The sequence below is a fragment of the uncultured Arcobacter sp. genome, from assembly GCF_937982575.1.
Taxonomy (GTDB): Bacteria; Campylobacterota; Campylobacteria; order Campylobacterales; family Arcobacteraceae; genus Arcobacter.
Genome location: NZ_CALJLR010000023.1, coordinates 1 through 44,644, shown reverse-complemented (window position 1 = coordinate 44,644; position 44,644 = coordinate 1). Strand labels below are relative to the sequence as shown.

Below are 44,644 nucleotides of genomic sequence, written 5' to 3'. Positions count from 1 at the left end.
TTATCTTCTTTTGTATCTTCTACTTCTTTTTTTACATCTTTTGTTTTTGATTTTGTCTCTTGAACTAATCTATCCATCAAAGAAGTTGGTTTTGCTTCATTTTTTACATTATTTTCTTTTGCACTTTTATCTTCTTTTGTATCTTCTACTTCTTTTTTTACATCTTTTGTTTTTGATTTTGTCTCTTGAACTAATCTATCCATCAAAGAAGTTGGTTTTGCTTCATTTTTTACATTATTTTCTTTTGCACTTTTATCTTCTTTTGTATCTTCTACTTCTTTTTTTACATCTTTTGTTTTTATATCTTCTTTATTTAAATCTTTTGCTTTTATATCTTTTGTTTTTGCTTCTTCAAAATTTTCTTTCTTTGAATCACCAATATCATCTTTTGCTTTAGATAACATCTTGTCAAAAAGGGATTCTCCCTCTTTTTTAGGACTATTTTGTGATATTTTAGAATTGTTTGAAACTTCTTTTGTTTTAGAGGGAACTAAGATTTCTAATTCATTACTCATACTCTATCCTTATTCAGATGTTCTATCTAGCAATTATGTCTAAGGTTTTTGTATCCATTGTCTTATGAGTTGTAAAGGCTGATACATTCGCCTCATAAGATCTCATCGCTTCAATTAAATCAACCATTTCAATTACAGGGTTAATATTAGGATATGCAACATAACCATCTTCATTTGCATCGGGATGATCTGGTTCAAATTTCATTACAGGTTCTTCTTTAGACTCTACAATTTGTTTAATACCAACTCCACTTAAGTTTTTATTTGGAAAGCTTGTCTCTTTTTCTTGGCTAGGACTTGCCGTTAATCTTTCTTTTTCGCTTAAAAGCATCTCTTCAAAAACAACATTTTGTTTTTTATAAGGTCCACCATCAGTGGAATGAGTAGTTTGAGCATTAGCAATATTTGCACTTACAACATTTATTCTTGTTCTTTGTGCACTCATTCCTGAAGTTGCAATATTGTATCCATCAAAAAAACCCATCTTATCTCCTTATATTAAACTTGCATTGCCATAATTTGTTTATATGCACCCATTGCTTTATTTTTAACTTCTAATGCAAGTTTCAAACTTAATTCTGCTTCTTCTATTTTCTGTACAGCTTCTTGTAAGTTTTCAACTTTTCCTGTTGCAATATTTTCCATTGCTTTATATCCATCAACTTGCGTCTCATTTACTTCATTTATTGCATTGTTTAACATTGAAGCAAAAGATTCTCCTGCATTGTCATTTTTGTTATCAACCTTTTGAACATTATTTTGGTTTAAAACATTAGAAATGCCATTAACTCCTGAAATATCCATAAAACACCCCTCTAGCTAGCTGTATTGCTATTTTTATTATTTGAGTCACTTGTCGTTAACTCACTTATAAGTTCATCTATTTTTTGAGTATGATATTTAAAATCTAACTCAGCTTTTTTATTATCAAGACTAAATAACAGTATTAGTAATGATAACATCACATTAGACATTGTTTTTAAAAAAATTGTTGTAAAAATAATGCCTAACACCATTTCCATAGGTGTAAATAGATGAACATTAAATAGAAAAAATAAAGATGTACCAAAGAAACCTATAGCTACGTAAAATCTAAAAATTCCACTAGCTATAACTGTTTTTGAAAATCTTTCTATTATCACTTTTTATCCAAATCTATTTATTTAAAATTTTCAGCAGTGAACTAACTATAAACTCCAACTCTTCTGTAACGGCTTGACTTTCAAACTCATTTACAAATAATTTTCTCAATCTTCCAGTTGTCGAAATATTCTTAGAACTGCTTACGTTACCCATATATTCTATCATAAAATTAGAATTTAGCCTATTTTTAAGTGCAAGATTTTGTAAGGAATTTGTTATAGACTCGCCAATTTTGTAGTTTTTTGTATGATTAAAACACAACATAAGCGAACTTTTATCTTTGGAGAGCATTTTTACCAAAGCATAAACATCTGTTAATGCACTAGGATCTGTAGTTGTTAAAGCCAAAATATTTGAAGAAATAGATAAAAACTCTTTTACATAATCATTTAAGCCTGCTCCTGTATCAACTAATACAATATCAAACTCTTCGATATCAATTATGTCCTGAACTATTCTTGCTATTACTAAACTGTTAGAATGATTAGAGTATTGATAACCACTCTTCCCTGCTATTAAGGTAATATTTGGATATTGTGTTTGAATAAAAACATCTTCAAGATTTGATTTGCCATCAATATAATCAAATAGTGTAAGATTTGGTTTTATGTCAAAAAGAACTTGCATATTTGCTAAGCCTATATCTGCATCTATTACTCCTACTTTTAATCCTTTTTTTGCCAATAAGTAGGCAATATTTGCAGTAAAAGTAGACTTACCAACTCCTCCTTTACCTGAGGTTATGGTTAAAAGTTTAGTTTTTGAAGGAGTAGCTCTATACTTTCTTTTTGTTAAGTTAATTAACTTATTTGCTTGTGTTGAAATTGTATTAATCAAATCATTCCCTACCTTGGGCAGCTGTGTTGCATAAAACAATTAATCAAAAAGGATGAATCAGAAACAACCAAGTCATCAGGAACATTTTGTCCAATAGAGATGTATGTTATTGATTTTTTTGTTTTATGTGCAAAGGAAATCAAGTTACCAAAACTTTTTGTTTCATCAAGTTTTGTAAAAGTTAAATAATCAATATTTAGTCTTGAATAATTTGTATAAATATCCATCAAATCACTTTGTTTTACATTTGCTGGAAGTACTAGAATTTTCTCAATTGGTAGCTCGTCAACCTTTTTTTGGAACTCATTTATAATTTCTATTTTATCAACATCGTATTGACTAGAGCCTGCTGTATCTATGAAGATGTAATTACAATCTTTTAGTCTTAATAGTGATTCAACTAAATCTTCAGGTTTTTTCACTACCTCTAAAGGCAACCTCATAATACTTGTATATGCTTGTAACTGCTCAATTGCACCAACTCTAAAAGAATCCAAAGTTACAATACCAACTTTATAATTCTCTCCTAATTTGTATGCATAACGAGCTGCTAATTTTGCAATTGTAGTTGTTTTTCCAACACCAGTTGGTCCTACCATCATCATAATTTTTCGCTGATGTTTTCTAAGTGGTACTTCATTTTTAATTGGAATTATTCTTCTTAGTATTAATTTAAAAAAATCATTTATTTTTTGTGGATTTGATTTCATTCCAACAGGCAGTTGTTTTATAGTCTTTTTCATAATTGTATATGTCATCTCTTGGTCAAATTCATTTGATTCAAAAAGATTATATATATCTACAAACTCTGGAGGAATAGTTAAATCATATAGCTGTGATTTTGGATCCCAAATTGACTTTTGAACTTGTTCGATTGCATCTTGCATTTTAAGAATTTCTTCTTTAAAATCATAAACTTTTGCGCTAAAGTCACTATCTTTTAAACTATTATTATTTGTAGTTATTTTTTTTGTGAAATCTTGCCTATTTTTTGTTTGTACAAAATCTTGTTCTTCTTCTAATGCAACTACAACTTCATACATATCTTTCTTACTTTTAGGATCAGAAATCTTCTTTGTTGATATTACAATTGCATCTTCTCCACACTCTTCTTGTGCCTTCCTTAAAGCTTTTGTTGGTGTTTCTCCTAAAAAAGATAACATATTCATCTAGCTCTTCCATCTTTGTAAATTTTTTCAATCTTTCCATTATCTCTTTTTATCTTTATATAATCATCGTTTTCATATAAAATTTTTCCATTTGTTTCAATTTCAATTGACCCAAAACTAAATATTACTTTATTATTATTCTCTTTTTTTAAATCATCATGGCATATGATTTTTTCTTTTTGTAAATACTTTTTTGTAAAATATTTCTCTTTTTTTAATTCTGCAATTGTAATAGGTTTACAATCTTTTGGTATATTATCTAGTTGTAAAATAGCGACATTTGAAGGACTTAAGGCAATATTATACGGAATATCAATTTTAGCAATAATTACTTCAGTTGAAAAAAGTTTTAAAACAGAAATTATTGTTAAATAAAAAAAACTAAATCTTAATTTCAACTATATTCCCTCCACTCTCAGTTGTTAATTCATCAACAATATCCTTATACATTTGTTGAATAGGAAGTACTATAGAGGCTAGTTTTGCATTTAATACATGTAGTTCTGTTAACTCTTTTTCCAAATTATCAACATCATTTCGATATATATTTATATCTACTCCCTCTTGCATCTTTTTAACTAACTCTTCATTTAAATTTTGTCTTAACTCAATTATTTGATTCATATAATCTTGTTTATCATCGTTTCTATCTAACAACTTTTCATGCCTAGCTGCTTTTATATCTTCAATGTCACTATTAATTAAATCTTTCATTTTTAAAACTAAAGAACCCATTTCATCTGTAATGTTTTTAATCATGTTATTACCTAATCTAAACTATTTATTTTTTACTTAAAAACTCATATAACAAATTACTAATACCCATTCCACCTGCAGCACTATTTGATACAGCATCTGTGTACATACTTTTTATAATATCAGAACCTGTTCCCTCACCTGCTATATTTGTAGACTTTAAGGAAGTATCCATTATCTGTTTTAAGAAGAAGGCCTCAAAATTATCACATACATCTCTTAACTTATTATCTTCTAAGTTCTTTGTATTAACATTTTCGAATTTTTTTTGGTTTAATGTTGATATATCAACATTGTTTGTTAAATCTATCATTGTTCCAACCTATCAAAGAAGTTTTCTTTTTCTAATATATTTTTTTGTTCAGTTGAAGATACGAATCGTAACTCAACTCTTCTATTTTCTGCTGCATTCTCGCTTTTTGGTCTGTATGAGCTATAGGCAGAAACTTTTAATTGGGCAGGGTCTATTCTATTTTTTATTAACTCTTTTACAACAGAAATAGACCTTAAAGCTGAAATATCCCAACCATCTCTTGGTATTGTATCATTTGTAAAATTACTTCTATCTGTATGCCCAATTATCTCTATATCAAAAGTTTGAGGCATTGTTCTTATAACCCTTGCTATTTTAGATATAAATCTCTTAGCTGATTTATTCTCTAAAGTATACTCTCCCTCTCCAAACATTAAAGAAGATGGAATATCTAAAGTAAATTCATTATTCCCTTCCGTAATTTGAACTTGTTCTGTCATTGTTGAAGTTTGTTCATTTATTTCTTCTGCAATTTGTGTCATTTCCTCAACTGCTGATTGAGTATCTTGAGCATTTGAATCAGCATCATTACTAGCTTCTTTTGAAGTATTTGTTGATTCATCTCTTTTTACAGTATCTTGTGTTTGATCTAAAAAGCCCATTGCTTTTCTCATAATCTCAAAATACTCTTCAACCTTTTTTTTATCCATAACTGCCATAGATAATAAAAGAATAAAAAAGGTAAGTAATAGTGACATCAAATCACCAAATTGAACTAACCAACCTGGTAAACATTTAGGACAGTCAGGACACTTTTTATCAGCCATTATTGTACTTTATCATTGAGGTGCTTCAACTAACATTGCATTTAGTTTCATTTTAATATTACCAATTGATTCTTCTGCTGAAATCATTGCAGTACCTGTTATAATAACTTCACATGCAGTCACTTCAGTTTTATGTTTTTGGTCAAGTTTTGATTCTACTACTCCAGCCAATAATGTACCAGTTAAAGCCCCATACATTGTTGTAAGTAATGCAACTGCCATTGCTGGACCAACTGCTGCTGGGTCTGAAAGATTTGCAAGCATTGCAACAAGCCCAACAAGTGTTCCAATCATCCCCATTGAACCCGCTGTTCCACCCATATTTGAAAAAACACCAATAAGTGAAGTGTGTCGTTTATCCATATGCTCTAGTTTTAATTCTAATAAAGGAATCAAAACATCTGGCTTTGTTCCATCTACTAAAAGTTGAAAGGCTTCTTTAAAAAAAGCATTTGGTTCTGTCAATACTTTTTGTTCAATTTGCATTACACCATGTTTTTTTACTTCAGTTGCATAAAAAATAATTTTTTCAATTAGCTCAGGTAATGGTTCTGTTTGAGATTCATTTAAAGCAATTTTAAATCCATCACCAATTCTTTTCAATTCACTAGGTTGAAATTGTCCTGCAGTTACAGCAATAGTTCCTCCAAATACAATAACAATAGATGGAATATCAATATAAGGTCCAAAACCAACTCCACCTAACATAATAGCAAGAGCAACTAATGCCCAACCACCAATCAAGCCGCCAAGAGTACTTTTATCCATTTTTTATCCTAATCCTATTTGACTTAGTCTTGATGAATCGTTCCCGATGTTTTTAATTTTTAACCCAAATTTACCTTCAACAATTACAGCTTCACCTTCACCAATTTTAATTCCATTTACCAAAATATCTAAAGGTTCATTTACCATTTGTTCTAACTCTATTATTTCTCCAATATCCCATTTTAAGATATCTTTTAATAAAAAGAGTTTTGTTCCAAGTCTTACACTAAGTTTTAGTTTTATATCAAAGAGAAGTTTTAGGTTTTTTGAAGATTCTTCAGATAATAATGAATCAATCCCACTTACAGAGGGTAGAGATGACATATTTGCTCCTGCATTTTGAGTATCATTTGTATTATTAGAAGTGATACTTTCTATAACTTCATTTCCAGTTATACCTGATAAAAACGGAAGTATAATATCATCAAAACCAATAATTACTTCTGATATTTTATTATCAAGACTTAATTTAAAAGAATAGATATTATCACTATTTTCTTTTTCACTGCACTCAACAATTTTAGAACCTAAAACTTGATGTTTTAAGCCAGAGATATCAGGAAAGCCCTGTGCATTTACAGAAGTAGATATACTACCACAAATATTTGAGACAATTTCATTTACTGCGTCTGTTATTTCATCATCAATATGCTCTTTTAAATCACCTGTTCCACCAAGCATTAGATATTCAAATCTTGCAGCACTTGATGTTGGAATAAAAAAATTAAAATTTGATGCCATGTCTTTGAATTCAAACTTCACATCAATTTGTACACATTGTGAAGAATCAACTTTTGAAAAATCTGCTTTTTCAACACTTTCACATTTTGTTGATTGTGAAAGTAATTGCTCTAAAGTATTTGATAATTCGTCTTTTATAATATTTGATATATCTGATGCCAAAACTAAACCTTAATTAATTTTTATTATTTAAATCTTCTACTATCTCATTTAAATGAGCTTTTACTTTCATCATATCTTCTGTTGGATATTTAAATTCGGCATCCCCTCTTGTAACTTTTACAAAAAAGTCTTTACTATCTTTGTTGTAACCAAACTTTACATTATCTAGTACAACCTCATTTACTAGATCTGTTTGCTCATTTGTTTTTACATTTTTATACTTTTCATCAGGTACGATTCTATCTTTTTCATCTACTTCTTGTACCTTTTGAATCTTTATTTCGTGATTCACTTTTGATGCGTCGATTTCAGGCATTCTACCAATTTCCATAGTTTCTCCTTTATCAATATTATTTTAAATTATTATATCTAAAAAAATTTAAATTAAGAAATTTTGATTTATATTAATAAAAATTAAAGTGTTTCTAAAAACTCATCAAAGCCTTCTAATTTAAAATCTATCATATCATCTGTATAAGGTTTAAGAAAAAATTGTTTTGCACTACTTATTTTTAGCTCTTGTATTAATTGTACTCCTGTTAAAAATTCAGAAGCACTATCATTTAATAAACTTTTTATTAGAGAAATTTGAATAGAAGCTTCATTATAGTTCCCTGCATCCAAGTAACATGCAACTATCAAATACATAGTATATTTATCATCAAGTTTATACTCATTTTGTAAACTTTCTAAAAGTTTTAATGCTTTATTAGGATATCCATCATGAAGTAATTTTAACGCTTTGGTTCTTAAATATGTAGGAGTAATATTACTTTCCATACTAAAATCAGCTCTATTAAATAGACCTAATGATTTTAATAAATCCACATAATATTGAGTAATTAGAATTGGCCCATCCAAGAAGTTATTATTAATTTGTAAAGGAACTGTATCTTGTAATCTTGAAAAATATTCAAAATCATTTTCATTTTTTCTTTTAATGACTTTTTTAAGAAGAAAAGTTAATGGTTCCTTAAAATCTTCTTTTATTAAAGGCTCATCTAATGTGGCAATGCCCTCATTAAATTTTGGCAAAAAGTCTAATGCTCTATAAAAAATTGTTTTAGAATAATGTTTTGGCTCTGTAGAAGTTCCAATATTTTCATTAATAATTAAATTATAAATCTTTTGTCCAAAATATTGATACATACCCTTTTTAAGTTTTGCATTGGCATCTAAATACTCTTTATCTTTTATTGTACTATTTGATCTTATTGCAGTAATTAAGGCCATAACTGAATACAATTTATTACCAGGATTTAATTTACTTGCTTGTTGAAAATACTTTAAAGCATTATAAAAATCATTTATTTGAGCATAAGATAAACCCAAATTATAATATATATATGACTTAGTATCTTTGTTTAACATCTTCTTTAATATTACAACTTTTTGAATGGGATCTTTTTTTATTAACTCCAAAAATGAAGCATTATATGAAATCATATCTTCTAGATTTTCTAAACTTTGTTTATCTTTAAAAATAAAGCCTTTTGTAGAGTCATAAATAATCTCTTCATTATCAGAAAATATGTATGGGGCATAATAATAAATATAATCAATTTTTCTATTTAAATCAAAATTTGTAACAAATTTAAAATACTCTTTAGGAGTATATTTATCTTTGTTGAAAAACATTTTAAGTTCTAACTCTTTGTTTGTTTCAAAAGATGATTTTCTCTCTTGAATTAAAGTCAAATTTTCATCTAATTTTTCTAAATTGTTTGATTTTAAATTATTAAAAACCTTAAACCATAAAATCTTATCTTTTACCTTTAAATTTACTGTACTTTCATATGCTTTTGCTAATAATAAATCTGCCTTATTATAATCTTTTAGTTTAATTAACAAAAGTGCTTTTTTTAAATTTGATGAGTAATCCATAGCTTCTAAAAGTGTTAAGGCCATTTCATAGTCTTTTAGTATTATAAAAGTATCAGATACAAGCCTTTTACCATGCTCTGACAAATCTTTTCTTGTTTTTGCTATTTCAATAATCTTTTTTAAAAACTTTTTATTATTAGATATTAGGTATAAATAATAACAAGCAGACATGTAAGAGTATGTATTTTCTTTAATAGCAGCAGAGTGATTATATATTCTTTCTAGATATATTCTTGCATTATAAATTGAATTTAACTTATAATAAGCAATTCCAATATTCAAATATGAAGGTATTTGTAAAAACTTTGAAGTCTCTTTTAAAATTTCAATGGCTTTTAAATACTCATTTTTTTCTAAAAGAAGAACTGCGTTATTAAATTGTACTTGTTGAGATATGCTTTTTTGATTTTTTGTTAAGTCATCATATTTAAAAATAACTTCAGGTTGTGATTCAACTTTTGAAACGTCTTCTGCAGTTAATATAGTATGAAAAATAGTAATTAATAAAAAAAGAAAAAACTTTTTCTTTAAATTAAATAGTTTAATGAGATTCTCCTATTAAATCATAGTATTAACTTGAGCATAAAGCTCTTCAGACCTCTTTTTGAGTTTATCAACTTGATGTCTTAACTCATTATTTTGTAACTTCACATCTCTTAAGTCATTCCTAGCAACGGAGAGGTTATTTTCAGTATGTTTTAAAGCATCATCTTGCGCAACAACTTGTTTATTATATCTATCCATTAACTGAGTGTATTTATTCTTTTCATCTTCTAATATATTTTTTTCTTCATTTACTTTTACATATAAAGATTTATACACATTTGTTGTAGAAAAATAATATAAAAACATTATCATCAAAAACAAAATTAACAAAAAATTTTCCAAATTTAACCTCTTTAAAAAATAGATAGAAAAATCTATCTATTTAATTTATTATCGTTTTAAACCAATTAATGTAGTTAATAATTGGTCAGATGTAGTAATTGATTTAGCATTGGCTTCAAAAGCTCTTTGGAATACCATCAAGTTAACTAAACTTTCACTTAAATCAGCAGTACTTAACTCTAAAGTTGCAGACTCTATGGTTGCAGTTCTATCATTATTAATATTATATGTTGGCTCACCACTTTGAGTAGTTTTTGCTAAAAGGTTATTACCCATTGGGTCAAGTCCTCTTTCATTATTAAACAGTGCAATAGCAACTTGTCCAATAGCAAACTCAGCACCATCTTGTTTCATAGTAATTAAACCTGAAGCATCTACGGAGAACTCACCGAAGGCGGAATCGGATATGCCCAAGGTATCGAGCCTTAGTTGAAGTGAGTCTTGAGATGATGTTTGGTCAAGGGTCGTTTTTATTTCCAAGAACTCTGCACCGGCACCTTTTCGTCCAGAAGCATCTGCATTTTTATCAATACCACCTGCTACTTTGTTTATAGTTAATGTCGAAGGGAAGTTACCTGATGGGGCACCTGATGTTTGTTGAATTATTAACTCCCCATTTACAACTACTGCATTATATGGCATTGAAACTGTTGTACCACTAGCGTTTGTTGCTGTATTTTTAGAAAATATATCATTTATTTTTCCAGCAAGTGTATCTAAATCTCTAGGAGAAGATATTGTTCCTCCAGTAGTTGTAATAGCACTTAGTACAGTACCATCAGATAAAGTAATTGATGGAATTGTCATTGTAAAACTTGTCTGTCCATTTGCTAAAACTGCTGCTGTATCATCAAAAGTATAAGAACCAGCACTTCCTGTTGCAGTATAAGTTTGTGCATTAGCATACAACTCTGAACTAAATTCAACATCATACTCTTTTGCTTCAATTACTAGATTACCATTTATATTTTTTGCAGTAAAGTATTTATTAAAATTTTCAACTGAGATATTTGTGCTTCCTGTTGCATTTGTAGTTAAGTTTGTAATAATATCATCAATGTCATCTGTTGCAGAAACACTAATTGCAGAACCAAAATTAATTGTTTTTTCTAAATCTTTGTCATATACACTAAAGTCAAAACTATAAGTATCTGCATTATTTAAATTAAGTTCTTGCAGAGTAAAAACATCTCTTTGATTACCACTAATTGCCATAGCTAATGCATCTCTAGCACTTTGTAGTCCTCCAAGTCCAATACCTTCTTGTGCAGTTGTAGCACTAGTAGTTTCATTAAAAGAACCATAAACGATTGTATCCCCTGAAACTTCTGCAACTTCTGTTATTTTAAACTCTTGTCCTGGAATCATTGATTGAATTTGAATCATTCCATGTAAAACATCTGCATCTTTTGTAGATTTTGTAAAGGTATCAAAAGATTCAAAAGAGTTTACAGCACTTCCTGTTTCAGTAGTACCACCTCTTGAAATATCTTCATCAGTTACAGTATATGCAACAAATCCTGTTATTTTAGAAATTTGATCAGCTAAAGCTTTATATGTTGCAATCTGACTTGCTTCTACATCTGTTAAAACAGTTGTTCCATCATCAGCCGTTCTAGATGGTTCAGATATATAGTTTTGAGAATATTTTTTACCATCAATATAAACATAAATTTGATCACCCTCTTTAGTTAAATCTGTTCCTATAAAATTAACTTGTGAAATTTGAGCTTGTGCACTTTGAGAAGTTCCATCTGGATTATCCTGATATGCTGATAATGCATCAGAATAATTTGAAACTAAAGCTTTAACATCATTAACCTTAGATGCCTCATTTTTTAATCCATAACCTGAATAGACATCACTAACATCTGCTTTTGCTGTCTGTTCATAATTTGTTGCTTTAGCTGTGTATGTTTCAACCGATTGAGACAAAGTAACAATTTTAGATGTAAGAAGTTCAGTGTATGCACTTGTAAATACGTTAATATTTGGATTTGTTGATAATCTGTCATCAGAGGTGATTGTACTCATAGCCCATCCCTGAACTTCATTACCAGCTGCATCTTGCAATGTACCATTATCACCCATTCTAAAGTTACCAGCTCTTGTATAATAAGTCTCACTTGTACCTGTTGAACTCTTATTTGTTACAGCAAAGAACCCATGACCAGACAGTGCCATATCATAATCTACACCAGTACCCTTTAGGTTACCTTGTACATAAAGTTTTTCGGCATCAAGTATTTTTGCACCCTTACCTATTCTATCTTGATACATTTGATCAGCAAAAGAGATTCTTGATGCTTTATAACCTATTGTATTAACATTTGCGATATTATGAGACTCGTTGTCCAAAGCCTTTTGTTGTGCTGCTAAACCAGAAATACCAGTCCATAGTGCTCCAATCATGATTTATCCTTTTAGATAAAATTATAAACATTTTATGTTTATTAATTAGTACTCTATTAAGTACTAATTAATAATCATCTCATTAATGCTATTGCTGTTTTTAAAAAATCATCTGACGTTGTAATTGATTTTGAATTTGCTTCAAAAGCTCTTTGTGCTATTAAAAGTTTTTGTAACCCAGTAGAAACACTTATATTACTAACTTCTACACTACTTGCAACCATTTCATTTAATAAATCAGCATTTTTAGGCTCGCCAGAAGCTGAAGTTTCTGAGTATAAATTAGAACCTTCTGCTTTTAATGATTGCTCATCAGGGAAATATGCTGTAGATACTCTTCCTGCTATATATGTATTAGTTCCTTGTGTTAAGTATAAGATACCATCATTTCCAACACTAAGTGAAGTATCATTATATGAAGCAAGTCCAAGGTTTGTTATTTTTAAATTAATATCGCTTAAAGATAATGATGCTTGATTAGGTGCAGGAATTCCATTTTGAATATCTAGAAACTGCGCATTTGCCAATTGAACTGCACCATTTAATGCATCCCTTGCTGATTCAACCATTGCTAATCCTGATCCCTCAACTGCATCAGTTATTTCTATAAGTGGAACACTTGAGTTTATTGTAGGTGAAGAGATTTTTGTATTATCTCCTGGTATCAAATTATCAATTGTAAGCATTCCAGTTGTAGAATCAAAAGATGATGAATATCCTTGTAAGTCAGAAATCTTATCTGATAATTTATTCATAGTAGTCAAGGCATCTGTATCAAAATATTGTCTAACTAATTGATTTCCTATATACAATTCTACTACATCGTTAGTATTTGTAAGCTCAGTTTCATAGTTTGAATATGTTAAATTTACCTGTTGATTAGTTGAAGCAACAGATACTTCATTTGGATTTGATTCTAATAATTTAAGTTTATTATTATAATCTGTTTTCAAAGCTTCAATATCTGATACAACTGAAGTTGCACTTTTATAGTTTTGTCCAGAAACACCAACATCAGTTGCTGTTTTTGTATAATCAGTTGCTTTTGCATTAATTGATATTGTTCTATCTTCTTGAGTAATTATTGAAGAGGCTAAATGTTTTGTATATGTATCTCCAAATGCTACAATATCATTAGATGAAGTAGTAGAAATTATTTCTGTTTGAACACCTTGAACAACTAAGCCTTCGCCATTTACTAGTGTTCCATCACTAGATTCTGTAAAGTTTCCGGCTCTTGTGTAGTAACTTTGTCCAGTAGCAGTATCATTTACTATAAAAAACCCTTTTCCTTCTATTGCAAAATCATAAGGATTACTAGTATCTTTTATTCCACCTTGACGAAAAGTTTTTTCAATTGACTCTTGAGAAACACCTTTTCCGTAGCTACCATTTTTATATAACATATCTTGAAAAGAGATTTCATCTTCTTTGTGACCAATAGTATTAACGTTAGAAATATTATTTGCAGCTACATTTACAGAGCTTGATGATGCATAAATTCCAGATAATCCGTTGTATAAACCACTAATCACTTTTTTTCCTTAATAAATTTTTGTTATATTGTCATAATCAATTTTTGACATATCTTCTGCAAGAATTAAAGAACCAGATTCTGAATCATATCCAATAACTTGATAACCAGTAGCTATAACTTTTCCTTCATCTGATTCAACAGATGTAATTTGGAAACTTTTAGGATTTCCATCTTGTCCCATATTTCCATCTTCTACAATTCTGCCAATAACATCAGTTGCACTTGCTAGTGCCATTTGAGAGAATGAGTTTTGTAAAGATTCCATTGCCTCAATAGTAGATAAGTTTGTTTGTATACTCGACATTTGCATTTGAGAGTCTAACATACTAGCAGAATCCATTGGTTTGGTAGGGTCTTGCAGTTTTAACTCTTCTAACATTAACTTTAAAAAATCTTCATTTGTAAGCCCATCATTACTAATACCAGCAGTATATTGCTGTCCAGTAGCTGTCGTTTTAGTACTTGTTGATACACCATCTACACCTGCCATGATTTTCTCCTATAACATATTTTCTTCAAAGAAATATCGTACAACATTGTCTGAATCCATTGAATCTTGTACTCTAACTGCTAATCTTTCATCTATTACGATGATATCACCAGTACCAATAATTCTTGTATTAACATATATATCACCTCCAGCACCTGCTGCTTTATCAAGTGATAATATATCTCCTTCACCCAAATCTAGAAATTCTTTTATTGTTATATTTGCAGTACCCAGCATAACATCTACTGTTATTTGCGTATCAACTAATAAATCATATACTCTGTCGTTAATTTCCATAATCTTAGGTCACTTTACTTAGGTTTGATAATGAATTATAACACAAAGATTCGAATTTATATTTGTGTAAATTGAATAAAAAGGTCGATATTTAAATAGTTTTTGGCTTTTTAAGCTAATGTTTATTTTTGGAGAATTACATGATTGAATCGAGTGATTCAAGCATTGAATTTACTTTTGCTTCTATATTTCCATCGAAATTTCCAAGGTCACTTGCAATTACAACACCACCTGCAGTTACATTTGCGTCTTGCACTAAAGAGATGTGAGTACCTTCTAAATTTAAGTCATTTTTTAATAGTTCAAAATCTCTTGGGTTTAAATGTATTTTAACTTTTGAAGCAGTTTTTATTTTGTCTAATATATTATGTATAGTCTCTTTTGCAATTTTTGAGGAGTTCTCACCTATCTCAACAGAAATGATTTTTTTTGCAATTGATATTGAAGTTCTAAGAATTTTTGTTTCCATTTGGAAAGTCGCTTGTTCAAAAAAAGCTGCATAGTGCTTTAAATCTTTTATTGCTTGAACAACTTGATGATCAATATCTTTTCCACCTGCTAATCCAATATGCTCTAATCCATTAACTTTTTGTTGAACAGCAGCAATAGTTCCTGCAAGCGCTTTAATTTCTGCTAAAATTTGATCACCATTTATACTGACTTGTTTTTGATCTAATTTTGCAACTTTTTGCATTTGATCATTTTGTGTAATTTCCCCAGTATTAAGAAATGTTCCTAATTGGAAATCTTCAACACCATCATTTGCTTTTATTACTTTTGCATTAGAATATACGTTATTTTTTTCCATAAATTATTCCACATCCCTTTCAATTACGCCCTCTTCAATAAGCTTTTGGGCCGCATCAAGCATTTTTCTTTGAGCTGACTCAATATCTTTAATTTTAACTTTTGTAAGCATTTCGAACTCTTCTTGGAATCTATCACTTGCTCTTTGAGACATTGCACTTCTAACTATATCTAAATCATCTTCAGTTGCATTTTTCATAGCAACAGCAACATCTGCCATTTCTACATTTTGAAGTACTTTCATTACATCATCTTTATCTAAAGCAAGTAAATCTTCAAATACAAACATGTTTTCTTTTATTTTTGTAGCAAGTGCTGTATCTACCCCATTGATATTTTTAAGTATATCTTGTGATTTTGGTCCCATTCTATTTAACATATCAGCAACAACTTTAACACCACCAACATCAACAATAGAAGATAATAGTGATTCTAGCTTTTTTTCTAGTACAATTGATATAGTTCTTACTACATCAGGAGATACATCTTTTATTGTAGCCATTTGCATTGTAACTTTTACTTTTACATCTTCTTCAAGTTGATTAAGCACGTCTGCTGCCCCATTTGATTCCATGTGTGCCAATATTACAGCAATAGTTTGAGGAGACTCCTCTTTAATAAAATCTGCAAGCTGTTTTGGGTTTATGGCATCAAGATAATTAAATGACTGAGATGCTAGTTGCATCTTAGATAGTTTTGCTAATATTTCATCTGCTTCATTTTTACCTAATGATTTATAAAGAAGATCTTTTGCATAGTCATATCCACCAGCACTAATAAACCCTTTAGTTCTAGTATATAGATGAAACTCATCAAGTATGGCTAAAGAGGTGTCTTTATCAACTGAACCTAATTGTGTAATAGCAGTAGATATCTCTTCAACAAGATGTCTTGGTAAATGTTGAAATATTTTAACAGTAGCTTCTTCACCAACAAGTACAAAAAAGATTGCCACTTTTTTTATCATTGGCATTCCTTTGGTAAGTTCGTGTTCTAAAGGATTCTCTGCCATTTACTATTTACCTTTCTTTTTATTAAATTTTTTGCCACTATCTTCTGCTAATAATAACTCAATCATTTTTGCCATTTCTGCTGGTTCGTTATTGATAATTTTATCAATCTCTTCAATTAATATCTCATACTTAGTTGCTGATTCTTCATCTAATCCCTCAAGGTTATTTAAAATCTGACTTTTTATTTTAGACTTTAATCTTCCCTTTGCACTATTAAGATTATACTCATCTTCTAAATTTGTATCATCAGTTAATCCTGGAATATTTGAATCAGAACCACTTGTACCTCCTGCTTTTGAACCTGATGAAGAACTTCCACCTAAAGCATCCCCTAAAATAACAACATCATTTTTTACAATAAACTTTCTATAAAAAACAAATAACAGAATCAAGGCAATTAAATATTGAAAATATTCACTAAATTCACTTAGAATAGCTTTTACCATACCAATCGTATCATCTACTGGTTCAGCCGTTCCATCGCCAGCAGCTCCAGCTTCAGTTGCTGTGACAAATTTAAAGTCTTTAACAGTAACTTTATCACCTCTTCTATCATCGTAACCAATTGTATCTTGCACAACTTCAGAGATATTATTTAAAAACTCATCTTTATTTTGAACATCCGTTAAAACACTTGAATCAAATGTAACAGCAGCAGTAATTTTATTTATAGTAGAGTAATTTTTATCTTCATGGTCAATTACTTTTTTTGAAATTTCATAATTAACGATATTTTTAGATGCTTCATTACTTGATGAGCTACTTCCATTTCCTTCATTTGTATCAGGTCCTTCAATATTACTTTGAACACCTGGCACAGCAGCTGGCTCACCTGAAGTTCCTTGGGAAGAAGAAGTATTTTCAGTAGTTTGTTGACTTCTAATAGTACCTTCAGGCTCATATATCTCTTCTTGTGTATGCTTTTTTGAAAAATTTAGACTTAATGAAACTCTAGCAACAACCCTACCTTGACCTACTATTGGTTCAAGTAAATCTACAATTTTACCTTCAAAATCTTTTTCTAGTTTCTTTTTATATTTATTCTGAGCAATTGAACTTATATTGTCAATATCCTCTTTTGATTGTTCTAATATTGAACCATCTTGATCTATAAGTTTAATGTTCTCATTTGTTAAATTAGGAATAGCAGAAGAGATAAAGTTTTTGATTCCATCTATTTGTCTTTGTGTTAAAAAAACACCAGGTTTCAAACTCAATACTGCAGATGCGGTAGGTGGCGTTTTTCTTTCTGTAAAAATAGTCTCTTTGGGAATACCAATTTTAACTGATGCTCTTAAAATACCAGAAAGAGACTCCAATGCTCTTGATAGTTCTCCCTCTAAAGCTCTTAAATATTTAACTTTATTTTCAAAGTTTGTAGTACCTAAAGATGATTTTTCAAATATTTCCCAACCAACATGTTGGCTTGTAGCAGCATCACTTGTAACTAATTTTATTTTTGCAATATTAATAAAATCTTTTGAAGTTTTTAAGGTCAAGGAATTACCACTTCCTACTACAGAAAATTGAATTCCTGCAGCTTCAAGTTCACTTGATGCTAGCATTACTTGGTTTTTTGTAAGATTTGTAGCTATTGTATAGTTTAATTTGCTATCTTCAGACTTTATATTTGAATAAATTAATAATCCCAGTAAAAGAACTAATAATAGTGAAAATCCCCCTATTATAACTGCTCTTTGTGCAGAATTTAAATTATTAACAAACTTTAAGAGTTGATCCATATATTATTTATCCTAATTAGTTTTTAGCTGAAGCGTCTATTACTGATGTGAAAAAAGTAACATCTTTTTTAATTGATGCTTGGATAGCACTAAATATAACATTATTCTTAGCCATCTCTCCCATTTGTGTATCCAAATTTACATTATTACCATCATTTTGTTCTTGTAAATTTTTTACTTCATAAAGTTCTGTTTTTGATTTCTTTGAATCTTCTGAACTGTCTTTAATATGATTTTCTTTCGTTACAGCTAACTCTAAATCTTTTTGTCTATTTTTTTCTTGCAATTGTGACTCAAAACTCAACTCTTTTGTTTTATATTCTGGTGTATTTATATTTGCTATATTACTTGAAATAACTTTTTGTCTCTCTGCTCTATAACTTAAATGATTAAATAAAGTTTGTGTTACACTACTTGCGTCCATAATTACCTACTTTCACCTAGTTTTTGTATTACTTTTTGATTTAAATCGTCAATACCCGTTATACCTTTTTGTGCTAACTCCATGCCTCTTTGTGCTTCAATTAGTTGAACCATTGATAAAACACCATTTACATTTGAATATTCTAAAGAACCTTGCATAACAAATGTTTCATTATTTTCCATAGCTTGTACTTGAGCATCCAATTGAGCTTGGTCTTTTAGTTTATAATTATTATTTCCGTACTTTTGTAAGTTTTCATAATCTATTTTAAAAACACCAATAGCTTGTGCAAAACCTTCTTCAACACCAATTGGCTCACCATCTGCACTTAAAACATTGTTTCCATTACTATCTACTAAAAAACCATCAAGATTTTTAAAAGAGCCATCTCTAGTATACTGAACATCACCATTTTGTGTTAAAACAGCAAAAAAAGTTTGTGCATCTTTTAGAGAAAAGTCTAATTCATTACCTGTATTAACAATTGCACCTTGTGTTGCATCAACGTAACTTTGATCAATTTTAGGAACTTTATTTGTTAATTCATTTATATATTCAGATTTTTTGCCTTCTTGTTTTGCTTTTTCTAAATAATGATTAAAAGTCCCTTCTGCTAAACCCTCTTCTTTAAAACCAATTGTATTTGCATTTGCCAAATTATTGGAAACTACATCAACTCTATTTATTTGATTTACCATTGCTGCTGCTAGGGGATATAGTCCTTGATTCATAATTTAATCCTTATTTACCAAATTCTGCAATTAATGACTCTAAATCATCACTATCTACTAAATCATCAGAATGATCACCAGGTAAGTGATTTGCACCTGGTAAATTAACACTCTTTGATTCATCATCAAATATAGAATTTAATTGACGAGAAAGATTTATAACCAATCCCATAACTCTTTCTATTTTTTGTCTATTTATATCATGAAATTGCATTAATTCCATTGTTTCAAAAAGTTCTTTATCTCTATTATGTAATCTTGTTTGTATCTCTTTTGGCTTATCAATTAAACCATTAATTGTCTCCAAGTTATCAGAGAACTCTTTTACTTTTGGAAATTTTTTACTTAACATTTCTAAGAGTTTCAGTTGGGACTGCATAAACTCATCTAATGTTTTTGTTGTCTTTCTAAGTTCTTCATTATCATCTAAAATATAACTTAAGGCATCAAAAATTTTTGTTGCTTTCTCTTCTGAATCATTTGCAACTTCTCCTAATTGGTTAGGAATATTAATTTTATCAACATTTACAACATCATTACTTTTTTTATTAGAAGAAGAGCTTGTCTCATCTTTTACCTTATCCATTGCATCAATAGAATCAGCATCTAAGTTGAAATCTAAACCACTTAAGTAATCATCATCTTCAGACTCTTTACTTGTCTCTAAACCTGCAATCATATCATCAATTTCACTTGTGTCTACATCTTCATCTTTAGTAGCATCTTCTTCTGACATAATTCCATTTATAATTGAATCTATTTCATCACTTGATACTGAAGAGTTTTCATCTTCTTCTTTTGAACCTGTATCTTTCTCTTCATCAACTGAATTTAATAACTCGTCAATATCTGTATCTGAAACATCATCTGGAGTTTTTTCCTCTTCAGATTCGCTTTTTTGAGAATCTTCTTCTGTATTATTATCCATTGAATTTAATAATTCGTCAATATCAGTATTAGAAAAATCTTCTTTAGTCTCTTTTTCTTGGCTTTCACTATTTTGTGAATTTTCTTCTGCGTTTTCACTCATAGTATTTAAGAGTTCATCAATATCTTCAGTAGAAGCATCTCCTGAAGGCTTTTCCTCTTCTGTTGTAGAAGTATCAGTACTCTCTTCGCTCTTTACATTTGAATTTGATAAATCAGTTTGTGCTATTAAATCAGCTATATCATTTTCTGACATATTTTCTGAATCTTTTTCATCAGAAGATGAATCATCATTTTCAGAATTTTCGTTTTCAGAGATATCCAAACCATTCATTAAAGCTTCTATCTCTTCTTGACTCATACTCATAGTTATACCTTTTTACTTAACTATTTTTTAAATACACCATCTAGTTTTTCTTTTAATATTTCGGCATTAAAAGGTTTAACAATATAATTATTAACTCCAGCTTTCAAAGCAGTTATAACTTCGCCTTTACCACCTTCAGTAGTAATCATAATTATAGGTGTACTTTGATGATTACCCTCTTTTCTAACTTTTTTAACTAAATCAAGTCCATTCATATTTGGCATATTCCAATCTGTCAGAATAACGTCATACTGTTTTTTTGCCAACATTCCCCAAGCTTTAACTCCGTCTTCTGCTTCATCAAAATCTTCTTTATCAATTCCTAATTGCATTACGACATTACCAATAATTCTTCTCATAGTAGAACTATCATCAACTATAAGTATTTTCATTTATACACCTTTGTAAATTTCAATTTTTTTACATTATAATTAATTTGTTTTAAATCTATACTTAATATAAGTGAGATTTAGCTTCAAATTTATTTGAATTTAAAAATTCTTTAAATATAATGTATCATATTTTGGCAAAAAGGATTCACCATGGTAAGAGGATTGTATACTGCCGCATCTGGAATGTACGCACAGCAGCATCAAATTGATGTTACATCAAATAATATAGCCAATGTAAACACAGCAGGATTTAAAAAAGATAGAGCTGAGTTTCAAGACTTAATGTATCAAAGACTAAATTTCACAGGTGGAGCTACTAGTGAAACTACAAGAAACCCTACTGGAATGGATGTTGGTTTAGGGGTAAGAGTCTCAGGAGTTCAAAAATCTTTTGAAGAGGGTGACATTCAAACAACTGGAAATACCTTTGATATTGCAATTGAAGGAAAAGGCTTTTTTCAAGTTACTATGCCAGATGGAGAAATCGCATATACTAGAAATGGTGGGTTTAAAGTAAATGAAGAGGGTACCATAGTAAATGGAAATGGCTATCCTATGGAACCTGAAATTGTAGTCCCTGATAATTTAATTGATATTAATATTGCACCAAGTGGACTAGTTACTGCAACTGATCCAGCAACTGGACAAGAACAAGAACTTGGGCAAATAACATTAGCTGATTTTATTAATCCAGCAGGTCTAAAACCTATTGGAGAATCACTCTTTCAAGTATCTACTGCTTCTGGAGATCCCATTGAGGCAAATCCAACAGAAGATCAGTTTGGAGGGCTTAGACAAGGGTTTATTGAGATGTCTAACGTTGCATTGGTTACAGAAATGGTAGATTTAATAACTGCACAAAGAGCATATGAAGCAAACTCTAAATCAATCCAAACTGCAGATAAGTTATTAACTATTGTAAATCAACTTAAACGTACATAATCTTTAGGTTAAAATGGATTTAGAAGAATTAAAAAGACTCAGAGAGCGAAACTTTTTAGATCATAAGAAGAAAAAAAGAGAATATTATCTAAAAAAAAAGTTAGAAAAAGAGTCTAATGAATCATTAAAAAAATCTAAACAACAGATTTATGACTATGAAAATGATTTAAATATAGAAAACTTTGATTTAAAAATCAAAGAGATAATTAAAAAACAAAAGTCTCATGTTGATAGTAGAAAAGATAAAATTATACAAAAAATAAAAGATTACAGAGAACAAAAGAAGAGTTACTACAATGATAACAGGGAAAAAAGGTTAGAATATGACAAAGAGTACAGAGAAAAGAAAAAAGAAGAGTTAAAAGAGTATAGAAAAAGATATTATGAAGAGAACAAAGAAAAAATTTTAGCAAGACAAAAAGAATACAGAAAATCATCTAAAGAGTAAAAATGGCAGAAAATCAAGAAAAAACAGAAGCAGAACTTTTAGAAGAAGCTATGCAAAATTTGGGTTTAGAAGAAGTTGTTGATGAGGGAAAAGCTGAAGAAACATTAGTTGAAGGTGCTCCCCTTTCAGATGAAGATATTGAGTCTTTAATAAAAGAAGATGAACCAGAAGAAAAAACTCAAGAAAGTCCGCAAGATAATCAACCCACTGACACTGTCGAAAAAAATGACTCAAAAGATGAAATATCTGATGTAGATGATATTAATTTAAACAATTCAACTGCAGATGAAATAGATGAGATACCTGATAACTCTGTACTTAAAGATGAAGAGTTTGATGTTCAAAAAAAGCAAAGTAAAATTGTAAGAAGTTTAATTGTTATTGTATCAATACTATTAACTTTTGTATCTATTGGTGTACTACTTTATTTTGTAGGTTTTTTTGATTCAGAACCAGTTAAAACAGAAATTAAGCCAGAAGTCGAAAAAACTCAAAAAGCTCAAAAAGATGAGTATGAATTTAAAGAAGCAGATATTGATGCAAATAGATTAAATAAAAAGTTAAACTTATTAACAAAATATGAAATTGTTGAGAATAGTGCAACTGAAGAGAAGAAAGCTATAGAAAAAGAGAATTTATACCTTGAAGCTAAAAAACAACTTGAGATGGAAAGACAAGCTCAAATTGAAAGAATAAAAGAAGCAGAAAGAAAAAGACTAGAAATGACACTTCCTCCTGTTCAAAAAGAAGAAGATATTAGTCAAACTATTGATAAAGAAATAGAAAAAGTAATTGATAAAGAAGAGACTCCAGCTGTGGCTGTAGTTGAAGTAGATAATAGTGCTTCTGTTGAAGAAAAAACAAAAGATGAAGAAGTAGCAGCTAAAAATGATGAACAGCTTGTTACTCCAGATGCAGTAATAGTAAAAGTTGATGATTCGCAAGTTACAGTTGTTGAACCAGTTGTTCCTGTAGCAGTAGTTGAGCCTATTATAGAAGAAAAAGCTAAGAGTCAATTTGTAAAAATCATTAAAATAGCCACAAAAAGTCAAGATATATACAAATCATTCCTTGATAAAATATATTCTGTAAGTGATAATGTGACATTATGTAGAGATTATCAAAATAATGTTGAAATATTTATTGGCCCTTTTGATGATGATTCAAGTAGGGATAAAATCACAAAAGAGTATGAATCAAGATATAATATAGATGCCCAAGAGTATGATTATACAATCGAAGAGTATGATGAAAGATGTAACTACTAACTATTTTCTAAAATAGGTTTTGCATCTTTTGTTAGAATTTTTTTATTAACAATGTCAACACTTATGATATACTTTTTTTCATAAGGAAGTAAAAATGTTTTAGGTAGAGTTTTTTCTACTAAAGCTTTGTCTGTATCAATTTCAAAATAGTCACCAAGTGGATACCTATGGATATCACTTATTGTTCCCAATAACTCATCATTTTCATAAATACTACAATTCATTAAATCAAACCAAAAATATTGATCTTTATCTAATTTACAGTTTTCTTTAGTATCTTCTTGCGAAGTAAATAGTTGTTGATTTGTAATTTTTTTAGCATCATCGATATTATTAATTTCATGGAAAAGAATAAGTCCTCGTGATTCATTATAGTCTTTTACGGTAAGAGATATACCTTTATTAGTTGTAAATGTAGCATTTTTTTTAAACTGCTCTGGAAAATCTGAGTCAATGAAAATTTTTATTTCACCTTTTAAACCTACAGATTTTCCAAGTTTAGCTACATAAATTTGATTATTCATCTTCAAGTTAGTTAGCAACTACTTGTATTTTATATGATATTCCATCTTTTGCCTTACAGCCATTAGCCATAGTTTTTAAAGCATTTATCATATTTCCATTTTTTCCTATAAGTTTACCCACATCAGATGTGTCAGCACCTATAGTAACTTCAACAAAAGTATCATCAATTTGTTTTTCTGATACAGTTATTGAGTCTGGACTACTAGCAATAAGTTTCACATAGCTTTCAATGAAATTCTTAATCATGTTAAAACTTATTTTGCTTCAGCTAATTTTTTAACTTTTTCAGAAGGTTTAGCACCAACACTTAACCAATAGTTATATCTCTCTTCGTCAAGTTTTAATACTTTTGGTTCTGCTACTGGGTTATAATAACCAATTGATTCAATCCATCCTGAATCTCTTCTTTTTCTTGAATCTGTTACAACGATTCTATAAAATGGTTTCTTATTTCTACCCATTCTTGTTAATCTAATTACTGTCATGTTTTTCCTTTTTTTATTTAATAGTATTGAATTCTAAACTCACATTAGAAGTTTACAACTCAACACTATTTGTTAGTTTTTTTATCGAGGTAGACCTTGCATCCCACCAGGACCTTTCATTTGTGACATCATATTTGATAAGCCTTTCATTCCGCCTTTATTTGACAGTTGCTTAGCCATTTTTGATGCACTTTTAAATTGCTTCAAGATTTTATTAACTTGAACTTCTGATAATCCAGAACCCTTAGATAATCTTTTCTTTCTACTTGGATTTAAAAGAGATGGCATTTCTCGCTCTTTTGGAGTCATAGAACCTATTAATGCTTTGATTCTTTTTATCTCATCTGAGTTTTCAAAATCCATATCTTTAAGTTGTCCAGCCATTTGTGACATACCTGGAATCATTCCTAAAATAGATTTCATAGAACCTAATTTACTCATCATCTTAAGTTGTTCTAAAAAGTCATTAAAGTTAAATTCACCTTTTTTGATTTTCTTAGTTACTTCTTTAGCTTTCTTCTCATCAATAATTGCTGATGTTTTTTCTGCAAGTCCTTCAATATCTCCAGCGCCCATAAGTCTAGAAACAATTCTATCTGGAATAAATACTTCCAAATCTGGCATTTTCTCACCAGTACCAATAAATCTTAAAGGAACGCCAACTTGATCAGCTAAAGAGATTGCAACCCCACCTTTTGTATCACCATCATATTTAGATAAAATAACTCCATCGATTCCTATTTGTTCTTTAAAAGAACTTGCTGTTCTAGTTGCATCATGACCTGTTAATGAATCTGCCACATAAAAAATTTCATCTGGATTCAGTGCTTTTTTTACTTCGTGTAATTGATTCATCAATTCTGCATCAATTGCCAATCGACCTGCTGTATCCACTAGTAAAACATCATAATGTTCATCTTTAGCTTTTTTCTGAGCAGCTTTTGCTATTTTAATAGGATTTTTTTCACTATCATCAAAGTATAAGTCAACTTCTATTTGAGCAGATATTTGTTTCAACTGTTCAACTGCTGCAAGTCTTTGTAAATCACAAGCAGCTATTAAAACTTTTTTCTTTCTTAGTTTTAAATATGTTGCAAGTTTACCAGTTGTTGTAGTTTTACCTGACCCTTGTAGTCCAGTCATTAAAATAGTTGTAGGAGGAGTACTAGAGAAAACAAACCCTTGGTTACCCTCTGCTGTTAGTATAGTTGTTAAGTTTTCTTGTAAAGCCTTTAGAAAAGAGTTTTGACCTATTCCTAACTCTTTTGTTCTTAACTCAACATTGAAGATTAAATCTTTCGTAGTTTTATGGTGTACATCTGCTTTTAATAGTGCTTTTCTAAGTTCAGTTGTCGCTTTTTTTAATGACGCGGCATCATCTTTAAATCTTACTTTATTTACTGCACTTTTAATCGAACCAGTTATTACATCAAACAAAACTCTACTCCATTTTTTAAATTTGTGTGATTTTACTAAAGTAAAACTTCATTTATGTTTAATTGAGTGTATTTTAAGTTAGATTTTATATTAGTTTTTTAATTTTGATTGGTTTAATGACGTTTTTAAGGGTGTTTAGTAATTTTATTAAATTACTAAACCTTAATATTTATTTAAAGTCCAAAAATATTAAACTCTCTTGGAACTTTTGCTTCAAAAGTATAATCAAAGATTTTAGTAATTTTAGAGTGTAATAAAACTCTATTTACATGAGTTGAAGCTTTACCATAAACTACATCACCAATTATTGGATAATTTGCATTGTTCAGATGAACTCTAATCTGATGTGTTCTTCCTGTATCAATTACGATTTTAACTTTTGATTTATTTCCTTCAACAAGCATTGGATAAATAGTTGTTTTTGCACTTTTACCTTTTTTCATATCAACTTTACTTCTTGCAACACCTTTATTATTTTTGATAGTTAAAATTGGTTTATCAATAACTATTGTCTCGATAACTTTTCCTTCTACAACAGCAACATACTCTTTATATACGTTGTTATTTTTAAACTCTCTAATAGCTCTTGTTTGAAACTCTTCGTTTTTAGCAAAAAGCATAACCCCACTAGTCTCTTTATCAAGTCTATTTAGTAAAAGGTATTTTGGAAACTTTCTTGATATCTCATCTGCTGTTAAAAAAGCTGGTTTATCTACAGCTAAAATATCATCATCTTGAAATATCATTTTTATAGGAGCAACATCTTTTACAATAAATTTTGTATTTTCAGAGATATCTCCCCTTGCTATTAAAACTTTTTTATCCCCTACTTTTACTAAACCTTTATCTATTAAGTCTTTAGCTTTACTATTTGATATATTCTCTTGCTTTGCTAATACTTTATATGCTTTATCTTGTCCCATTTATTTCCCTTATTATTGGTTCTATTGTACCTTCGCCTTTTAAAGAGGCAGGTTTTATATCTTTTATTTCTCTCATTATATCTTTTAATTGAGAGTTTTTTACAATTTTATAATTCTCTATACACTCAAAAAGAGCTTTTTGGTTAAAGTAGTTTTCACCACTTATTACTCTACAATTAAAAAAGGCAGGCTCAACTGGATTATGTCCACCTATTTTTTCAAATGCCCCACCTAAAATAACTGCATCTGAAATTTCATATATATTATTAAGCTCACCCATAACATCTACCAAAATTATATCACTAGAAAAATCATTTTTCAAGGAAAACTTATGATAACTTATCTCTTTATTTTTTATAAAATCTAAAATAAGCTGATTTACTTTTTCAAATCTCTCTGGATGTCTTGGCACAATAATTAACTTTCCGAACTCTTTTTCATAAGAGTTTAAAATCAACTCTTCTTCATTTTCGTGAGTACTACCAGCTGTTATTACAAACTCATCTAGCTTTGTGAACTTATTTGTTCTTTTAGGTAGTGTTGCAAGTTTAATATTACCTATTACTTCAACATTTTTTGCACCCAACTCTTCAAGTCTATTTTTATCTATTTGGCTTTGGGCAAAAACTTTATCTATATTTTTAAATATTCTTTTATAAAACCAAGAAAACTTTTTATATGAACTGTATGACCTATCACTTATTCTTGCATTTATTAAAATAGTTTTTGTCTTTTTTATTTTTGCAAATAAAAAAAGCATATACCAAAGTTCTGCTTCCATGACTAATAAAATTTTTTGTTTATTAATCCAAAAAGGAAGTAGAAGTTCATAGGGTAAATATCTTACATTTTTACTTAATTTTTTTGCCTCATCATATCCTGTATTTGTTATAACTGATATATTTACCTCTTCTTCTATTGCATCAACAATGGGCTTAATTGCCTTTGTTTCACCAAAAGAACATACATGAAACCAGACCTTTGCTTCTTTAAAAGAACTATTGTCTTTTAAAAAAAATCTTGCGGGTAAAGCTTCTTTGTATTTTGTGTTTTTTGATTTAAATAAAATAAAGGGGATTGCTAAAATATATAATAGTAAAGATACTAAAAAATAAAATATTGAGAAGAGGCTCAAAGTTAAGCCTCTACAGTTTCTTCTTCTTTATAAATAATTCTTCCACAATGGGGACAATTAATAATCTCTTCTGATTTAATTACTTCTGCATATGTTTGATCACTAATTTTCATAAAACAACCATAACATGCTTGTTTTTTAACAGGAACAACAGCTGTATCTTTTGCCCATCTTTTAATTTTTTCATAGAATGTTAAAACTTTATTATCAAAATTTCCTAATAATTCAGCTCTATCTTGATATACAACATTTCTTTCTTTGTTGATTTCTTCAATAGCATTATCAACAGAAACTTGTAACTCTTTAATTCCATTCTCTTCTTCTGTTAACTTCTCTTGTAACTCTTTTAACTCTTCTTCTTTTGCAGTTGAAAGTTTATCAAGTCTTTCAATTTCTTCGTTTGCAAATGAAATTTGTTCTTTTGCAATCTCTTCTTCTAATTGTAAAGCTTTAACTTCTTTTTCTGTTTGAACTACTGCGCCTTTTTTAGAAATATCTTCTAATTTTGACTTTAATTCAGCTAAGTGAATATTATTTTTAGTTCTTTTTGATTTTATCTCATCAATTTGAGCATAAGTATCATTTATACCTTTTTTAATCTCTTCTGCAATCTCAACAAATGTTGCTAATTTGTCTTTTTCATTGTCAATTTGTGGTTCAAATGAACTAATTTTGCCGTCAAATTTTGATAATTTGATTAAATCCTCTAAATACTTGTTCAACCGTTTCTCCTTGTATTATAAAAACTGAATGGATTTTTTGAATTCGCCATTATAGCTGTTAATTTATTTTTTTTCAAATATTTTTCAATAAGAGAAAATAAAAGTGTAGTAAAATGGTGCTCACTTTCATAATGTCTTATATCAATTAATGAAATTCCTCTTGATTTTGCTTCCATTGCATCATGATATTTTATATCACCTGTTAAAAAACAATCCGCTTCAACTTCCGAAATCATCGACATTCCTGCTCCTGTTACCAAAGCAACTCTTTTAACCTCATCACTACATTTTACAAATTTCAATTCATCAATATCTAATTTTTTTGATATTTCTTCACAAAACTCATTAAATGATGAATTTACATTGGCATATGAGATATATTCTTCACTATTTTCTAAATCTAATCCCAAAATATCTTTTCCAACATATCTATTCAAATGTGTTTTATCTATATTTGTATGCATTGAAATTAGTGAAATATTTTTTTGAATCAGTACTCTTAAAATCTTGGTTGCGTATGAATCAAAATTTACTCTTTTAAGTGCTGAAAAAATCAAAGGATGGTGAGTGATAACTAAAGAGTTTTCTTCCATATTAGAAACTAATTCTTCATCCAAATCTATACTAATATAAACTTTTTCTACTTCATCATCATAACTACCTACAATCAATCCAGAATTATCCCACTTTTCTTGTAAAACAAAAGGTGAAAGTTCATCTAAATAATTATAAATATCTTTGATTTTCATTATTTACCAATTCTTTTTAATCTATCTTCTTCTTGTTCTTTATATAAAACAGCACATCCCATTGAAAGCTCTCTTACTTTTAAAATATAATTTTGTCTCTCAGTAACAGAAATTGCTTTTCTTGCATCAAGTGTATTAAAAGCGTGACTTGCCAACATACACTGGTCATATGCAGGAAGTGGAAGTCCAGCTTCTAAACAAGATTTACTTTCATTAAAAGCATCATCAAAATGTTTAAATAACATATCTACATTTGCAACTTCAAAATTATATTTAGAAAACTCATATTCACTCTCTTTATGAACATCTGCGTAAGTTGTTTTACCATATTCATTTTCATTCCAAACTATATCAAATACAGAATCAACCTCTTGTAAATACATAGCTAACCGTTCAGTTCCATATGTAATCTCTACAGCAACAGGGTCACAAGCTAATCCACCAACTTGTTGAAAATATGTAAACTGAGTAACTTCCATACCATCAAGCCAAACTTCCCATCCAAGTCCCCATGCTCCTAGTGTCGGAGATTCCCAGTTATCTTCTACAAATCTAATATCATGTTTAGAAATATCTAAACCTAAATACTCTAATGATTGTAAATATAAGTCTTGTATGTTGTCTGGGCTTGGTTTGATTAAAACTTGAAATTGATAGTAAGCCCCTAGTCTATTTGGATTTTCTCCATATCTTCCATCAGTTGGTCTTCTACTTGGTGCAACATATGCTGTACTCCAAGGTGTTGAGTCTAAACTTCTTAATAGTGTTGCAGGATGAAATGTCCCAGCACCAGCTGGCATATCATAAGGTTGAACAATATTACAACCCTGCTCTGCCCAAAATTGTTGTAATTTTAAAAGAAGTTGTGAAAATGTAATCATCTATTTTATCCCTAATACTTTTTGTATCTTATTTTTGTTTTGAATTATATTTTAAGATTATCACACTATTTGAATAAAAAAAACAAATAGCGTGATGTTTTAAACTATATTAATACTTCTATAGTTTTAGAATCAACTTCAACAGCTTTACTTTTTACTATTCTATCTTCTTTTAATTTTACAGCTAACTCTTTATCTGTAATAGCTAAAATTTGAATAGCTAAGTATGCAGCATTGATAGCACCTGCTTTTCCAAGAGCAACTGTAGCAACAGGCATTCCTGAAGGCATTTGAACAGTTGAAAGCATTGCATCCATACCATCCATAGCTCCACCTTTCATTGGAACTCCAATAACAGGTTTAGTTGTAGCTGCTGCTAATGCACCAGCTAAATGTGCAGCCATACCAGCAGCAGCAATAAAGGCAATTGCACCTTTTTCTTCAGCTTCTTTTACATAGTTTTTAGTTCTCTCAGGAGATCTATGTGCAGAAGAGATAATCATCTCATACTTTACATTGAATTGCTCCAATGTGTCAGCACAGTTTTTCATTATTTCATAATCAGATTTACTACCCATAATAATAGAAACAAAATTCATATTTTTCCTTTTATATTTTTATAAATAGTTGCGATTATATCAAAAAAATTCTAATTATTATATAAAGCTAATTCCTTTGACTTTTTAAAATCCTTTTTACCACTACCAAGCTTTGGGATTTCATCTACTATTTTTATTTTTGCAGGAATCATCAATTTATTATCAAATTTTTTAATAATATCATCTTTTAATTTTAAAACCTCATGTTCATCAACATGGGAAATTAACAATACTATTTTTTCACCTTTTTTTTCATCTTCAACTGAAGTAACAATAAAATCAACCTCAGAATCTTCTTTTAAAACTAGAAGTTTAGATATTTTATCTTCTATGGAAGCTAGACTTATCATCTCTCCTGCAAGTTTTGCAAATCTTGAATATCTATCAACTATAGTTATAAAACCATCTTTATCAATTTTTCCTTTATCTCCTGTTATATAATATAATTTCCCATCAATTCTTTTTAAAACTTTTGAAGTTTTTATCTCATCTTTTAAATACCCTTTCATAACTTGAATACCACAAATTACTATCATACCCTCTTCATTTGTTTTAAGCTCTTTAAGAGTATCTGGGTCAACTATTTTTATAATGGTTCCAGGTATAGGCATACCAACACTGGCTTTTTTTGAACCAATTTGAATAGTTCCATCACTTGCAAGTGTATCAGGAATATTACAAGCAACTACAGGAGAGGTTTCTGTCGTACCATAGCCTTCTAAAATATCTTTTTCAAATTTATTTTTAAAATCAACCCTAACCTCATCTCTTAATTTTTCAGCTCCAGCAACTACAAGTCTTAAACTATGAAACATAGTTTTATTTACTTTAGGATTTTTTGTATATAGTCTAAAAAAAGTTGAAGTTCCACACATAATTGTTGCTTTATATTCATCAACCAGTTTACCCAAACCTAACCCATCAGTTGGATCTGGATGAGCTACACATTTTATTCCTTCAATTAAAGGCAAAAATGTTGTAACCACTATTCCAAAAGCATGAAATAAAGGTAGAGATCCAACAATAATATCATCATGTGTTGCATTTATTATTGTAGCTATTTGTTGAGAATTTCCTAAAATATTATCACCACTTAGCTCAATACCTTTTGGGATATCTTCACTTCCTGATGAGAACATAATCATAACAGTATCATCTTTTTTTGTTTTACTTAAGAATATTGGTTTTAAAATAAATGAAGGTAAAAGTTTTATCATAGCAAAAGTTATAAAAGCACTTGATTTTGATATTTTTTTCTTTAAATCTTCCACATAAACTACATCAACTAATTCAAATATCTCTTTTACATCTATACCTTTTTTCTCTAACTTTTCAACAAACTTTTTAGAAGCAACTATTGTTTTAATTTCTGCTTGTAAAATTGCTTGTTTTATTGAGTTTAGTTCACTTGTATAATTTAGATTTACAAGAGTTTTTCCTAACATTAAACAAGAATAATTTATAAAAGCCCCTGCTGCTGTTGAAGGAAGAAGTAAACCTACATTTTTTCCTTTTATCTCTTTATGCAATAGATTTTTAAATAAAATTGAGGCAGTTAAGAATTTATTTCCCGATAGATTTACCCCTGTAGAATCTGCAAAAATCATCTCATTTGATACTGATTTTAATCTATCAAAAACCACTTCATTTAATGTAGCTAAGTTATTTGTATGCTCTTGCCAAGCGATAGTTGATAGATTTATAATATCTTGTTTTATACTAACTGCATTTGCTTTTTCTTTTTTTACTCTTTTTCCAAAAGATACCGTTACGCTATTTACTTTGTATGAATCTTTATATTTTTTACTTGCCCTTGAAAAAATTGTTTCCCAAAGACCTCTTATATAAAATGGTACTACTCTTATATCACTCATTGTTAATTCTAAGATTTTTTCAAAACCTTTTTTAAACTCACCCAAATGTCCATTTCTTGTAATACTTCCTTCTGGAAAAAGAACTACAATATTGCCCTTATCCAATTCATCTGCAACTATTTTAATAGTATTTTTACTTCCTGTTGTTCCTATAGGTATTGTTTTAAACATCCTTAAGAGCCAATTTAAATACCATTTGTTATAGATTGGTTTGTGCATTACAAATTTTACTTCCCTTGGAACTGCCATTAATACTACTGCCCAATCTATCCATGAAGTATGATTTCCTAGCAGTAATACTCCGCCAGTTGAAGGTATGTTTTTTATTCCACTAACTTCAAGTTTATATTTTATTCCAATAACACTTTTCAAAAATAGTAATATAAGTGATTGAGGTAGTTTAATTATTGTATATACTGTTCCTATAATAGTAATAAGTAAAATCAAATATATTGTATTGAGAGGGTTTAGATTATAAAAAGAGACAAGGGTTGTCATACACAACATCAAAAACATTGCAACTGAGTGAAACCAATTATTTCCTGCTAATACTGTTCCTAGTATTTTTTTCTTTGCATTAAATTGAATTAGTGCATTTAAAGGAACGACAAACATCCCTCCAAATATTCCAAAAAGGAAAAAAGAGACTCCAATAAAAAATGGACTTTGAGCTACGGTTGCTGCGTAAATAGTCGCTGCCATTCCTAGTGCAGATAAGGGTATAGTTCCTACTTCTATATAGTGTCTTGAAATACGAGAATAAAGAAGAGAACCAACCGCAATACCAACTCCTGATACACCAATTACTGCATTTATTACAAAAACATCAGTAACATTTAAATACTCTTTTGCAAAAGATGGAAAAACTGCCATGATACCTTGAGATATTCCCCAAAATACAGAAAGTCCAATAACAGATAAAAAAATTACACTATTTGAAGAGAGTACTTTTATATTTTTGCTTAAAAGTTCTCCTTTAAATAAAGCAAGCTTATCTAAAGCCATCTCTTTATCTCTTTTGTAATAAGTATTTACTCTTCTTAAAACTAAGAAAGAGACAATCATCTCTAAAAAAGCAACAGGTAAAATATAATATGTTAAAGGTAAAATTGCATATAAAAGTTCCTCTTTTGTATTTAAGAGTTCTAGGTTGTTACTATTATAAAAGCCTTCAAAAAAGAAAGAAGCACTAGCTATTGAAAAAAGTATCGCAATTATAGAGATTGCTTGCAGAGCTGAGTTTCCTGTGGATAGATTTTTTTTGCCATAAATATCAAGTATAAGCCCAAACTTTGCAGGTGAATATATGGCACTTTGTACTGCCAATAAAACTAAAATAAACATGGCAAAATAAAAATTTGAGATAATATATGCAAATATCATAAGAACTGATAATAAAAAAGAAGAAACTGCCCCATATATTAAAATATTTTTCTTATTGTATTTATCTGATAAATAACCGCTAAGTGTAAAAAGAAGTATAAAGGGAATAAGAATTAATGCATTTATGATGGATATCCAAATAACCTGCATACTTCCATCAAATATCTTAAAAGCAATATTTTGTAAAAAGATTTTATGGGCAATATCTACAACTACATTACAAAACACAACAAATAAAAAGGCAAATTTTATAACTACTAAATTATTTATTTTTCCCATTATCTGTTTTTTTTCTTCATTTTTTTCATCTAATACTCCATAAGATACATTTTATTTGAAGTATAAATATTTATGAATAAGAAGTCAAGTTACACTTGTAAATATGCAACCAAGTTGTAACCTTTATTTATGTTCATATTTAATATATTTATTAAAATAGTGCTTTTATTTCTTCACTATTTAAGAGCTTTCCTGTTGATTTCACTTCTCCATCTATCACAAGTGCAGGTGTACTCATAACACCATAAGCCATGATTTTTTCAATATCTTCAACTTTCTCAACTTGAGCGAAAACTCCTGCTTGAGCAAGAGCTTTTTTTGTATTTTCTTCTAAGGATTTACACTTTGTACATCCAGTACCTAAAATCTCTATTTTCATTATATCTCCTGTATGTGATCTTTTAATGTATAAATATAAGTATCTACTTCTAACTCATCATATCTCTCAACAGTTACGGGTGTTCTCACAAATTCAGCCCCTTCAAACTCATCTAAATAATCCCAATGATTAATCAAATTTGATGAAGTAAATAAAAATCCATGCACAGTGTCACCCTCTGGGTTAAGTCTTATTCCTGGATATCCCATACCTGCACTCCAACCAGCATCTATCAAAAATCCCTTTGCCGTTGCAGGTACAAACTTACCAACTATATTTTCTAACACATGACCATTTGGACAGTTTGGCATAAGTGTTCCATAAACAAAAAGTGTCTCTGTCATTATTTCTCTGCTTTAAATAGTTGATAAATAGATGAAAAATCTTCATCACCTTTACCTAACATCTTCATTTTAGAAAATAGTTCTTTTGGAATAGCTGCGCTGTAAAGTGGTTGGTTTAAACTAAAAGCTAAGTTTTGGAGAAGATGTAAGTCTTTATTTATTGCACTATTTGAAAAGTGTGGAGAAAAATCTTCATCAATAAGTTTTTGTGTTTTAGCTTTTAAAACAAGTGATTGTCCACCACCTACACCTAAAATCTCTAAGGCTTTTGATTTATCTATTTCACAACTCTCTGCAAGTGCAGTACACTCTGCTAAAGTTGTCATAAATGAACCAAGACACAGATTATTGATAAGTTTCATTTTTGTAGCACTTGCAGGTTTTTCTAAATAAAATATCTCTTTTGCTATTTTTTCTAGTATTGGTTTTGCATTATCAAAAACCTCTTTTTTACCTGAACTTACAACTGTCAATTCACCTTTAAGTGCAGGAGCTACACTCCCAAAAACTGGATTTTCTAAATAATAACCACCTAATCCATTTACTGCTTCATGGAACTTTAAAACATCTTCATAATGATTCGTAGTCAAATCAATAATAGTCTTACCTTTTATCTCTTCACATAATAAGCCATCCGGCATAGAAAAGATGTTATTAACAGCAGGAGAATCAAATAGACACATAAATATAGTATCGCATTTAGCTAGTAACTCTTTAGGAGAGTTTACAATTTTATATCCTAAATCTTTTATTTTTTCAGCATTTCTATTATAAACAACTAGCTCTTCACCAACATCACTTAATCTTGAAGCAATAGCACATCCAAGATTCCCAAGTCCTATAAAACCTATAGACATATTTTCTCCTAAGTTTTTTACTATGTATTATAAGGATATTACATTAAATAAAGATGATATTTTTAAATTGAATTGAAAGAAGTGTTGAAAAGATGAGTTAACTCATCTTTTCATTTATTTTAAGTCAGCTAAGATTTTAGCCTTAAGTTTAGTAATTGTAAATCCAAATTGGTCAAATAAGTCATTTGCAGGACCAGAAGCTCCAAAAGTATCCATACCATAAACTACATCAGCAAATTTATAATACTCTAAACCTCGTGCAGCCTCTACAGCAAATACTTTAGTACTAGGATCAATGATTGTATCAATATATGTTTTATCTTGCTCTACAAGTAAATCATAACAAGGTACAGAAACAACATTTGCTATTACACCCTCTTCTTCTAAAGAACAAGCAGTTTGAAGTGCTAGCATTAGCTCACTTCCAGATGCCATAATTGTAATAGTTGCATTTTCTCTTTTTTTAACAAGATATCCACCATTTGAAACTTCACCAAATGCTCTATCATCTTTTAATACTTTTAATCCTTGTCTTGAACATACAAAAGCAGAAGGAGCATTTAATTTTAACGCCACTTTCCAAGAAGCCACATTTTCAGTTGCATCTGCTGGTCTAAATACATAAAAGTTTGGTAGTGCTCTAAATTGTGTTAAATGTTCAATTGGTTGGTGAGTTGGTCCATCTTCTCCAACACCAATAGAATCATGAGTCCAAACAAAATATTGAGGAATAGAAGCCAGTGCTGCAAGTCTAGCTGCTGGTTTTAAATAGTCACTAAATACAAAGAATGTTGCAGAAAATACTCTAAATAGTCCATATAAGTTCATAGCATTACAAATAGATGCCATAGCGTGCTCTTTGATACCAAAGTGGATATTTTTACCATTTGGAAAATCACCAGCACCTTTTAATTCTGTTTTATTTGATGGTGCTAAATCTGCACTTCCACCAATAAACCCAGGAAGAGCTTGTGAAATTGCATTTAGGATTTTATGATTTGAATCTCTTGTTGCTACACTTGAATCTGCTTCAAACTCAGGATAAACAATAGAATCTAAATCAGGATTTTGTAATTTTTCTATTTGCTTTTTAGAATCACTTGATAAAGAGTCATTCCAAGCCTTTTCACTTTCAGCTCCACTTGTAGTTTTATCAAAAGCAGCTTTTACATCATCAGAAACATAAAAAAACTCTTCAGGGTTAAATCCTGCTTTTGTTTTTGAAGCAGATATCTCATCAACACCTAAAGGTGCACCATGTGTATGGTGACTTCCCTCCATAGTTGCAGCACCTTTTCCAATAGCTGTTTTTGCTATAATAAGGACTGGTTTTGAAGAAGTTTTTGCTTTTGCAATTGCTTCATCTATTTGAGTAAAATCATGCCCATCTATTTCTAATACTTCAAAATCAATTGCTTCAAATCTTTTCTTAACATCTTCACTCCAAGCAATAGAAGTATCACCTTCAATAGTAATAGAGTTTGAATCATAAATAATAACTAGATTGTCAAGACCTAAGTGTCCAGCAGTTGCTGTTGCTTCATATGAAAGACCTTCTTGTAAATCTCCATCTCCACATAAACAAAAAACTTTGTGATTGATTACATCTTCACTTAAAATATTTTTTGCATATTTACTAGCCATTGCAAAACCAACTGCATTTGCAATACCTTGCCCCAATGGTCCAGTTGTAATTTCTACCCCATGTGTATGTCCATATTCAGGGTGTCCTGGAGTTTTAGAATTTGTTTGTCTGAAGTTTTTAATATCTTCAATACTTACATCAAATCCCCAAAGATGTAATAAAGAATAAACTAATCCAGTTGCATGACCACCTGAAAAAACTAATCTATCTCTGTTAAGCCACTTTGAATTTGCTGGGTTTACATTTAAATGTTTGCTCAATACCGTTGCAATGTCAGCAAGTCCCATAGGTGCACCTGGGTGTCCTGAGTTTGCTTTTTGAACCATATCTGAAGCCAAGAATCTGATTGTATCCGCTTGTTTTTGAAGTAAATTATTTGACATATTTTTCCTACTGTGTTGTGAGTTTTAAATTGTATTTCGCGGATTATAACTAATTTTTTATAAAGATAAAATTTGTAGAAAAGAGAAGTCTCTCTTTTCTACTTATTAAAAGTCTGGATCAATTGAAACATCATCGTCAATAAGTACTTTTACATTTGAACTTATTCCTTCATAAACATTGAATGTTTCTCCATCAATTTCTTCTTGTCCTTTACTAGCCCAATTATCTTTTCCACCTTCAAGAGTAACTTTATCATCACTATCTCCGAAAATTTTTAACTCATTATCACTATCTGTAATATTTAAAATATCTTCTAGATTTATACTGATATCTTGTGCATCTGAATTAGTTAAATCTATATTTTCAATACTTTTTATTTCAGTTTGTTCTAAAATATTTCCTAAATCTATATCTTGATTTGTTAAAATTAATGTATCTTCTCCTGAGCCACCATCAATTTTATCCCAATTATCGCCAGCTTTGATTGTATCATCACCAGAACCAGCATCAATTTCTGACCACCCATGTGATTTTGAATCTCCTACTTGAAGTGTATCATTTCCACTACCTAAAGTAATTTTATCCCAATCATCACCAGCCTTAATATTATCATTTCCACTATCAGCTTCAATTTTAGACCAATTGTTGCTATCTGCATTTCCGATTGTTAAATTATCATCTCCGCCTTCTAAATCGACTCTATCCCATTTATTTCCTGCAATAATAACATCATCAGCATCACTAGTTTCAATTTTTTCCCAACCATTTGTTCCATCACCTTTATCAACTGCATTTTCAGTTATAGGATCTTCAATAGTTGTAGAAGGAGTATCATTATTATCTGATGTAGCTGCAATTACATTCATACCTACATTAAATGAAGTTGTATCTCCATCTTCATCTCTTGCTGTTACTGCAAATGTTTCAAGAACATCAGATGTAAAATCAGATGAATTTACAGTATATGTATATGCACCAGTGATGAAATTTACAGCTAATGTTGCCCCTAGTGGAGTTGTGATTGGCATATCGTTTGAAGTATAATCTGTTCCACCTATTGTAATTTTTGTTAATGTAATATCTCCGTTTCCTCCGCTTACATTATCTAATATATTCCCACTTACACTTGTTGTTATATCATTTGATGGTATAGATAAACTTAACTGTGTTGAATCAGTTACAACAGTTGTCTCTACATTTCCAGCTTGTGCTAAGATATCTAGATAACTTGTATCACTTATTCCACTTCCCATTGCTATTACGTGTAAACTATCAACATATGTATCTACAAAGTTATCCCACCCTGTTTGATAAGAACTATCTAACCATCCATTTTCATAATCTGTTCCTGTATTATGATGTCGGTCATATCCTTCATTATTCTCTCTTGTTGGCTCACCATCAGATATAAAGTATGCTACTGTTCTATCTGCACTTGGTTCGGTATAGTTGTTATATGTTTCATAAACCGCATCTTCATAGTTTGTATAACCACCTGCACTTAAATCATTTATAGTATCAATAGCTTCTTCTGCACTCATCCAATTATTTACAGCTTGACCTTCCGCATTAAATGTTACAAGTTTCACATTTACACTACCTTGTGATTCATACTCATTTATCATATTTTCTAAGGCTTCTTTTGCCAATGCTAATCTATTTACATGTTCATTATTATTTGTCATACTTCCTGAAACATCAAGTGTTATTACTACATTTGTAGCAATTGCTGTACTTGATGCTCCATCAAAGTTTAATGTTTGGGTTTCATCTACACTCTCTGGAACTAAATCTTCTGGAACAACTACATTAATATTAACATTAAATGCTGTTGTATCTCCATCTTCATCACTTGCTGTTACAGTAAATACTTCAGAAACATCTGCTGTAAAATTATTAGAGCTTCCAGAGTATGTATAATCTCCCGTTGTAAAGTCGATATTTAAAGTTGCACCCTCTGGAGTTGTAATAGGCATATCTGCTGAAGTATAATCTGTATCACCGATTGTAATTTTTGTTAATGTTATATTTCCATCTCCACCGCTTACATTATCTAAAATATTTCCAGAAACTGAATCTGAACTAACTGTATTTGATAAAGTACTATTTAAATCATTTGCATCATCTACAACTATTACATTATTGTTTTCTACTATTTCAGATAAATATTGTGTCAATGAATCATCACCTATTCCTACTGAATAACTATGAGTAAATGGTAAAGCTTTAAATGCAGTAGCTATTGCATCTGTTACACCTGTTGTATCATAACCATTTCCTGTTCTTGTTTCATATGTACCATTATTATTTGTATCTACCATATTATATGTTGGTTTTCCATCAGATACAAAATATGAAATCATTTGGTCACTTAAAGGTACAGTCTCACTATTCATAGCTGTAGTTACATCTACTAATGCATCATCATAGTTAGTACCACCATCAGCAGTAAAACCATTTATATATGCTTTTGCTTCAGATATGCTTAACCATACTGAACCTGTATTTCCTGTCAATGTTTGACCATAATTAGCAAATGATGTCAACATAATTTTCACATCACCTAAATCAGCATATTTATCAATCATATTTATTGTTGATTCTTTTGCTAATTCTAATTTATCACCTTTCATACTTCCTGAAACATCAAAGGTAAGTACTAAGTTTGTTGAAAGTGCATTATCACTAATATCTAAGGTTTGTGTCTCGTCTATACTTTCTGGCATTTGATCTATATCCTCAGCCATTGAAGAAGTAGTACCTTCAACTAAGGTAATAGTTGTATCAACAGTTGCAGGATTTCCAGCTTTATCTTCTGTTGTAACATTTATTGATATTTCACCAGATGATAATTCACTTACATCATAATCCTCAATAGAATAAGAGCCATTACTTTGTACTTGTGCTGTTGTTGTTACAGTGTTAACTCCATCAGTTAATTCAATATTTACAGTTTGTCCAGCTTCAATATCTGTTGTAGTTCCTGAAATATCTAAAGTTTCTGTTGTATTATCAAAATTAATTGTATTTCCATTTACATCTACAAAACTAGCAGGCTCTACATAAAATCCACTATCACTTGCTTGTCCATTGTCTGTATGAGCATCAAATGCAATATAGGCAAAGTTTTCGCCTAAATTATCTATAGTAAGATAAATATCTCCACCATTACTTTCAAATGTACCTACAGTTATGGCATCACCATTTGAATCAAAAGCAACCCATCCTCCTTCAAATGATTCATTTGAAGGAACATTTAATTTAAATGTTGCACTTGAAGAGTCTTGATTAAGAGCAATTAAAAGTGTTTCGTTATCATCAATTCCACTTTCACTCTCATTTTGATTATTTTGAATGCCAACACCATACTCTGTTGTTACAGCAGTTTCATTTACACTATTAAGTTTTATACTTCCTGGATTATTAAAGTTTCCAGTCATGAAATTATCACCATTGTAAGCATATGCTGTATATATTGCATCTGCTGTACTTGTAATATCTGCATTATCTATTGTAATATTAGCAGTTGTATCCATATCTACAGTATCACTTGCACTTGCAGTATTTCCATATGTATCTTCACTACTTAAATTAACAGTTAATGTTCCATCACTTAATGAAGAAACATCAAAGTTTTCTATACTGAATGTTCCATCACTATTTACTGTTACATTCGCTGGATCAATTTGAATAGCTGAAGTTCCATCTGTTACACTTAAACTTGTAATAGTTGCTCCAACTTCTATTTGACCACCAATAGTTGCTTTTTCTACACTTCCATCACTTGCATCAATAACATCATTTGAATCACTAGCATCTACAATTGAAACAGTTGCAGTAGTTGAGTTATCCACATCATCATCAATTATTGTTCCTGTTGCTGTATCACTATAAGTAACTTTAGATGCAATTGCTTCATTTGATGAATCAATTCCACTAACTGAAACAATATAAGACTCATTATTTTCATCAAGTATATCTTCTATTGTATCATTGAATAAGAATACTCCACTCGTACCACCATAAATTCTTACAGCAGTTTGAGATGAATAATCAGATGATTCAGCGCCATTTGCTGATGTTGGGTTATAATTTAAGTTAACTTCTACCCATTCACCTGCTGGAACTCTTACTTCATTTCCATTTTCATCTACTAGTGTAATTTTATGAACTAATGTTCCACCTTCTATAGTTTCTGCATTTCCAATTTGTACGTAAATATTTTCAGGTAAATTATCTACTGATACATTATTTAGATTAAGTTTTAAAGATGCAGTTTCTGTATCCCCATCTCCATCAGTTACAATAATTGGTATATTAATTTCTCCACCTGATAAAGAAGCACTTTGAGTAATAGAATAATCTCCACTTGATGAATCTATAGAAATAGTTGCAGCTCCATCATCTTTTGATAAAGTTAATTTATCTTGGCTTAAAGTCCAACCATCTAGTTCACCTAAGTTAAATGACCCTTCTCCATCAGCTCCAAATGATACATCAATATTAGCATCATCAGCTAAAGTTCCTTTAGTAGTCACTTCTGAAGCTGTCATACTTATATCATCGATTGCCATACCCCAGTTATCACTACCTTCTCCAACTTCTTTAAACTCTAGTCTGTTAGTTCCATCACCAGAACCACCAACTACTTCTATAGAAGATGTATTCCATCCTGATTGGTTACCTTCAATAACTTGAATAAGTTCTCCACCCCAGTAAACTTCTAATACTCCAGAGTCAGACTCATTTGCCTGTGTAAAGGCTTTATCTGCATATGCAAAGTTTAATTCATATACTACATCATCTTGAACGCCACCAATAATTTGTCCGATATGAGTATTTTCTACATCACTATCTCCACTATTATTAGTCTCTCCTAAGTCCATATAATTTGATCCATCAGCTGTTCCAACATTAGCATGGGCACCTTCATGTGGCTCCATCCATTCAGAAGTTGGACTCATAAGTTGCCAACCTTCCATAGACTGCATTCCTGACCAGTTTCCAGATGAAATATCTTGGTCATCAATAAAGCCTTTGTTTCCACTTCCATTAACTCTATGACCAGTTATATTTTCAAAACTTCCGTTTATAATTAAATTGCTAAATTGACTATTATCTAAGCTGATAGCATTTTCATTTGAATCATCTATTGAAACAATATCATCTGCTATAGTTATATCTAAAGTAGTCTCTTCACTATTTTCATCATTTGAAGCAACTATTTTTAATCCAAGTGTTTGAGCATCTTCACTAGTTGTATCCATGTGATCTACTACACCAACTAAGTCAAATTCATAAGATGTACCATCTTCTGACAACGTTGTCGTAAATACTGGACCATCTTCAGTTTCACCAACTATAGTTTTCCCATCAGAACTAACGCTCAATGAGATTTCTTTTCCATGAGATGTTAATGATGTAGTTTGATTACTTGCAAATACTACTTGATCAACATTTTCTATTGTTATATCTCCTGTAACAACTTTTTGTGTAGCATATCCATCATTATCAGTAGTACCAACTAGAGCATCTTCATCAACTTCAACAGCATTTGCTTTTACTTTTACTGTTTTATCAATGATAGTTGTTGTGACACTATCATTACTTACTACTAAATTCTCAAAGTTCCCACCACTTACTTCATAACTGCCAGTTGCATCTTTTGCAATAGATACTTTAAAGTCTTCATTTCCTTCTACTTCACTATCTTTAACTGTTTCAACAGTAAAAGTAGCTTTTGTTTGACCTGCTTTTATAATAACATCTTGAGTCACATCAACTATATCACCACTTTCAGTAGTAATATGTCCAGTTACAACTTTAACTGTTACATCAGTTTGTGCTTTTTCATCTATTTCAATAGTATATTTAGCTGTTTTTCCCTCTTTTACTTCACTAGAACCAGAAATTGTTAAGTTTACATCAGTTATTGAATCAAGAACATCATGGCTAGTTGCATCATTAACTGGTGTTACTTGCTCATATCCTGAATTATTACTTGCAGTTAAATCTGTTGGTGCTGGAATTGTATCTGTATCTGTAAACACATCTGATTCTGTAAAGTCAACTGTTGTTGTTCCTTCAGTTTGTCCTGCTGCTACAGTTATAGTTTTTTCAACACCATCTACTTTAAATGTAAATGTCTCATCTGCTGTTGGAGCTGTATCTAAAGTCATTGTATATGTAACAGTTGCTCCATCTTCATTTCCTGTAATTGCTGATGTTAATGTTGCATTTGTATTATCTATTGAATCAAGAACATCATGGCTAGTTGCATCATTAACTGGTGTTACTTGCTCA

At 29.9% G+C, this 44,644-nt stretch carries 44 protein-coding genes and 1 pseudogene; 3 read left to right on the top strand and 42 right to left on the bottom strand.

Annotation, left to right across the window (positions count from 1 at the left end; all coding sequences use genetic code 11):
• From Q0617_RS12955 to Q0617_RS12830, 26 genes are all read right to left on the bottom strand, one after another.
• On the bottom strand, positions 1-515 hold a 515-nt coding region (locus tag Q0617_RS12955), incomplete at its 3' end, for a hypothetical protein (protein WP_298753755.1).
• Positions 516-537: 22 nt separating this feature from the next.
• A complete protein-coding gene (flgC, locus tag Q0617_RS12950) occupies positions 538-999 on the bottom strand; it encodes a flagellar basal body rod protein FlgC (RefSeq protein WP_298753754.1) in 462 nt (153 codons plus the stop codon).
• Between the two features lie 14 nt (positions 1,000-1,013).
• On the bottom strand, positions 1,014-1,319 hold the full coding sequence (gene fliE / locus Q0617_RS12945; RefSeq protein ID WP_298753753.1) for a flagellar hook-basal body complex protein FliE: 306 nt from the start codon (positions 1,317-1,319) through the stop codon (positions 1,014-1,016).
• Positions 1,320-1,330: 11 nt separating this feature from the next.
• On the bottom strand, positions 1,331-1,657 hold the full coding sequence (locus Q0617_RS12940) for a hypothetical protein (RefSeq protein ID WP_298753752.1): 327 nt from the start codon (positions 1,655-1,657) through the stop codon (positions 1,331-1,333).
• A gap of 13 nt (positions 1,658-1,670) precedes the next feature.
• Positions 1,671-2,495, bottom strand: coding sequence for a P-loop NTPase (locus Q0617_RS12935; protein ID WP_298753751.1), 825 nt, complete (start codon positions 2,493-2,495; stop codon positions 1,671-1,673).
• Positions 2,496-2,503: 8 nt separating this feature from the next.
• The gene (gene flhF / locus Q0617_RS12930; protein ID WP_298753750.1) at positions 2,504-3,664 is read right to left on the bottom strand and encodes a flagellar biosynthesis protein FlhF; all 1,161 of its coding nucleotides are present in this window, start codon (positions 3,662-3,664) and stop codon (positions 2,504-2,506) included.
• A complete protein-coding gene (locus Q0617_RS12925) occupies positions 3,661-4,062 on the bottom strand; it encodes a hypothetical protein (protein WP_298753749.1) in 402 nt (133 codons plus the stop codon). Before Q0617_RS12925 ends, flhF begins: the two co-directional genes overlap by 4 nt.
• On the bottom strand, positions 4,046-4,423 hold the full coding sequence (locus Q0617_RS12920) for a hypothetical protein (RefSeq protein ID WP_298753748.1): 378 nt from the start codon (positions 4,421-4,423) through the stop codon (positions 4,046-4,048). Before Q0617_RS12920 ends, Q0617_RS12925 begins: the two co-directional genes overlap by 17 nt.
• A 22-nt stretch (positions 4,424-4,445) precedes the next feature.
• Complete coding sequence (locus tag Q0617_RS12915) at positions 4,446-4,733, bottom strand: hypothetical protein (RefSeq protein ID WP_298753746.1); 288 nt, start codon at positions 4,731-4,733, stop codon at positions 4,446-4,448.
• Complete coding sequence (locus tag Q0617_RS12910) at positions 4,730-5,500, bottom strand: flagellar motor protein MotB (protein ID WP_298753745.1); 771 nt, start codon at positions 5,498-5,500, stop codon at positions 4,730-4,732. Before Q0617_RS12910 ends, Q0617_RS12915 begins: the two co-directional genes overlap by 4 nt.
• Positions 5,501-5,512: 12 nt before the next feature.
• A complete protein-coding gene (locus Q0617_RS12905; RefSeq protein WP_298753744.1) occupies positions 5,513-6,268 on the bottom strand; it encodes a MotA/TolQ/ExbB proton channel family protein in 756 nt (251 codons plus the stop codon).
• 3 nt (positions 6,269-6,271) lie between these two features.
• On the bottom strand, positions 6,272-7,171 hold the full coding sequence (locus Q0617_RS12900) for a FliM/FliN family flagellar motor switch protein (RefSeq protein WP_298753743.1): 900 nt from the start codon (positions 7,169-7,171) through the stop codon (positions 6,272-6,274).
• Positions 7,172-7,184: 13 nt separating this feature from the next.
• Positions 7,185-7,502, bottom strand: a complete 318-nt coding sequence (locus Q0617_RS12895; protein WP_298753742.1) for a flagellin — start codon at positions 7,500-7,502, stop codon at positions 7,185-7,187.
• Positions 7,503-7,585: 83 nt separating this feature from the next.
• On the bottom strand, positions 7,586-9,337 hold the full coding sequence (locus Q0617_RS12890) for a tetratricopeptide repeat protein (protein WP_298753741.1): 1,752 nt from the start codon (positions 9,335-9,337) through the stop codon (positions 7,586-7,588).
• A 276-nt stretch (positions 9,338-9,613) separates the two neighbouring features.
• On the bottom strand, positions 9,614-9,943 hold the full coding sequence (locus Q0617_RS12885; RefSeq protein WP_298753740.1) for a hypothetical protein: 330 nt from the start codon (positions 9,941-9,943) through the stop codon (positions 9,614-9,616).
• Positions 9,944-9,991: 48 nt separating this feature from the next.
• On the bottom strand, positions 9,992-12,355 hold the full coding sequence (locus tag Q0617_RS12880; RefSeq protein WP_298753739.1) for a flagellar hook-basal body complex protein: 2,364 nt from the start codon (positions 12,353-12,355) through the stop codon (positions 9,992-9,994).
• Positions 12,356-12,429: 74 nt separating this feature from the next.
• The gene (locus tag Q0617_RS12875) at positions 12,430-13,890 is read right to left on the bottom strand and encodes a flagellar hook-basal body complex protein (RefSeq protein ID WP_298753738.1); all 1,461 of its coding nucleotides are present in this window, start codon (positions 13,888-13,890) and stop codon (positions 12,430-12,432) included.
• A 9-nt stretch (positions 13,891-13,899) separates the two neighbouring features.
• The gene (locus Q0617_RS12870; protein WP_298753737.1) at positions 13,900-14,382 is read right to left on the bottom strand and encodes a flagellar hook capping FlgD N-terminal domain-containing protein; all 483 of its coding nucleotides are present in this window, start codon (positions 14,380-14,382) and stop codon (positions 13,900-13,902) included.
• Positions 14,383-14,391: 9 nt separating this feature from the next.
• Positions 14,392-14,679, bottom strand: a complete 288-nt coding sequence (locus Q0617_RS12865; protein WP_298753736.1) for a FliM/FliN family flagellar motor switch protein — start codon at positions 14,677-14,679, stop codon at positions 14,392-14,394.
• Positions 14,680-14,815: 136 nt separating this feature from the next.
• The gene (locus Q0617_RS12860) at positions 14,816-15,487 is read right to left on the bottom strand and encodes a FliH/SctL family protein (protein ID WP_298753735.1); all 672 of its coding nucleotides are present in this window, start codon (positions 15,485-15,487) and stop codon (positions 14,816-14,818) included.
• Positions 15,488-15,490: 3 nt separating this feature from the next.
• Positions 15,491-16,498, bottom strand: a complete 1,008-nt coding sequence (fliG, locus tag Q0617_RS12855; RefSeq protein WP_298753734.1) for a flagellar motor switch protein FliG — start codon at positions 16,496-16,498, stop codon at positions 15,491-15,493.
• A gap of 3 nt (positions 16,499-16,501) precedes the next feature.
• The gene (fliF, locus tag Q0617_RS12850) at positions 16,502-18,241 is read right to left on the bottom strand and encodes a flagellar basal-body MS-ring/collar protein FliF (protein WP_298753733.1); all 1,740 of its coding nucleotides are present in this window, start codon (positions 18,239-18,241) and stop codon (positions 16,502-16,504) included.
• Between the two features lie 16 nt (positions 18,242-18,257).
• A complete protein-coding gene (gene flgB / locus Q0617_RS12845; protein ID WP_298753732.1) occupies positions 18,258-18,665 on the bottom strand; it encodes a flagellar basal body rod protein FlgB in 408 nt (135 codons plus the stop codon).
• Between the two features lie 2 nt (positions 18,666-18,667).
• Positions 18,668-19,396 carry a flagellar hook-basal body protein gene (locus Q0617_RS12840; protein WP_298753731.1) on the bottom strand — a complete coding sequence of 243 codons (729 nt, stop codon included), beginning with the start codon at positions 19,394-19,396 and terminating at the stop codon, positions 18,668-18,670.
• Positions 19,397-19,406: 10 nt separating this feature from the next.
• Complete coding sequence (locus Q0617_RS12835; protein WP_298753730.1) at positions 19,407-20,690, bottom strand: hypothetical protein; 1,284 nt, start codon at positions 20,688-20,690, stop codon at positions 19,407-19,409.
• 20 nt (positions 20,691-20,710) lie between these two features.
• The gene (locus Q0617_RS12830; RefSeq protein ID WP_298753729.1) at positions 20,711-21,082 is read right to left on the bottom strand and encodes a response regulator; all 372 of its coding nucleotides are present in this window, start codon (positions 21,080-21,082) and stop codon (positions 20,711-20,713) included.
• Positions 21,083-21,232: 150 nt separating this feature from the next.
• Here Q0617_RS12830 and flgG point away from each other — a divergent pair, with 150 nt between their 5' ends.
• From flgG to Q0617_RS12815, 3 genes are read left to right on the top strand one after another with little or no spacing between them, the layout of a single operon-like run.
• The gene (flgG, locus tag Q0617_RS12825) at positions 21,233-22,024 is read left to right on the top strand and encodes a flagellar basal-body rod protein FlgG (protein ID WP_298753728.1); all 792 of its coding nucleotides are present in this window, start codon (positions 21,233-21,235) and stop codon (positions 22,022-22,024) included.
• 13 nt (positions 22,025-22,037) lie between these two features.
• Positions 22,038-22,472, top strand: a complete 435-nt coding sequence (locus Q0617_RS12820; RefSeq protein WP_298753727.1) for a hypothetical protein — start codon at positions 22,038-22,040, stop codon at positions 22,470-22,472.
• 2 nt (positions 22,473-22,474) lie between these two features.
• Positions 22,475-23,740 carry a hypothetical protein gene (locus tag Q0617_RS12815; protein WP_298753726.1) on the top strand — a complete coding sequence of 422 codons (1,266 nt, stop codon included), beginning with the start codon at positions 22,475-22,477 and terminating at the stop codon, positions 23,738-23,740.
• Here Q0617_RS12815 and rimM read toward each other — a convergent pair.
• The 16 genes and pseudogenes from rimM to Q0617_RS12735 form a co-directional block, all read right to left on the bottom strand.
• Positions 23,737-24,264 carry a ribosome maturation factor RimM gene (gene rimM / locus Q0617_RS12810; protein ID WP_298753724.1) on the bottom strand — a complete coding sequence of 176 codons (528 nt, stop codon included), beginning with the start codon at positions 24,262-24,264 and terminating at the stop codon, positions 23,737-23,739. The genes Q0617_RS12815 and rimM overlap by 4 nt on opposite strands.
• Before the next feature lie 7 nt (positions 24,265-24,271).
• Positions 24,272-24,511: a KH domain-containing protein gene (locus Q0617_RS12805; protein ID WP_298753723.1), complete on the bottom strand. Its 240-nt coding sequence runs from the start codon at positions 24,509-24,511 to the stop codon at positions 24,272-24,274.
• An 8-nt stretch (positions 24,512-24,519) separates the two neighbouring features.
• The gene (rpsP, locus tag Q0617_RS12800; RefSeq protein ID WP_013136306.1) at positions 24,520-24,750 is read right to left on the bottom strand and encodes a 30S ribosomal protein S16; all 231 of its coding nucleotides are present in this window, start codon (positions 24,748-24,750) and stop codon (positions 24,520-24,522) included.
• An 81-nt stretch (positions 24,751-24,831) separates the two neighbouring features.
• A complete protein-coding gene (gene ffh, locus Q0617_RS12795) occupies positions 24,832-26,187 on the bottom strand; it encodes a signal recognition particle protein (protein WP_298753722.1) in 1,356 nt (451 codons plus the stop codon).
• Positions 26,188-26,360: 173 nt separating this feature from the next.
• On the bottom strand, positions 26,361-27,110 hold the full coding sequence (locus Q0617_RS12790; RefSeq protein WP_298753721.1) for an RluA family pseudouridine synthase: 750 nt from the start codon (positions 27,108-27,110) through the stop codon (positions 26,361-26,363).
• Positions 27,097-28,245, bottom strand: a complete 1,149-nt coding sequence (gene waaA, locus Q0617_RS12785; RefSeq protein WP_298753720.1) for a lipid IV(A) 3-deoxy-D-manno-octulosonic acid transferase — start codon at positions 28,243-28,245, stop codon at positions 27,097-27,099. Before waaA ends, Q0617_RS12790 begins: the two co-directional genes overlap by 14 nt.
• 2 nt (positions 28,246-28,247) lie before the next feature.
• Complete coding sequence (locus Q0617_RS12780; protein ID WP_298753719.1) at positions 28,248-28,967, bottom strand: C4-type zinc ribbon domain-containing protein; 720 nt, start codon at positions 28,965-28,967, stop codon at positions 28,248-28,250.
• A complete protein-coding gene (locus tag Q0617_RS12775; RefSeq protein ID WP_298753718.1) occupies positions 28,964-29,716 on the bottom strand; it encodes a Nif3-like dinuclear metal center hexameric protein in 753 nt (250 codons plus the stop codon). The genes Q0617_RS12780 and Q0617_RS12775 overlap by 4 nt, the downstream gene beginning before the upstream one ends.
• Entirely contained in the window at positions 29,716-30,597 is an 882-nt protein-coding gene (gene glyQ / locus Q0617_RS12770) for a glycine--tRNA ligase subunit alpha (protein ID WP_298753717.1), read from the bottom strand. Before glyQ ends, Q0617_RS12775 begins: the two co-directional genes overlap by 1 nt.
• Positions 30,598-30,701: 104 nt before the next feature.
• The gene (gene purE / locus Q0617_RS12765) at positions 30,702-31,196 is read right to left on the bottom strand and encodes a 5-(carboxyamino)imidazole ribonucleotide mutase (protein ID WP_298753715.1); all 495 of its coding nucleotides are present in this window, start codon (positions 31,194-31,196) and stop codon (positions 30,702-30,704) included.
• Positions 31,197-31,246: 50 nt separating this feature from the next.
• The gene (locus Q0617_RS12760) at positions 31,247-34,732 is read right to left on the bottom strand and encodes an acyl-[ACP]--phospholipid O-acyltransferase (protein WP_298753714.1); all 3,486 of its coding nucleotides are present in this window, start codon (positions 34,730-34,732) and stop codon (positions 31,247-31,249) included.
• A gap of 151 nt (positions 34,733-34,883) precedes the next feature.
• Positions 34,884-35,111 (bottom strand): thioredoxin family protein, encoded by a 228-nt coding sequence (locus Q0617_RS12755; RefSeq protein WP_298753713.1) that lies wholly within the window; start codon positions 35,109-35,111, stop codon positions 34,884-34,886.
• Positions 35,111-35,455, bottom strand: a complete 345-nt coding sequence (locus tag Q0617_RS12750) for a gamma-glutamylcyclotransferase family protein (protein WP_298753712.1) — start codon at positions 35,453-35,455, stop codon at positions 35,111-35,113. The genes Q0617_RS12755 and Q0617_RS12750 overlap by 1 nt, the downstream gene beginning before the upstream one ends.
• A complete protein-coding gene (locus Q0617_RS12745; protein ID WP_298753711.1) occupies positions 35,455-36,312 on the bottom strand; it encodes an NAD(P)-dependent oxidoreductase in 858 nt (285 codons plus the stop codon). Before Q0617_RS12745 ends, Q0617_RS12750 begins: the two co-directional genes overlap by 1 nt.
• A 114-nt stretch (positions 36,313-36,426) precedes the next feature.
• Positions 36,427-38,343: pseudogene (gene tkt / locus Q0617_RS12740) on the bottom strand (transketolase); the annotation flags it as partial.
• Between the two features lie 102 nt (positions 38,344-38,445).
• Positions 38,446-44,644 (bottom strand): VWA domain-containing protein (locus Q0617_RS12735; protein ID WP_298753710.1); only part of this gene is annotated, 6,199 nt, incomplete at its 5' end.

Excerpts from the sequence above, each read along its gene's own strand:
- flgC (WP_298753754.1), bottom strand. The coding sequence starts at position 999 with ATGGGTTTTTTTGATGGATACAATATTGCAACTTCAGGAATGAGTGCA.
- fliE (WP_298753753.1), bottom strand. The coding sequence starts at position 1,319 with ATGGATATTTCAGGAGTTAATGGCATTTCTAATGTTTTAAACCAAAAT.
- flhF (WP_298753750.1), bottom strand. The coding sequence starts at position 3,664 with ATGAATATGTTATCTTTTTTAGGAGAAACACCAACAAAAGCTTTAAGG.
- Q0617_RS12920 (WP_298753748.1), bottom strand. The coding sequence starts at position 4,423 with ATGATTAAAAACATTACAGATGAAATGGGTTCTTTAGTTTTAAAAATG.
- Q0617_RS12915 (WP_298753746.1), bottom strand. The coding sequence starts at position 4,733 with ATGATAGATTTAACAAACAATGTTGATATATCAACATTAAACCAAAAA.
- Q0617_RS12910 (WP_298753745.1), bottom strand. The coding sequence starts at position 5,500 with ATGGCTGATAAAAAGTGTCCTGACTGTCCTAAATGTTTACCAGGTTGG.
- Q0617_RS12905 (WP_298753744.1), bottom strand. The coding sequence starts at position 6,268 with ATGGATAAAAGTACTCTTGGCGGCTTGATTGGTGGTTGGGCATTAGTT.
- Q0617_RS12895 (WP_298753742.1), bottom strand. The coding sequence starts at position 7,502 with ATGGAAATTGGTAGAATGCCTGAAATCGACGCATCAAAAGTGAATCAC.
- Q0617_RS12880 (WP_298753739.1), bottom strand. The coding sequence starts at position 12,355 with ATGATTGGAGCACTATGGACTGGTATTTCTGGTTTAGCAGCACAACAA.
- Q0617_RS12870 (WP_298753737.1), bottom strand. The coding sequence starts at position 14,382 with ATGGCAGGTGTAGATGGTGTATCAACAAGTACTAAAACGACAGCTACT.
- Q0617_RS12865 (WP_298753736.1), bottom strand. The coding sequence starts at position 14,679 with ATGGAAATTAACGACAGAGTATATGATTTATTAGTTGATACGCAAATA.
- Q0617_RS12860 (WP_298753735.1), bottom strand. The coding sequence starts at position 15,487 with ATGGAAAAAAATAACGTATATTCTAATGCAAAAGTAATAAAAGCAAAT.
- fliG (WP_298753734.1), bottom strand. The coding sequence starts at position 16,498 with ATGGCAGAGAATCCTTTAGAACACGAACTTACCAAAGGAATGCCAATG.
- fliF (WP_298753733.1), bottom strand. The coding sequence starts at position 18,241 with ATGGATCAACTCTTAAAGTTTGTTAATAATTTAAATTCTGCACAAAGA.
- flgB (WP_298753732.1), bottom strand. The coding sequence starts at position 18,665 with ATGGACGCAAGTAGTGTAACACAAACTTTATTTAATCATTTAAGTTAT.
- Q0617_RS12840 (WP_298753731.1), bottom strand. The coding sequence starts at position 19,396 with ATGAATCAAGGACTATATCCCCTAGCAGCAGCAATGGTAAATCAAATA.
- Q0617_RS12835 (WP_298753730.1), bottom strand. The coding sequence starts at position 20,690 with ATGAGTATGAGTCAAGAAGAGATAGAAGCTTTAATGAATGGTTTGGAT.
- Q0617_RS12830 (WP_298753729.1), bottom strand. The coding sequence starts at position 21,082 with ATGAAAATACTTATAGTTGATGATAGTTCTACTATGAGAAGAATTATT.
- flgG (WP_298753728.1), top strand. The coding sequence starts at position 21,233 with ATGGTAAGAGGATTGTATACTGCCGCATCTGGAATGTACGCACAGCAG.
- Q0617_RS12820 (WP_298753727.1), top strand. The coding sequence starts at position 22,038 with ATGGATTTAGAAGAATTAAAAAGACTCAGAGAGCGAAACTTTTTAGAT.
- Q0617_RS12815 (WP_298753726.1), top strand. The coding sequence starts at position 22,475 with ATGGCAGAAAATCAAGAAAAAACAGAAGCAGAACTTTTAGAAGAAGCT.
- rimM (WP_298753724.1), bottom strand. The coding sequence starts at position 24,264 with ATGAATAATCAAATTTATGTAGCTAAACTTGGAAAATCTGTAGGTTTA.
- Q0617_RS12805 (WP_298753723.1), bottom strand. The coding sequence starts at position 24,511 with ATGATTAAGAATTTCATTGAAAGCTATGTGAAACTTATTGCTAGTAGT.
- rpsP (WP_013136306.1), bottom strand. The coding sequence starts at position 24,750 with ATGACAGTAATTAGATTAACAAGAATGGGTAGAAATAAGAAACCATTT.
- Q0617_RS12790 (WP_298753721.1), bottom strand. The coding sequence starts at position 27,110 with ATGGGACAAGATAAAGCATATAAAGTATTAGCAAAGCAAGAGAATATA.
- Q0617_RS12775 (WP_298753718.1), bottom strand. The coding sequence starts at position 29,716 with ATGAAAATCAAAGATATTTATAATTATTTAGATGAACTTTCACCTTTT.
- glyQ (WP_298753717.1), bottom strand. The coding sequence starts at position 30,597 with ATGATTACATTTTCACAACTTCTTTTAAAATTACAACAATTTTGGGCA.
- purE (WP_298753715.1), bottom strand. The coding sequence starts at position 31,196 with ATGAATTTTGTTTCTATTATTATGGGTAGTAAATCTGATTATGAAATA.
- Q0617_RS12760 (WP_298753714.1), bottom strand. The coding sequence starts at position 34,732 with ATGGGAAAAATAAATAATTTAGTAGTTATAAAATTTGCCTTTTTATTT.
- Q0617_RS12755 (WP_298753713.1), bottom strand. The coding sequence starts at position 35,111 with ATGAAAATAGAGATTTTAGGTACTGGATGTACAAAGTGTAAATCCTTA.
- Q0617_RS12750 (WP_298753712.1), bottom strand. The coding sequence starts at position 35,455 with ATGACAGAGACACTTTTTGTTTATGGAACACTTATGCCAAACTGTCCA.
- Q0617_RS12745 (WP_298753711.1), bottom strand. The coding sequence starts at position 36,312 with ATGTCTATAGGTTTTATAGGACTTGGGAATCTTGGATGTGCTATTGCT.